Source organism: Pseudoalteromonas sp. NBT06-2 (assembly GCF_002276045.1).
Lineage (GTDB): Bacteria > Pseudomonadota > Gammaproteobacteria > Enterobacterales > Alteromonadaceae > Pseudoalteromonas.
On the sequence record NZ_NQMR01000040.1, the window covers coordinates 1 to 57,671 of the forward strand.

At 34.6% G+C, this 57,671-nt stretch carries 51 protein-coding genes and 2 pseudogenes (1 of these 53 running past the window's edge); 13 read left to right on the top strand and 40 right to left on the bottom strand.

All coding sequences use genetic code 11. The features are described 5' to 3' along the window. From CJF42_RS10125 to CJF42_RS10265, 29 genes are all read right to left on the bottom strand, one after another. Positions 1–725: transposase (locus tag CJF42_RS10125; RefSeq protein WP_212668801.1), on the bottom strand; the 725-nt coding region annotated here is incomplete at its 3' end. Positions 726–813: 88 nt separating this feature from the next. Next, positions 814–1,020 (bottom strand): LbetaH domain-containing protein, encoded by a 207-nt coding sequence (locus CJF42_RS10130; protein ID WP_095366577.1) that lies wholly within the window; start codon positions 1,018–1,020, stop codon positions 814–816. A 431-nt stretch (positions 1,021–1,451) separates the two neighbouring features. Further along, on the bottom strand, positions 1,452–2,006 hold the full coding sequence (locus CJF42_RS10135; protein ID WP_095366578.1) for a sugar transferase: 555 nt from the start codon (positions 2,004–2,006) through the stop codon (positions 1,452–1,454). 26 nt (positions 2,007–2,032) lie between these two features. Next, a complete protein-coding gene (locus CJF42_RS10140) occupies positions 2,033–2,974 on the bottom strand; it encodes a UDP-glucose 4-epimerase family protein (protein ID WP_095366579.1) in 942 nt (313 codons plus the stop codon). Continuing rightward, positions 2,967–4,133 (bottom strand): glycosyltransferase family 4 protein, encoded by a 1,167-nt coding sequence (locus CJF42_RS10145; RefSeq protein WP_095366580.1) that lies wholly within the window; start codon positions 4,131–4,133, stop codon positions 2,967–2,969. The genes CJF42_RS10140 and CJF42_RS10145 overlap by 8 nt, the downstream gene beginning before the upstream one ends. 2 nt (positions 4,134–4,135) lie before the next feature. Then, positions 4,136–5,779: a heparinase II/III family protein gene (locus CJF42_RS10150; protein ID WP_095366581.1), complete on the bottom strand. Its 1,644-nt coding sequence runs from the start codon at positions 5,777–5,779 to the stop codon at positions 4,136–4,138. Continuing rightward, the gene (locus CJF42_RS10155) at positions 5,776–7,914 is read right to left on the bottom strand and encodes a bi-domain-containing oxidoreductase (protein ID WP_095366582.1); all 2,139 of its coding nucleotides are present in this window, start codon (positions 7,912–7,914) and stop codon (positions 5,776–5,778) included. The genes CJF42_RS10150 and CJF42_RS10155 overlap by 4 nt, the downstream gene beginning before the upstream one ends. A 15-nt stretch (positions 7,915–7,929) precedes the next feature. Further along, the gene (locus CJF42_RS10160) at positions 7,930–8,703 is read right to left on the bottom strand and encodes an AglZ/HisF2 family acetamidino modification protein (protein ID WP_095366583.1); all 774 of its coding nucleotides are present in this window, start codon (positions 8,701–8,703) and stop codon (positions 7,930–7,932) included. A gap of 2 nt (positions 8,704–8,705) precedes the next feature. After that, the gene (hisH, locus tag CJF42_RS10165; RefSeq protein WP_095366584.1) at positions 8,706–9,320 is read right to left on the bottom strand and encodes an imidazole glycerol phosphate synthase subunit HisH; all 615 of its coding nucleotides are present in this window, start codon (positions 9,318–9,320) and stop codon (positions 8,706–8,708) included. Next, the gene (locus CJF42_RS10170) at positions 9,317–10,465 is read right to left on the bottom strand and encodes an N-acetyl sugar amidotransferase (protein ID WP_095366585.1); all 1,149 of its coding nucleotides are present in this window, start codon (positions 10,463–10,465) and stop codon (positions 9,317–9,319) included. Before CJF42_RS10170 ends, hisH begins: the two co-directional genes overlap by 4 nt. A gap of 1 nt (position 10,466) precedes the next feature. Next, complete coding sequence (locus tag CJF42_RS10175; protein WP_095366586.1) at positions 10,467–11,612, bottom strand: glycosyltransferase family 4 protein; 1,146 nt, start codon at positions 11,610–11,612, stop codon at positions 10,467–10,469. A gap of 17 nt (positions 11,613–11,629) precedes the next feature. Continuing rightward, positions 11,630–12,661: an acyltransferase family protein gene (locus CJF42_RS10180; protein ID WP_095366587.1), complete on the bottom strand. Its 1,032-nt coding sequence runs from the start codon at positions 12,659–12,661 to the stop codon at positions 11,630–11,632. Continuing rightward, complete coding sequence (locus CJF42_RS10185; RefSeq protein ID WP_141235532.1) at positions 12,658–13,932, bottom strand: hypothetical protein; 1,275 nt, start codon at positions 13,930–13,932, stop codon at positions 12,658–12,660. Before CJF42_RS10185 ends, CJF42_RS10180 begins: the two co-directional genes overlap by 4 nt. Then, a complete protein-coding gene (locus tag CJF42_RS10190) occupies positions 13,922–15,328 on the bottom strand; it encodes a polysaccharide deacetylase family protein (protein WP_095366589.1) in 1,407 nt (468 codons plus the stop codon). Before CJF42_RS10190 ends, CJF42_RS10185 begins: the two co-directional genes overlap by 11 nt. Then, positions 15,325–15,822, bottom strand: a complete 498-nt coding sequence (locus tag CJF42_RS10195; protein WP_095366590.1) for an acyltransferase — start codon at positions 15,820–15,822, stop codon at positions 15,325–15,327. The genes CJF42_RS10190 and CJF42_RS10195 overlap by 4 nt, the downstream gene beginning before the upstream one ends. After that, entirely contained in the window at positions 15,795–16,970 is a 1,176-nt protein-coding gene (locus CJF42_RS10200; RefSeq protein ID WP_095366591.1) for a hypothetical protein, read from the bottom strand. The genes CJF42_RS10195 and CJF42_RS10200 overlap by 28 nt, the downstream gene beginning before the upstream one ends. A 3-nt stretch (positions 16,971–16,973) precedes the next feature. Beyond that, on the bottom strand, positions 16,974–18,095 hold the full coding sequence (locus CJF42_RS10205; RefSeq protein ID WP_095366592.1) for a CapA family protein: 1,122 nt from the start codon (positions 18,093–18,095) through the stop codon (positions 16,974–16,976). Then, positions 18,092–19,972 (bottom strand): asparagine synthase (glutamine-hydrolyzing), encoded by a 1,881-nt coding sequence (gene asnB, locus CJF42_RS10210; protein ID WP_095366593.1) that lies wholly within the window; start codon positions 19,970–19,972, stop codon positions 18,092–18,094. Before asnB ends, CJF42_RS10205 begins: the two co-directional genes overlap by 4 nt. A 4-nt stretch (positions 19,973–19,976) precedes the next feature. Then, the gene (locus CJF42_RS10215; RefSeq protein ID WP_095366594.1) at positions 19,977–21,215 is read right to left on the bottom strand and encodes a lipopolysaccharide biosynthesis protein; all 1,239 of its coding nucleotides are present in this window, start codon (positions 21,213–21,215) and stop codon (positions 19,977–19,979) included. Position 21,216: 1 nt separating this feature from the next. Continuing rightward, entirely contained in the window at positions 21,217–22,296 is a 1,080-nt protein-coding gene (locus CJF42_RS10220; protein WP_095366595.1) for a DegT/DnrJ/EryC1/StrS family aminotransferase, read from the bottom strand. Between the two features lie 21 nt (positions 22,297–22,317). Further along, positions 22,318–22,899, bottom strand: a complete 582-nt coding sequence (locus tag CJF42_RS10225; RefSeq protein ID WP_095366596.1) for an acyltransferase — start codon at positions 22,897–22,899, stop codon at positions 22,318–22,320. Positions 22,900–22,902: 3 nt separating this feature from the next. Next, on the bottom strand, positions 22,903–23,859 hold the full coding sequence (locus CJF42_RS10230; RefSeq protein ID WP_095366597.1) for a Gfo/Idh/MocA family oxidoreductase: 957 nt from the start codon (positions 23,857–23,859) through the stop codon (positions 22,903–22,905). A 16-nt stretch (positions 23,860–23,875) separates the two neighbouring features. Beyond that, complete coding sequence (tviB, locus tag CJF42_RS10235) at positions 23,876–25,150, bottom strand: Vi polysaccharide biosynthesis UDP-N-acetylglucosamine C-6 dehydrogenase TviB (protein WP_095366598.1); 1,275 nt, start codon at positions 25,148–25,150, stop codon at positions 23,876–23,878. After that, the gene (wecC, locus tag CJF42_RS10240) at positions 25,147–26,412 is read right to left on the bottom strand and encodes a UDP-N-acetyl-D-mannosamine dehydrogenase (RefSeq protein WP_095366599.1); all 1,266 of its coding nucleotides are present in this window, start codon (positions 26,410–26,412) and stop codon (positions 25,147–25,149) included. The genes tviB and wecC overlap by 4 nt, the downstream gene beginning before the upstream one ends. 104 nt (positions 26,413–26,516) lie before the next feature. Next, complete coding sequence (gene wecB / locus CJF42_RS10245; RefSeq protein ID WP_095366600.1) at positions 26,517–27,635, bottom strand: non-hydrolyzing UDP-N-acetylglucosamine 2-epimerase; 1,119 nt, start codon at positions 27,633–27,635, stop codon at positions 26,517–26,519. A 329-nt stretch (positions 27,636–27,964) separates the two neighbouring features. Next, entirely contained in the window at positions 27,965–30,184 is a 2,220-nt protein-coding gene (locus tag CJF42_RS10250; RefSeq protein ID WP_502694786.1) for a polysaccharide biosynthesis tyrosine autokinase, read from the bottom strand. Positions 30,185–30,231: 47 nt separating this feature from the next. After that, on the bottom strand, positions 30,232–30,678 hold the full coding sequence (locus CJF42_RS10255; protein WP_095366623.1) for a low molecular weight protein-tyrosine-phosphatase: 447 nt from the start codon (positions 30,676–30,678) through the stop codon (positions 30,232–30,234). Positions 30,679–30,683: 5 nt separating this feature from the next. Further along, positions 30,684–31,808, bottom strand: coding sequence for a polysaccharide export protein (locus CJF42_RS10260; protein WP_095366602.1), 1,125 nt, complete (start codon positions 31,806–31,808; stop codon positions 30,684–30,686). A gap of 114 nt (positions 31,809–31,922) precedes the next feature. After that, positions 31,923–34,070: a YjbH domain-containing protein gene (locus tag CJF42_RS10265; protein WP_095366603.1), complete on the bottom strand. Its 2,148-nt coding sequence runs from the start codon at positions 34,068–34,070 to the stop codon at positions 31,923–31,925. A gap of 221 nt (positions 34,071–34,291) precedes the next feature. Between CJF42_RS10265 and CJF42_RS10270 the strand changes: the two are divergent. Next, positions 34,292–34,687: pseudogene (locus CJF42_RS10270) on the top strand (transposase); the annotation flags it as partial. A 521-nt stretch (positions 34,688–35,208) separates the two neighbouring features. Here the strand turns inward: CJF42_RS10270 and CJF42_RS10275 are convergent. Continuing rightward, positions 35,209–36,069 carry a LytR/AlgR family response regulator transcription factor gene (locus CJF42_RS10275; protein WP_095366604.1) on the bottom strand — a complete coding sequence of 287 codons (861 nt, stop codon included), beginning with the start codon at positions 36,067–36,069 and terminating at the stop codon, positions 35,209–35,211. Positions 36,070–36,215: 146 nt separating this feature from the next. Between CJF42_RS10275 and CJF42_RS10280 the strand changes: the two genes are divergently transcribed. Next, a complete protein-coding gene (locus CJF42_RS10280; protein WP_095366605.1) occupies positions 36,216–37,505 on the top strand; it encodes an acyltransferase family protein in 1,290 nt (429 codons plus the stop codon). Positions 37,506–37,656: 151 nt separating this feature from the next. Next, a pseudogene (locus CJF42_RS10285) lies at positions 37,657–39,566 on the top strand (S9 family peptidase). Positions 39,567–39,692: 126 nt separating this feature from the next. Here the strand turns inward: CJF42_RS10285 and CJF42_RS10290 are convergent. From CJF42_RS10290 to CJF42_RS10320, 7 genes are all read right to left on the bottom strand, one after another. Then, entirely contained in the window at positions 39,693–41,726 is a 2,034-nt protein-coding gene (locus CJF42_RS10290; protein WP_095366606.1) for a S9 family peptidase, read from the bottom strand. 170 nt (positions 41,727–41,896) lie between these two features. Then, positions 41,897–42,994 (bottom strand): MDR/zinc-dependent alcohol dehydrogenase-like family protein, encoded by a 1,098-nt coding sequence (locus CJF42_RS10295; protein ID WP_095366607.1) that lies wholly within the window; start codon positions 42,992–42,994, stop codon positions 41,897–41,899. A gap of 310 nt (positions 42,995–43,304) precedes the next feature. Then, positions 43,305–44,051, bottom strand: a complete 747-nt coding sequence (locus CJF42_RS10300) for a hypothetical protein (RefSeq protein ID WP_095366608.1) — start codon at positions 44,049–44,051, stop codon at positions 43,305–43,307. Between the two features lie 179 nt (positions 44,052–44,230). Further along, on the bottom strand, positions 44,231–45,280 hold the full coding sequence (locus CJF42_RS10305; protein ID WP_095366609.1) for a PLP-dependent cysteine synthase family protein: 1,050 nt from the start codon (positions 45,278–45,280) through the stop codon (positions 44,231–44,233). 182 nt (positions 45,281–45,462) lie between these two features. Continuing rightward, positions 45,463–45,864, bottom strand: coding sequence for a DUF6463 family protein (locus CJF42_RS10310; protein ID WP_170940561.1), 402 nt, complete (start codon positions 45,862–45,864; stop codon positions 45,463–45,465). Positions 45,865–45,920: 56 nt separating this feature from the next. Beyond that, positions 45,921–46,475, bottom strand: a complete 555-nt coding sequence (locus tag CJF42_RS10315; RefSeq protein ID WP_095366610.1) for a TetR/AcrR family transcriptional regulator — start codon at positions 46,473–46,475, stop codon at positions 45,921–45,923. A 267-nt stretch (positions 46,476–46,742) separates the two neighbouring features. Further along, positions 46,743–47,249, bottom strand: coding sequence for a DUF2867 domain-containing protein (locus CJF42_RS10320; RefSeq protein WP_095366611.1), 507 nt, complete (start codon positions 47,247–47,249; stop codon positions 46,743–46,745). A 334-nt stretch (positions 47,250–47,583) separates the two neighbouring features. On the opposite strand from CJF42_RS10320, the gene CJF42_RS27410 reads away from it, so the two are divergent. From CJF42_RS27410 to CJF42_RS10350, 8 genes are all read left to right on the top strand, one after another. Next, the gene (locus CJF42_RS27410; RefSeq protein WP_170940562.1) at positions 47,584–47,772 is read left to right on the top strand and encodes a hypothetical protein; all 189 of its coding nucleotides are present in this window, start codon (positions 47,584–47,586) and stop codon (positions 47,770–47,772) included. Positions 47,773–48,276: 504 nt separating this feature from the next. After that, the gene (locus CJF42_RS10330; RefSeq protein ID WP_212668802.1) at positions 48,277–49,953 is read left to right on the top strand and encodes a methyl-accepting chemotaxis protein; all 1,677 of its coding nucleotides are present in this window, start codon (positions 48,277–48,279) and stop codon (positions 49,951–49,953) included. Beyond that, the gene (locus tag CJF42_RS28090; RefSeq protein ID WP_212668803.1) at positions 49,934–50,266 is read left to right on the top strand and encodes a hypothetical protein; all 333 of its coding nucleotides are present in this window, start codon (positions 49,934–49,936) and stop codon (positions 50,264–50,266) included. The genes CJF42_RS10330 and CJF42_RS28090 overlap by 20 nt, the downstream gene beginning before the upstream one ends. An 81-nt stretch (positions 50,267–50,347) precedes the next feature. Then, positions 50,348–50,497: a hypothetical protein gene (locus tag CJF42_RS27415; protein WP_170940563.1), complete on the top strand. Its 150-nt coding sequence runs from the start codon at positions 50,348–50,350 to the stop codon at positions 50,495–50,497. Positions 50,498–50,542: 45 nt separating this feature from the next. Next, positions 50,543–51,073, top strand: a complete 531-nt coding sequence (locus CJF42_RS10335) for a saccharopine dehydrogenase family protein (protein ID WP_095366612.1) — start codon at positions 50,543–50,545, stop codon at positions 51,071–51,073. 28 nt (positions 51,074–51,101) lie between these two features. After that, complete coding sequence (locus CJF42_RS28095; RefSeq protein ID WP_212668804.1) at positions 51,102–51,272, top strand: hypothetical protein; 171 nt, start codon at positions 51,102–51,104, stop codon at positions 51,270–51,272. Positions 51,273–51,306: 34 nt separating this feature from the next. Beyond that, complete coding sequence (locus CJF42_RS10345; RefSeq protein WP_095366613.1) at positions 51,307–51,705, top strand: DoxX-like family protein; 399 nt, start codon at positions 51,307–51,309, stop codon at positions 51,703–51,705. Next, positions 51,702–52,145: a thiol-disulfide oxidoreductase DCC family protein gene (locus CJF42_RS10350; RefSeq protein ID WP_095366614.1), complete on the top strand. Its 444-nt coding sequence runs from the start codon at positions 51,702–51,704 to the stop codon at positions 52,143–52,145. Before CJF42_RS10345 ends, CJF42_RS10350 begins: the two co-directional genes overlap by 4 nt. 206 nt (positions 52,146–52,351) lie before the next feature. Here CJF42_RS10350 and CJF42_RS27420 read toward each other — a convergent pair whose 3' ends face one another. Continuing rightward, the gene (locus CJF42_RS27420; RefSeq protein ID WP_170940564.1) at positions 52,352–52,522 is read right to left on the bottom strand and encodes a hypothetical protein; all 171 of its coding nucleotides are present in this window, start codon (positions 52,520–52,522) and stop codon (positions 52,352–52,354) included. Positions 52,523–52,601: 79 nt separating this feature from the next. Continuing rightward, a complete protein-coding gene (locus tag CJF42_RS10355; protein WP_095366615.1) occupies positions 52,602–54,359 on the bottom strand; it encodes a hypothetical protein in 1,758 nt (585 codons plus the stop codon). A 989-nt stretch (positions 54,360–55,348) separates the two neighbouring features. Here CJF42_RS10355 and CJF42_RS29070 point away from each other — a divergent pair. Then, complete coding sequence (locus CJF42_RS29070; RefSeq protein ID WP_286203488.1) at positions 55,349–55,474, top strand: hypothetical protein; 126 nt, start codon at positions 55,349–55,351, stop codon at positions 55,472–55,474. A gap of 249 nt (positions 55,475–55,723) precedes the next feature. Here CJF42_RS29070 and CJF42_RS10360 read toward each other — a convergent pair whose 3' ends face one another. Then, positions 55,724–56,461, bottom strand: a complete 738-nt coding sequence (locus CJF42_RS10360; protein WP_141235534.1) for a DUF2306 domain-containing protein — start codon at positions 56,459–56,461, stop codon at positions 55,724–55,726. A 122-nt stretch (positions 56,462–56,583) separates the two neighbouring features. Here CJF42_RS10360 and CJF42_RS10365 point away from each other — a divergent pair, with 122 nt between their 5' ends. Next, positions 56,584–57,671, top strand: the 5' portion of a protein-coding gene (locus tag CJF42_RS10365) for a helix-turn-helix domain-containing protein (RefSeq protein WP_095366617.1). 112 nt of this gene lie beyond the right edge of the window; only the first 1,088 of its 1,200 coding nucleotides appear in the window; its start codon is at positions 56,584–56,586; the stop codon falls past the right edge of the window.

The window sequence follows — 57,671 nt, forward strand, 5'->3', positions numbered from 1 at the left end:
AATAGTGACTTTGGTTGCTGTAATACTGAAAAATCAGATTTTTTATTAGGTTTACTCTTTTTAGAATGACATTGCTTTTGAAAAGACTGATATTGCTTTATACGCTCTTGAATCGATGTAAAATCGCTACTAATCAAAGAATCAGCCATTTTTGCTCGAATAGGGTTTAAATCTACATACATCATGCAACTTAAAATAGAAGCTTCATCTAGTAAGGCTTGAGATTTAAAGCGCCCTTCCCAGAACCTACCGGTACAGCCATCTTCGCTATTCGCTTTTCTAGCTATAAATTCATTAAGGTTTCGCATAAACCAACTAATGTCGTACAACCGGGAACGCCACTCAGCTACTATTTCATTAATCCTAAACATATAAGCAGAATTAAATTTTTCACCAGCTCTATAACGGTCTACCAAAATACAGCCACGATATACCTGATACCAGCGCTCTATTACTTCATCGTTTGATAAGTTTAAAGCTTCATCACGGTTTACTTTTAAAACAATATGATAGTGATTTGACATGATTGAATAAGCGGTAATATCTATGGCAAAAAAAGAAGAAAGGAATTTTATTCTATCGACCAACCAAGTACGCCTGTGGTCAAAGTTATTACCTGAATACTTATCATCACCGCATAAAAAGCTTCTACGAATACAGCGATTAATACAATGATAATAAGGAGTTGCATTTAAATCGATTAAAGACTCTCGAGCTCTAGCCATAACAATTACCAAAACCATTTACACAGTGATTAAAGTTTAGTCTAAAGCTCTTAAAATACAAATATCAACAAGATAAGTTTGAGTGTCTTTAATATTTTTCTCTTAACTCAGTACTTGCGGTTAACATGCAACTATTGCCAACACTGTAGTAATGTGCGATATGGACAATATTATCTATTTTGACTCCTTCACCAATCTCGGTATCATCAACGACTCCTATACAAACACTATTCAGCACACCTATCTCAATATTACCTTTAATAATAACAGAGCCTAAATGGAGAACCTTATCCATGCTTTATATTGATTTTGTTCAAAAGTTAAACCTTGTGAACCAGTAACAGAATCAGCCATTTTTTGCTAGAAGAAAATTTAAATCAACGTACATCATGCTACTTAAAATAGCAATTTTATCTAACAAGGCTTTAGATTTAAAGCGCCCTTCCAGAACTTACCAGCACAACTACCTCCATTAATCGCTTGTCTGGCTATAAATTACTTGATATTTGATTTTAAAAAAAATCGTATAAACCAACTAATATTATACAACCAAGAACCCCCTCAACTATAATTTAAATAACTCTAAACCCTGAATTAATCATGAAATACCGACCGATTATATAACTGTGAGTTAAAACCAAAAAGCGTGACATAAGTCACACTTTTTCCAATGTCATTTAAGTCATATAAGTCATATAAGTCATATAAGTAGGGTATTCGAAAAACCTAACTCCCTTTAACTCTATCACCAGACCCTTTACCTGTAACAGTCTGCAAAATAAATTTAAAATAATTAACCAAATTCAACTCTCTAATCATCTTTGCATCTGTTTTTGCTAATAACTCAGGAGTCGACATATCAATTTCATTTACTTGCGCTTCACCCGTTATACCTGGGCGTACAGCATATACATTTTTAGCATCACGTGCTTCAGTCAACTCCTGTTGATTAAACAACCCAGGGCGAGGGCCAACCAAACTCATTTCACCTTTTAATACATTCCACAATTGAGGTAATTCATCTAACTTAGTTTTACGTAAAAAGTTACCAAAAGGCGTGATTGAAGCTGAACTCGCCAAATGGCTAGCTACCGAAGCAGTGTCAACCTTCATAGTTCTAAATTTAACTAAAGTGAATGGTATTTTATTACGCCCTACACGCTCTTGCCTAAAAATAGGCGAGCCTGTATCAAATAAGCCTAGTACAAATAATATCAACAAAAATGGCATAGCAAATAGCAAACCAAAAAACGAAAAAAACAAATCTAATAAACGAATCATCAATATATCCTAAATTTTTATAAGTACTAATTACGCTGTTTTTTAGCTGCTAACTTAAAACCATGTTCAACACTATAAGGTGGCTGCCAGTTTAAAGTAGTTTTAGTATGTTCGATATCTATCTGTAATGAACCTGTCAATCTATTTACCACAGCTTGTTTATTTAATACTTTTCCAGCCAAATTAAAAACCCAAACAGGCACCGGTAAAGCAAAGTTAGCTTTGACTTGTACTTTAGCCATTAAAGCAACCATTTCAGCTGTTGATAAATCATCATCATCAGAAGCTAAAAACACCTGATTAGCTGCATTAGGATGCTCAATACAGGTTTTAATTAAATCAACCAAGTTATAAACTGACACCATGCTACGCTTATTTTGAGTGATACACCTAAATGGTAAGGGTAAGCCTTTGCCAACTAATTTTAATAAAGCAGCAAAGTTAGCTTTAACTCCCTCTCCAAAAACTAAAGGAGGCCGAATAACTACTATTTCCATTCCTGTTTCTTTACCAAGAGAAAAGAGTTGAGTTTCAGCCTCACTTTTAGATAAACCGTAGGGATCTTGTGGTGCATGTTTATCATTAAACATAAAAGCGCATTCAGACTCAGTACTTTCACCATTTACCTTAATTGAACTAATATAAATAAAGCGCTTAACCCCTGAAGAAGCAGCCTGCTTAGCTAAGTTAAGTGTACCATAGGTATTAACCTCTCTAAATTCCGCTAAAGGGTCTTGAGAATCATCATTCATAATGTGTGCTCTCGCGGCACAATGAATAACAGTATTTATATTAGTTAGCGCAATACTGAAGTCTGATTTATCATTTAATTCAGCTTGATAAAAATCATGACTTAAATGCTTAAGTGATTTACGACCTAAAAGCGAGATATTATAACTAGCTTCCAACTCAGTTAATAAATGAGTACCAACAAAGCCTGTGTAACCAGTTAATAAAATATTATGCATTGTTTTTACTTCCAACATTTATTATAGATTCAGCCATATTTTGCATTATATTGGTTCGAGTATAACGCTTAATAAATTCGCTTCGATCTGTATCTACAAACTTAAGTTTATTTAAAGCATCAATAGCACCTTGTGCATCTCCAGGATGAAATACCTCAGCATTTATTACTTCATCTGCAATAAATTTTGCGGCATAACCACTTACGCCAGCAAGTATAGGCTTACCTGTTGCAGCATACTCGAAGATCTTTGAAGGCAGTACTTTTTCAAAAGCAGGATAGTCATTTAAGTGTAAGAATAACACATCCGCATTCATATATTGGTCTGACAACTCCTTTCTCTGCACAGGAGGAAGTACATTTACATTTTCAATAGCAAGTAAAGTACTTTCTAAAATAGGCTTTCTACCGCCGTCACCGATCACATCAATTTTAAATGTTTCATCTAGGTTTTTAGCTAATTCAGGTAGAATTGTATGTAAACCTTGCCCTTCACCAATATTCCCTGCATAAAGGATTATTTGTTGCTCTGAAATATCTTCATCATTTACAGCTAAACCCAAAAACTCCTCATCAATACCATTAGTAAAATAACTAAACTCAGCTTGCTTAAATCGATGAATAAAGTAATTTTCAAAACCTTTTGAAACAAGGTTTATATGATTTGCAGCCTTAAAGGTGTAACTTTCAATGAGTGAAAGAACAGGCTTAGCAAAAAAAGTAACTTTAGGATTTAGAACATCCTTTATGGTATCAACAAAAATATCACGAATATCTAAATATAGAGGTAGTTTTTTCTTTTTAGCTAAACGCGCACCTAAAAAGGCTGTAAATAACCTAGAGCTTGTAGCAAATACCAAGTCATATTCTTTATCCTTGGTTAGTTTTACTGCTTCAATATAAAATCTTGTAAATGACTTTATTTGGTCTAACATACCACTGTTATGCGAGGGCAAGTCAATTCGATTAAGCGTGACATTGCCTACCTGCTCAAAACTATTTGCTGAAGCAGAAAATGACGCATAACGATTTGGCATCGTTGTTACAATTTCAATTTCTACATCATCGTATTTCTTTAACTGTTCAATTAAAGAAGTAGCTCTGAATGAACCTGCACACAGATCAGGCTGGTAATAAAAAGACAAAACCAAAATACGCAAAATCAATCCTCTATTATTCTAATAACAGTATTTAATTGGCTATCAACTAAATCCATTTTAAGTTGTTTATTATTAATGCTGACACCAAATTCAGGATGATAAGTACTATCGGATATTTGAATACGGCATGTACTATGTATTGTTAACTCAACTTTATTTTTAGTGACTAACTTCACCACGCGATCAGAAACTATTTCAAACTCAATATCTGGATGAAGATGAAAAAATGCACTAGCCTGATTAAATTTACCTACTAAGTTATCTTTAATATGAATTTCATTATTGTTTGTAGTAAATCTTCGTGAGTGGGTCACTTTACCTTTTAAACGTTTATAGCCATCATGTTGAGCTTGTAAACAAACCTCGATTCCACTTTGGTTAACGTCTAGCAGCTTAGCGTAAGCACGACGGGCAACTCTAAAGCCAGACCATACTTCTGAAGAGTCTTCACCATCTACAACAACCGTATTGTGAGCTGCAGTTTGTCGTTGTCTTAATCGCTCTTTACTCACACCATATAAAGAGGTACCTGAGTTAACAAATACACGTTCATCACCAACAGATAATTCAAAACTTAAAGTGTCAGCATGTGCATGACCTGGTAAGTAATCAGGGCCTACATTTGCATGGTCAATAATCAAAGTATAAAGAGATGAAGAAATTCTACTGTAGCCACTTTGCTTATTTGTGTTCACCTTAGGTAGAGTATCTATAACGTTTAAACCAAGTGATGTAGCATAATCAAAAATTTGTTGAGGCTTAGCTGCAATACCTATCGCTGAGTCATTAAAAAAACTCACTTCACCATCAGGGTGAATCATACTCTTCAACCAATAAAGTGCCTTGCTGGCTACTTCACTCCAGTAGGGTAGTCTCCGCATAAGTTTTTCATTTTGACTTGCTTTGGCTAAGCCTATTAACTCGAGTAAATCCCATAATAATATTTCATGGTACATTGGCGATAGTTCAAAATGAGCACCATCTTCTAAAAACTGCTCTGGTATCTCCCTATCAAGAAGCTTCAATCCTAAATCTAGGTATTTTTCTGCATGACTATTACCAATATAACAACCAACAAAAGTTAACGCTTTAGCATTCGCAAATAAGTGGTTACCTAATATATGATACTCAAGTTGTTGTGATAACGCATTAGCTTGTTGCAACATACTACTAAGATGTTTCTGCTCAACAGTATCGTGCTTACTAAACCACTTAACCCAATTTACTAACCTTAAAGAAAGCGGGTACGGTTCCCAGCCATTACCAGTACAAGCAGGATTTTCTAATATCCACTTATTAATAAAGCAGAAGTGAGTATTTTTACGTTCAGCAAAGCTGTTCGAGTTTAAGTCATCAAAATAATGTAGGTTATAGAGCCAAAGCTTTTCTTTAGCGGGATCATTCCAACATAATACAGAGTTAACTGTTCCATCAAGAGATAAGAACCGAACATGGCTAACGTCAAAAATACTTTGATTATATATAGCAGGGCCATTCCAGTTCCATGAGAGTTTTGATAGTTCTGCGTTAACGAATGGTACATTCGGTTTTTTAAAACGGTATAAAAAACGAAACCAAAACTGTTCAAACTTCAAGTATTTCAAAGTATGAAATACTTGAAGTATTTTTTTTACTTTAGCTATCATTGTTTTCTAAGTTGCTCTGCAATCTCAATTGAAATTTTAGCAACTTCAAAGATTTCTTCTGCTGAAATAGGTGCTGGAGTACCATTTTTAATTGAATCTAAAAAGAGCTTAGAACAAAGATTTTGTCCTTTGTCTTGCTTCCAGAGGTTCATTTTTTTGAACCCTTTCCAACCAAAACCTTTTAATTTTACAAAATTATCTAATTGCAGAACCTTACCCGCGGCAAATACCTCTACACGCTCTTTTGGAAAACTTGCAGCACCATTGGCAAAATAATGAATAGTTCCGAACGAACCATCTGCAAAGCCAAGAATTATTGCCGCTTTGTCTTCAGTAACCTCAACGGCATTGGTGTCGCCCATTCTACGAGCTTGTACTGATACAATTTCACTGCCAGCCAAGTAACGCATCAAATCAATAAAGTGGCAAGCCTCACCAATAATTCTGCCCCCCCCAACTTCATTGTCTTGAGTCCAGTGATCGCTAGGTATATTTCCTGCGTTCATTGTCATAACAAATGATTTAGGTTCCTTTATAGGCGTTAATAACGCTTTCATTTTTTGAATTTGAGGAGAAAAACGACGGTTAAAACCAAGCATCAACTTTGGTGGATTAGTCGTTTTCTGAGATTGTTTATAAATAGATTTAACTTCAGCTAACTCATCTAAACTAATGGCTAGTGGTTTTTCAACAAAAACATTTTTATTTGCTTTCAAGGCTTGGTTAACAAAGTAACTATGGCTATTATGACGTGTAACTATAGCAACGGTATTAACTTTTTCATCATTAATCATTGCGTGTGTATCTGTCGTAGCCTCAGAAAAACCTGACTTATCACCATGGATAACACCATTCACGCCACCGGAGGTAGCAATACTATGCAGTTGTGCACCTGCACTTTTAAAAGCTGGGATTAATACCCGTGAAGCATAATTACCAGCACCAACAAAACCAACAACGGGTTCAGATTTGCTATAACTTGGTGCTTTATTTAACTTTACAACACTTAAATGACGAGTATGGGGCTCTGAAGTAAACTGCAATAATATACCTAATGCTGTTTTGTCCGCCGAGAGTAATTCATAAGCATCAGCTGCTTTTTCAAATTCAAATCTATGAGTGATCAATGGCTTAACATCAAGCTGACCTCCAGACATCATATCTAGAATTGCTTCAAAGTTTCGCTGTTCAGTCCAACGAACAAAAGCAAGCGGGTAATCATTACCTTTTTCTTCATAACTAGGATCATAACGGCCAGGGCCATAAGAACACGAAACCTGGAAAGTTAATTCTTTTTCATAAAAGTCAGCGCGGCTAAGTTCAAGCCCAATAACACCGACCAAAATAATACGGCCACGTTTTCGGCTCATACGTGCCGCTTGTGTAACAGGATCGTTAGATTTAGTTGATGCGGTGATAATAACACCATCAACACCAACCCCACGGCTAAACGCCATACCAACGGAAACAGGATCTTCACCTTTATCAGGGTTACAAATCTCAGCACCAAATTGTTTAGCAATATCTAATTTCGATTGGTCAAAATCTATAGCTAAAACTCTACAGCCTTGCGCTCTTAGCATTTGTACTGTTAATAAACCTATAAGGCCTACACCGGTAACAACAAAACATTCACCCATTGTTGGTTTAGCAAGGCGTATACCTTGCAAACCAATACTCGCTACAACAGTAAAAGCAGCCTCTTCATCGGAGACATTATCAGGAATTTTTGCACATAAATTTTTAGCAACACGCACAACGTCAGCATGGGGACCATTGGAAACAACACGGTCACCTACTTTAAAATCACTTGTATTTTTTCCCGCTGACTCAATAACTCCAACATTACAGTAACCAAGCGGTAAAGGCTGCGATAACTTACTCTTAACTGTATCAATTGTTGTCATCAAACCATCAGTTTGTACTTTTTCAAGTACCATCTTCACTTTATCTGGCTGCTGTCGTGCTTTATCAATAAAATTTGCTTTACCAAAATCAACTAACATACGTTCTGTACCAGCAGAAATAAGCGTTGTAGTGGTATTAATAACTAAATGACCTTTTGAGGCTTGAGGAGAAGGAGCCTCAACAATACTTGAGCCGCCTTTAGCCATATCTTGAAGAATTTGTTTCATTATTTTAAGTCCAATTTAAATTTTTGCTATTTCTCTGATTTTTTGAAGAATAGTTTGAGGTAAGTAATTTATTAACACCGCTTTATATCGTCCTTTGAATACAAAAAGGCTCCCAGCAGAAGCCCCAATAACCTTAAACTTTTCAACTAATTTCAATATATCATCGGAGCTACCGGCTCCTCCAAGTATAGTTAATGGGACATTCGATAAATGACGAACTTTTTCGGCCAGATTCATATCATAGCCTTTCATCACACCATCATTATCAATAGAATTAATAACTAACTCGCCAATTCCGACTTCTTCTAGTTCTTGAATAATAATATCGAGTTTTTTCTTAATCTTCTTTTTACCGTTATGGGTATAAACCTCATAACTTCCAAAAATGCTTTTCTTTACATCCAACACAACAACAACACTTTGCCTACCAATGATGTCAGCCATCTCTGTTAGCAGATTCAAATTTATTAATGCAGAACTAGACACTGCAACCTTTTCAACACCTAGTTTTATAATTTTTTTAGCTTGCTCTGCAGTAGTGATCCCACCACCATAGCATAAAGGCATTCTGCTTTCGTTTGCCAAGTTTTCGATCATTTTATAATCTGGTTCTGAGCCAGTTATACTTGCATCTATATCTAAGACAATTAATTCATCGACCTCCTTTTCATTAAAGATTTTGACGGCATTAATTGGATCACCTACATATTTAGGTTCTTTAAACTTAACAGTTTTAACTAAGCCTTTATTGTGAACTAATAAACAAGGTGATATTCGAGATCTTAACATTATTATAATTCCGCAAAATTTCTAAAAAGATTTATCCCATTAGAATGACTTTTTTCAGGGTGAAATTGAAAGCCAAATATATTCCCTTTACTCACGGCACAAGTAAATTGTTTACCGTAAGTTGCTTTTATTAAAATGTCATCAGAGACATTACAATCAAAATAATAAGAATGTAAAAAATAAAATCCTTTTTCACTATCTATATTACTCAAAATGGAATGTGAACGCTGTGTTTCAATTTCATTCCATCCCATATGAGGTAATTTTGGCTTCACTTTAATATCATGTTCATCAAATTTTTTAACTGTGGCATCGAACCAACCTAACCCTGCCAGTTCACCTTCATCACTACTTGCTGACATTATCTGCATTCCGACACAAACGCCAAAAACAGGTACTTTATTTTTTAAAACCAAGCGATCTAGCTGATTGCGCATGCCAGAGTCATTCAATTGAGCCATTGCTTCATCAAACGCACCGACACCTGGCAGAATTATTTTATCTGCTTTAAGTAAATCTTCAGGGTATTTTGCAAAAAATGACTCTACTTTTAACTTATCATAAATGTTTTTTATCGCCTGTATATTACCTGAGCCATAATCAACAATAGCTATCATCGTTTTCCACCTTTTTCCAAGCCAAGCTTGCGCATAACCTTAGCGCCCCAGTCATAAATAGACTGCTGGTTTTTATAATCTTTATATGTTTTATTCGGAGCTTCTAAATACCCTTTTAATTCAGCAGATGTTATACCTAATTTATTAGCAATATAATTAAAGTCATCATCGATTGTTTCTGGATCATATGCTGGGCTCTTAAGTTTTTCTAAGGCCTCTTCACGCGTCATTTGACCAGTTACAATTAAGCTTGAATATTGTACTTTACGAGTATCAAAACTAAACTTTTTATATAACCAAAATGCTTCATAAAAACGAGTAAAACGAGATTCAAAATGCTTTTGAGCATACCTTTGATAGCCTAGATTATCTACTAAAAACTGAGTAGCTTCCTCTTTATCATATGGCATAAAATCCAATGGTCTATAAAGTTTAATACCTTTAATATAAGGTAAATAAATTTTATGCCACAGAATATTGGTTAGAGGAAAATTCTTTAATTTTTTTGTACCAAACTTTTTTTGTATATCTTTTATTTGACGCGCATCTGATTGAAAGTACATCCATTCAAGTGGATTTCTTATACACTCAGTTGAGTAATTACCACCAGTCAAAATATGTTTGATTTTATGTTTTGCTGCAAATTTATACATAGTTGCAAAAAAAGAATGATCTTGCGGGGTATCTGTATGTGAAACTCCAGCCTTGAAAAATGATAACTGCAAGTCTTTCATCTCTTCCCAATCAATTACTTCTGTATAAAGGTCTAAATCTAACCTATCTACTATTTGCTCGATATTATGTACAGCTTGTTGAGAATTCCAGCCAGCATCAACATGAAAGACTAAAGGCCTTAAACCTAGCTTCTCTTTAGCAAGATAAACTAAATATGAACTATCAATACCGCCACTCATTCCTATGATGCAATCAAAATCTTTCCCTTCGCCTTCCTTTTTAATATCATCTGCGATTTTTGATATCTCAGCCCAGCCTTTATCGTTTGGGTTCCAGTTAGGCTCTATATCTTTATAGAAAGTATTACAGTGGTCGCACACTCCCTTATCATCAAAGGTAATCTTACTATCTGTAGTGTCCATTACACAGTTATTACAAATTTGATGATATTCTTTAACTACTGAGTTCATTTTATTTTAAAATCCTAGTTGCTAACTTCTTATAATTCAACATATTTTTTGCTATATCAAATGAATTTTGTGACATTTTGACTAATTGGTGAGGGTTTTTACTTATTTCCTCTAATACTTTTTTGATACTAATGGAATCATTGGCAAACCAACCGTTCTCTTTAAGGTATGGCTGATGGCTTGCTACATTATCAATAATAATTGCACTACGAGCACATAAACTTGCTTGCATAGTTGCTGACTGCGTGCCTGGTTGGAGGTAAACATCTGACGCATCAAGTAATTGTTCAACTTGTTCTGAAGTCTGCCAACCTAAAAAAGTAATTCTTTCATCTTTTTCGATTAACTCTCTAACTGAGGTTTCAACATCAAAGTCCATTAAACCTGCGATTATAAGTTTGAAATTTTTATTTTCAACTTCAACAAAAGCAGAGATGCTTTCTAATAACTTCTTTCTTTTGGTCAACTTCCCACATTGTAAAAAAAGTATATCTTTTGATGATAATCCTAATTCCTTTCTTTTATTAACTCTATTATCATCATACTCATTATCCCCTTTAATTTTACCGCCAAGAGGATAAAACTCTAGTCTTGATTTGTCAATTCCATAAAATTCATTTAAAAACCCCATAGTTTCTATAGAAATGCATAATACCTTATTTGAAAAAGTTGATGCTTTTTTTGCTATAGGTCTATAATAAAGCCAATGGAGAAAATACTTCGAGATAAATCCCCTTGCACTATTGTTAAAGTCTTCATGACTATCCATATATAATTTTACTGATGGATTATTTTTTTTATATTTACATACTGTTTTTAACTCCCAGCCACACATAGAATGAAACATGATAACATCAGGCTTAAAGTTTTCTATAAATTGATAAACTCCACTATGCACCCTTAGCTTTTTCATAATTATATGAGGGAGAAACTTAGCATAATCAATCCTAGTGACCTCAGCCCCTTCTGCACCAGTATATGTTCCTGCCTTTGAATAAACTAATTTTTTTTGAGAGTCAAAAATCTCAGTAGAAGCAAGAACTTTTACTTCATGACCTGAATCAATATGCTCCTTTATAAGCATGTTCTCTTGATATGTAACGTTATCAATATAAAAATTTGATAAACATATATGTAAAACTTTCATTATTGGTATTTTCCGAATTAATAGCTAACTTTTTTATTTAAAGCACTCATAAAACCATATTTTTTTAATTTTAGGGCTGGTTTTTCAATTAAGAACCACGAGAAAAGTGAAAGTATTATACTAGCCGCTATTGCCATAAAAACACTATTCATACCAAATACAATCAAAACATTTATAACTGGCATATGCCAAATATAGCAGCCATAACTAATATCGACTTTTAATTTTATCGGCTTTAGATGAAATGCTATATATAACACTAACAGGCTATAACAAATAAAATAAAGTAACCCTAAGTTATTACCCTGACTCATAAATAAATATTTCCCTTCTGATAGGGAAGCCATTATAAGCATTGGAATTATTGCTAACCAAAAGAATTTAATATATGGTTTAATAACTTCAAAGTACTTATAAGCGACAATGCCCAAACCGAACATCCACCCCCAAGTAATAGGTGTTAAATTAAGAAATTCATAAAAAGGTTTGCCTAATAAGAATTTGAAATTAAATATAGAGGCAGAAAAACTATACAAAACAAAAGAAACTATGATAATTATTAGAAGAAAACCTCTAAATCTTGACATTATTATAGCTATTATTGGCAAAGCAATATAAAACAATATCTCTACTGTAATACTCCAAAGTGAACCGTTAAAAACCCCTACTCCTAGCTCTCTTAATTCTGAAGGGTTATATGCTTGACCCAATGTAAATTGAGCAAAAACCCACCCGATGATAAATAAATTTTCAGACTCACCTGCAATAATACGGTATAAATAAACAAAAACTCCAGAAAATACAGCTACTGAGAATAAACCAGGGAACAGCCTCAAAAATCGATTTTTAAAATATGAACTTAAATTAGGAGAGTTCATATAAGATGCATATATTAAAAAGCCACTCAAAAAGAAAAACGCAGGAACTCCTGGTAAATACTCTAGATAGCTCAAGTCAATATCATATAAGTGATGGAATGCATGTACAATGAGTACTTGAAAAGCTAAGAAAAGTCTTATTATTTCTAAATTATTATCTTTGTTAATCATTTATGTTTACCTTTAGGCATTACTAGCAAGATTAGAGTCGTTATAAATAAGCCGTGTGTAAGCATTACTGTAAAAAAATCACTCGATATTATCATTGATCTTATAGGGATAGCTGTCAGTGCTAAAGAGAGCCATAAAGGAATGCCATTCTCTGTAACATGATCTAACAGCCTCAAAATATATGCAAAAACAAAAGAGTAGAATGATACACCAAATATACCAGCATGTGCATAACCAGAGCTGACAAAGCCATTATTTGCTCCTAGCTCATCACTTAGCAAATATTTACCTACTGCAAAACTGAGAGGTAAATCATGCTGATAACCACCTAAGAAAGATAAAACAGAATCACGCCAATAAATATGACCATATAAGTTTGTGAAATCATAATAATCAAATGTAAGGCCTGCGGGAACAAAAAATAAACGACGAATTACCATGGAAGCTAGGTACTGTATATCAATAAAAAAATTAATTGATAACACTGAAAGAATTAAAAAACCTAAACCTAAAGGGATAACCAAGGCTGAGTTAGTTTTTTTGAAGTAGTACCAAATAGATAGTAATAAAAAAGGTAAAAAGAAGACAGCCTTATGATTATTAATAGCATAAAAAAAAGTATAGATGAAAAAAATAACTAAACATAATCCAAAACGCCTAGCTAGTAGGCTAGTGCAAAATAAAAAAGCGGCAAATACTTTATATGCCCATATATTTAAATAACTGAAAACCCCAAAATCTGTAAGTTTTGAGTTTACATCCCTAAATTCATACACTTTTGTAAAATCCAAATTGGCATTGAATACAGCTCCTGTCAGTATGTATAATAAAATTAAATAACTTACCATTACCCATGAAGTCAACTTTAAAATTAACTCACTATTTTTGAACTGTGGTAACTTCAGTGGTTTAACAGCTTTAAAATCACAAAAGAACCAAATACTTATCAATGGGATAAAAAGAAGCAATAAAGGTACGACACTTCTTTCAGCATCATACCCAGAAATAACACTAACAGGAATAATTACACTCACAATCAATGTAAGTGTTGCAAAATCACTCACTTTTGTCATTTTAGACTTCAGGAAAAATAAACTAAGCAAGAAAAAGATCCAACTAATCAAATATTCTAAGATGCTAAAATTAAAACCGAAATGTAAGTAACTACTTCCATAAATTGGGTTGATTAACTTTATATAGGAAAATTCAAGGATACATCTAAAAAGTAAAATTACACAATAAAATAATAAAGAGTGATTGTTAATTTTCATAAGGGCCTTTAAGCTGCATAATATATTCTAATAGCTCTCTATCCGAGCTCGTAAGTAAGTGAGAGTTATGCCAAAGAATTCGGAATACACCACCATAGTAATGGGTACTATCAAATAGCTCTTTAATAAATTTACGTGTCGATTCAGCATATCCCAAATTCATATACTCTACTGAGAGCAAACTAGCATCCATTATAATAATAGGCTTTTGAAGTAATGCTAACTTTTTTTTATTCTTAAGACTCCACATTGGAAAGCTCCTCGCGGTTCCGAATTTGAATCCAGAAAGATCTGCATACCCCCCCGACGAATCGTATTCATACCCAGCTGAATTTAAATAATCAGAAGTGGAAGTGTTATCCCAACGAAGGTAATGTTGCCTAGATCCAATATTGCCTATCTTAATATTTAATTTTTCAAGTACATCTTGAAATATCACCTTTTCTTTTTTTATTTGAGATTGAGAGTTGATCGAGTTATAACTACCATGAACCCCTATACGATGGCCATCATTAAAAATCCCTTTGATCAATTTATCTAAAGCCTTTTCATTAATAGAGTAATAACCGTCTATACTTCCGCTTGTATTATCACATATAAAATAAAAACTTCCTTTTATTTTATATTTTTTTAGTTTTGATAAATACCAATCAAAAGTATAATAAGGATCAAAAGTGTAATTTTTAAATGGGCTAAATACAAGGTTAAGTAAACGGAAAGCGGCCAATTTTGGCTGTTTCCTAATAAGAATATCTGCTGCAAATGCTTTAATATATCGAGTTACACTTCCACCAGTTCGATAAAATGGATGATCAACATCACAGCTAACCTCTATTTTAGGTTCCTCTTTTTTTCCATACCAATCTAAAGACAAACACATCTTTAAAAGGTACTTTAAGAAATGTATATATTCATCAACTAAAGGGCGTTGTAATAAGCCCCTTTTATTTAAATAAGAATGCTGACCAATAAAGCGGTTATGTTTATCCAGAACAGGTTGAATAACTTCTTCAATTCGACTTAAAAGAAAAAAAATAGTACCAAAAAAATCAAAGCTAACCTCTGTATGACTTCCTAAATTACAATTTGCAGTTCCATAAAAGATTGGCAAATCAAAAAATTTACAGCTAAAGTCATTATCAATCGAAGATAAATCAATGTATTCATTTTTATATGTGGGTAATATTTCCTTATTATACCCATGTAATGAAAGCAGTTTATAAAAACTATCTTTAAATCTGATTGTATTACCACTTCCTTTTTCACATACTTCAATCGAATCGAAGCAATGTTGAGTTACTTCAAACTCTATTTGTAAAAAATGTTTAAAAACAACTTCAAGCACATAATTGAGCTCTTCACCAGAATATTCAGGTACTTTAATTAGTAGACTCATTCTGATTCTCTATATTTAACAACTTTAGCAGGGTTACCAACAGCGATTGCATTTTCAGGTATATTTTTAGTTACGACACTACCAGCTCCAATTACCGCACCAGATCCAACTTTAACACCTTTGAGTATCGTAACATTAGCCCCAATCCAAACGTCATCACCAATTGTAACAGGTTCACTTATATGGTCTTGCTCACACATAGCGCGACCATACTTTATACCATGATCTCTTCCCCAAATAACAGTTTTAGGCCCTACCATCACATCCTTACCAAATGTTATTTTCCCAAGGAAGTGACAATGCGCGTTTGCATAGAAATTATCACCAAAAGTAATTAATGGTGAGCCAACTAACCGACAGTATGGCTCTATTCTTGCCTTACCTAAAAACTTTACATTACTAAATGTCGTATTATTATAAAGCTCAACTTTATTAAGTCGGTACTTTAAACGCTTTAAGCTTAAAATTAGCGCAGATTTAATCGTCTTAGGCATGCTGAAATCATCATTTTAGTTAATAGTGGTAAACTTACGAAAAAAGGCTTCAAGTCATCAGGGTTATAAATAGCCCACACTCTTTTACCATCACATTTAATATTTGCTTTAAATTGTTTAAAATACCCTTTACGAGCAATTAAATTTGGTATCTCGTGCAACATTAAAACCAAATGAGTTGAATCACTCATATTTTGTTGATATTTGGCGACTTTATATGGTTCAGTTGCCAAATAGTACTGAGTTAAATGCAATTTTACACCCGATGCACTGCCTACTCGGTGCCACATCATCGATCTAAGGTTCGTTTCCATTAATTTAAAGCTATCGTCCCTCTCATCATATTTAAACTCAGGCTCTGTTATTCCAATATTTTTCATTTTTTCTACAAGTCTACGGCCTTGTTCAGCGACAATTATTGGCGCTTTATTACTTGCACTACAACAGACACCATATTCATTTGGATACTGCGTTAACTTCTTACCTATCCATTCATTAATTACATTACTTTGTCTATCCTGAACACTAGTATAAGCGTATATATTAGTGTCATCACCAGGAACAAACTCAGAGAGCATAAACGTAACCCCTTGCTCAATAAAACCCTCTAGTTCTTTTCTAATACTCACCCAATCCCTTTCTTGTTCTATAAATGCATTTCTAAACACATTAATAGTAAGGTCTTGGCGGGTTACAGGCTTGATAAGCAAAGGATACATTAGCTTATGGCTCAGTTTTAAATCTTCAACTGCATTCAAATTAATAGATTTAGGATAGGGTACCCCTATTTCTTCACATAATTCATATTGAAAACTTTTATCTAGTGACTTAATAAGGTTCCCGTGATTTATAGGAATGTAGCAGGCTAGTGAAAGCGCTTTATATGTACGATGTAATAATTCTAGCTGAGCATCATCAGTTGGGTAAATGACCAATTTTCCATACGAATCCCTAAGTTCCATAACTCTTTTAATAAAAAGCTCATCAGCACTAGGAATACCACCAACATATGTCACTTTATTACTATATTTTGCTATAGAGTGACCATAATCCATCAATAATATATTGATACTCTTATCTTCATTTAATTCATTAATAATAGAGTAACCATTAACATGACCACCGAGTACTAGAGCTGAGTTTTTCAAAAATCACCTTTCCTTAAATATTTTTTTAATCGCACCTTTAACCCCTAATTGGAGCACTTTAAACTTCCAAACCCCTATCCGCCAAAATAATTTCATATACTTAACATTAATTACGTGAAGCACTCTATATATTGATAATGGCATTGAAAGAGAGGCAGATAAAATATTGAACCATAACTTTACCAGTATCAATTCAACACCTGTTATATTTTTTACATACGGTTTATCAGGATCTTGTTTAACGAAAACAGGTGTTACAGTACCTTTTTCAGTGTCAAATAACACAATAATTGAAACTCGATTAATCCACTTCCAAACTTTATATGTTTTTTTATATACATCATGATAATAAAAAGTCTTTTTATACATTTTAGTATCTTCATTTTTTCCGGGGTAATATAGTTTTGTTGGTGGAGCTATATAAAAATTCGGGAATAAAAAGTTCCCTAAACTCATATAAGCTGATTTCTCGTTATGCTTGATAACCCCTTGGAAGCGATGGCTATGCATTCCCATTATTGTTAAAACACGCTCATCTTCTAGTAAGGTCTTAGCCAGCTTTATTTCATCAACCTTTGGAAGATTGATATGCTCCATTCCCCAATGAAAATATAAAATTGCTTTCTCATTATTCTTTAAAGTAGCTAAATCTTTTTCTATAGACTCTAGTCTCAAGGGATTTACCCCTGGTCGATCAATATCAGCAACTTCAATTTGTTTCAAATAAGGACGATCGAAATCACAATACCCAAAGATTTTGATGCCTGATTTAATATCTGCAGGCTGTTTAGCCTTATCAATATTTTCGCCGGCACCAAAAGATTGAACGCCTACAACATCTAAGTTTTCAACTGTCTCAACAATTCCCATTAACCCTTTATCTTGAATATGATTGTGTGCCAAGTTAACGGCATCAACTTTCATATTTACTAAGTGGGAAAGTGAGGTCGAATCAGTATAAAGTGTACATTTATTTATTTCTGTACTGTTATCACTAATTGCTTGCTCTAAATTTACTACCCTAAAATCAGCTTCATTAAACTCTTTAATTTGAATAATTTTATTACTACAGGAAGTTAATAAATCACCTCCTAAAAATAAATCACCTGTAAAACAAATTATCATTTGATTTTCTCATTAAAGAATATCTTTTTCCAAGAAGCTATATTTAATAACTTGATAGCCCCATCAACTCCAATTTCATTTACAATATCTTTATCTTTATCTTTTTTATGGCCAACCAAATTCATTGTGAAAAAACACTTTTTCACTGAGTCATTAACAAATGTATTTAATTCGCCTTTAAACCATCTTCCATCAGGGATTGGCCAACCAAGTTTATCCTTTCTCCAACAAATCTCATCTGGCAACTTATTATTAAAAGCAATTCGAGCAAAATATTTTGTCCACCCTTTATGAATTTTATAACATGCAGGAATTTTTGCGGTGAATTCGACTAGACGATAATCCATAAAAGGCATTCGTGATTCGATTGAAAATAGCATAGATCGACTATCCGAGAAATGTATTAAGTTAATTAAACCGTGATATGTGTCATATTTTAAACTATCGTTTAGCGGTATAAATCGACTAGGGCCTTTTTTACCGATTAGCTTTAATGCTAACTTCATTGTAAACCTATTGCCAAATAGTAATTTCAAGGTTCTGAAAGTGAAGCCGAGTATTAAATAATTCCTAGCCTTTGGTATTTGCATTAAGCTCTTAGTTTGAGATAAAGCATCAAAATAGCCTAAATTATATAAGTAATTCGTTATATACTTCAGGTAGCCACCTTGCTGCTCATCGGCACCCTGCCCATCTAAAGTAACTACTACATTTGATTGATTTATTAAATTAAAAGTAGTTAAACCAGCCATCCCAGTACCAGCCATTGGGTTCTCCCAATGCTTAATAATTTTTTCATGCTGTAGTTTGAAACTTTCTTCATCTGGTTGGATTGTATGTGACTTGATACCTAGTTCATCAGTGATTAGTTTAATGAAGTAACTTTCATCACACTCTTTATCTTTATCTCCAAATACTGTTGAGAATGTTTGCTGCTGGTATGTAGAGTCTTGTTCTTTTAAAATTTCTTCTATTAAATAAACAATAGCCGTACTATCTAACCCTCCAGATAATGCACTACCAAAAGGAACATCAGCACGCAACCTCAGCCGAACAGCATCTTTCAGCAATTCATAGTATTCATCAGCTATTTTTTGAGCTTTTGAAGCACAAAATTTTTCGTTAGAATTATTAACCTCAAAATCCCAAAATTTTCTTTGTTTTATTTCAATTTTATCTGATGTTAAATCGAGCAAAGCTACACTAGCACAATCAAACCTATAAATATTTTTAAACGCAGTTTCTTTTTCAAACTCTAAAGCCCCTTCAGCAATCACTCTCTTGCAGTAGTTTTCATTTGGAGATGTATTTATATTTGAATATTCCATCAGAGATTTTATCTCTGATGCAAAAACAAACTCCTCTTCAGTTTCAAAATAATATAATGGCTTTACTCCAAACCTATCCCTAGAAATGAACACACTATCAGCTTCAGTATCTAATATTAAAAATGCCCACATACCATTAAAGCGAGAAACACATTGCTCTCCCCACTCTGCATATGCAGCCAGAATCACTTCTGTATCTGAATGTGATACAAAAGAGTGACCAAGTTCTTCAAGCTCTTTCTTTAATTCAACATGATTATAAACCTCACCATTATACACTATCCAATAGCGCTCTTTATAACTCATAGGTTGATGGCCTAAAGGGCTCAAATCTTGTATCGACAAGCGCCGATGTGCAAAACCAATAGATCGCATTATTCTTTGGTGATTTGTTTGAACAAGCTTTTTTCCTAAATCATTCATAATCGAGCTATTTAATAATAAATAACCTTCATCATTAGGCCCTCTATGACTAATTTTATCATTCATTTTGATTAAATTTTCAAAGGATATAGTGCTTTTGGAAATTACAGCAACAAGTCCACACATTGTATTAATTCCTATTTTTTACATTTTTCGCAGCGTAAAATATCGCCGATAAATATATGCTATACATGATTAGTTCATTTAAAACGAAATACAGAAGAAACGAATCAGTTTCTTGTGTTATAGCAAAACTAAGCATAATAAATGTTGATACAAAATAAGCAACCTTCCATAAAGCTGCTAACTTAAGATGATTTGAGACACCTAATAGAGTACTCAATGGAGATACAATAAATCGCGCACCAATTGCGATACAAATTATTTGCGCATATTCACCAGCGACAGACCATTTATCACCAAAAACAAATGCAAACAAATAATCACCAAAGAAATAAACTGGAAGGAATGCGCACAATGATAGGATTGATAACTTCAGCAAAGTTCTATTCAATATAGGCATGAGTTTTCTCGAACCTTCATTTATTGTATCGGATATTTCTTTTAAAAAAACTTGCCCTACAGCCCCTCCTATTACAGCAGCAGGTGCAGCTAAAATCCTAAAGACAAGCGTTAAATACCCTGCGACAGCAAAATCGCTTCCTGTTGCAACTATTATTAATGGCAATTGTAAAGTGAAGGTGTCTAAAAACGACGGCAAAGCATTAAATTTAGGGTAATCTGAAAAAGTTAAGGCATTTCTTTTTAAACTGGATTTATTGATTACATTCATGCCTGGTTTGAAATTACAGAACAAGTATATAGCAGCAAAAAGCTGCCCAATTATAAAGCCGATAATCAGTGAATTTGTAATTATGAAGAAGAGACCTACCTGTGACACACCCAGAACAAGGCTTTGGACAACCTTCGATATAGAAATAGATCTATAACTTGAACGGCTAAGACCCAAATATGTTAAAGCTTGATATACTGCTATGGACAGAGCACCAAGAGGTATTAATAATAAGGTGCTTAGGCTTATTTTATTGCTAAACAACTCTAATAACTGATTTGAAAATATTAGAGTAAGTAAAAAAATAGATGCACTAAACGCTAACGCTAATAAAATAGAAACCCACCAAATATGTAGTGAGTCCAGATCTTTTTTAGGCAAAACTATCGCTGCTTCATAACGTAAAGTTATTAATATAGCCATTGGTGTTACAATTGCCGTAAATACACCATATGCAGCAAACTCCTCAGCAGTAAAGATTCGACTCAATATAGGATATAACCCTAGTGCGATAATTTGAGCTAATACAGTACCACTAACAAGTGTTGCTACTTTTTTATAATAACTGTTAATCACTTTAGATCCTGCCAGCGTTTAAATACCCATGCATAGGCAAACTAAACACTGACTGAGACAACTTCTCAGCTACTGGAAAATCACCGTCCTGATAACCCAAATCCTTAAAAGCCGTCTGCTGATGCATACATTTCGCATAATAAACCATAGTCGGAACACCCTGCGCCTTATATTTAGCCATCTCCACTTCTCTATCTTCTGCTAAAAGAGTATATTGCGCCCACGAACTTAAGTAGCCTTCTGGTACTTGTGGTGTTTGGTATTTGTTTGAAAGCTCTTGTTCGTAGTTGCTCGCCGCTTTATTTCTATTGATAAGTTCAGTTGGGAATTCAGCTAGCTTTTCTAGAAGTATTGCTGCCTGAATGGTATCTAAGCGACTATTCATACCTATACGCACATTATCATACTTATCACTACCTTTACCGTGTACTCGATACGATTTTAATAATTCGGCCCATTCATCATTATTAGTAAATACAGCTCCACCATCACCGTAACAACCCAACGGCTTTGCAGGAAAGAAACTGGTTGTGGCTATATCACCAAAGCTTCCTGCTTTTTTTCCCTCGATTTCACCACCAAAACCTTGCGCTGCATCTTCTATTATTTTTAAATCATATTTATCAGCTATTTTTTGAATGGCGGGGTAATCTGCAGGTAAACCAAATAAATCAACCGCTATAATCGCTTTTGGTTTTAATTTACCTTCAGCGATAACCTGTTCAATTTGTCTTTCTAGGTCTTGCGGGCAAATATTAAACGTACTTTCATTTGAATCTACAAATACTGGTGTTGCACCTTCAAAGGCGATTGTTTCTGCCGTTGCAAAAAAAGTAAATGTAGGGCAGAAAACTGCATCCCCTTGCTTTACCCCTAGCACCATAAGTGCAAGCGTTAATGCATCAGTACCATTAGCACAAGTCATTGTATGTTTAACACCAACATACTCAGACAGCTTTTGCTCCAGATCCTGAACTTCAGGCCCCATGATATATTTACCATGCTCTAATACGTTTTTTATTCTTGCATCTATTTTTATTTGCAGGTGTTTATATTGCGCAGCTAAGTCGATGAATTGCATTGGTATGTCGCTTTATATTTATTATTGAGAGATGAGAATTAACTCACCATCATTAAGAAGGTATTTTTCACCCGTATGTTCGCAGGTCGTTTCTGCTGAGCCTATTAATGGTAAATCTAGTTGTTTACCATACTTGCTTATCCAACCGACTTGTTTGGCCGGTACCCCCACCATTAAAGCAAAAGGTTTAACATCTTTATTTATGACAGCACCTGCCCCTACAAGGCTATATTCGCCTAAGGTAACACCACATACAATTGTACAGTTTGCACCTAATGTCACTCCACGCTTGACTAGTGTATCTCTGTATTCTGTTTTTCTTTCGATAAAGGAACGTGGATTATAAACATTAGTAAACACCATGCTAGGACCACAAAACACATCATCTTCTAAATGCACATTATCATAAACTGATACATTGTTTTGTATTTTAACATTGTTGCCTATCGTCACTTTATTGCCGATAAATACATTTTGCCCAAGTGAACAACCTTTTCCAATTTGCGCACCACTACACACGTGCACAAAATGCCATACACGCGTGTGTTCACCAATTTGTGCGCCATCGTCTACAATTGCACTTTCATGCACATGGTAGTTCATAAGTTAAAGCACCTTTGTTAGTAATGGGTGAGCTTTATCGCCCGCCTTAACTATGCCTTGAACGCGAATATTCTCAACAGTTTCAATTGCAATGCGATTTTCATCTACACCAAAGCCGTTACCCGCTAATACATTTTGATAACTCAAAGTATGTAAATCGGTAAAGCCACCTGAGAATTCTAATTCTTCTGTCGAATCACCATCATTAATAGTGATGCTACGATATGTTAACTTCTCACCTTTAACAGCGTTTTCTGGTAGATTGTTAGAATCAATTGATAAGAACCACTTTACTCGCGCTCTTTCATATTGAAGATAACCACTTGCTGTTTTCTCATCTCGGTAATGAACTTCATTACTTTGTAACTCACCAAAAATAAAGTGCAACATATCGTAAAAATGAACACCTATATTCGTTGCAACACCACCTGATTTATGTTCAAAGCCTTTCCAAGACTTCATGTACCATTTGCCACGAGAAGTCATGTAGGTTAAGTCTACATCAAACACTTTATCTGCTGGTGCCGCAGCTACTTTCTCTTTCAATGCAATGATTGATGGATGTAAGCGTAATTGCAGGATAGAGTTAACTTTTGCACCATACTTCCCCTCATACTCTTTTAGAATATCCATATCTTCAGAGTTAAGCACTAATGGTTTTTCACATATAACATCAATGCCATTTTTAAGTGCATACTTCATATGTGGTGCATGTAGATAATTTGGGCTACAAATTGAAATGTAGTCTAACTTTTTACCTCCCATTGCTTGGTCTTCAACAAATGCTGTAAAGTCTTCAAACTCAGTAAAAAAGTCTGCTTCAGGGAAGTGACTATCCATTATGCCAACAGAATCATTAATATCCATTGCCGCTACAAGATTATTACCTGTATCTTTAATCGCTCTAAGATGACGTGGTGCTATATATCCCGCCGCACCTATTAGTGCAAAATTCTTCATTTATATTAATCCTTTCTTATAATCTTATATCAGCTTCTGATGGTGTTAAAACGTGCTTTACATCATATAACACGTGGTTTTCTTTACCTAAAGCACGCAGTTTTTCTTCGCCCATAGCTTTCAACTCATCATGGTCAACAGCTAAAACAACACCGTCGTATTTATCTTGTTCTAGCGTATCAATAAGCTCAATTCCGTATTCATGTTTCACTTCATCTGGATTTGCCCAGCTGTCATATACATCTACTGACATGTTAAAATCTTTCAATTCTTTAACAATATCAATAACTTTAGTATTCCTGACATCTGGGCAATCACCTTTAAAAGTGAAACCTAAAATTAATACTTTTGCTTCATCTATATGAATTTTCTGACTCGATAGTTTTTTAACTAATTGAGTAGCAACATACTCACCCATACCGTCATTAATACGACGACCGGCTAAGATCACTTCAGGGCGATAACCTACCTCTTGAGCTTTATGAGTTAAATAGTATGGATCAACACTTATACAATGTCCGCCCACTAAACCCGGTTTAAATGGTAAAAAGTTCCATTTTGTGCCAGCTGCTTTTAACACTTGTTCAGTGTCTATATTTAACTTATTAAATATTTTTGCGAACTCATTTACAATCGCTATATTTAAATCACGCTGTGTATTTTCAATCACTTTAGCTGCTTCTGCAACTTTAATCGATTCTGCTTTATGGGTACCAGCAGTGATAATTGATGCATATAACTCATCAACAAAATTTGAAACTTCAGGAGTTGAACCTGATGTTATTTTCATGATTTTTGTGAGTGTATTTACTTTATCACCTGGATTAATACGTTCTGGTGAATAACCAGCATAAAAATCTTGGTTAAACTTAAGATCAGATACCTTTTCAATAATTGGCAAGCAAACTTCTTCTGTTGCGCCTGGGTATACAGTCGACTCATAAATAACGACATCATCTTTTTGGATATACAGCCCCAGCATTTCTGATGCTTTTCTCAGAGGTGTTAAATCAGGTGTATTGTTATCATCTATAGGCGTTGGTACTGTAACTATATAAACATTACATTCCTTTAAATCACTTGCATTAAATGAGTAACTCATTAATGGTGCATTTTTTAGCTCTTCATCGCTGACTTCTAAAGTCGCATCATGGCCATTTAGTAATTCATTTACTCTAGACTGGTTAATATCAAAACCTAAAGTTTGATATTTTTTACCAAATTCGACAGAAAGAGGTAAACCTACATAACCTAAGCCAATTACACCTATTTTAATATTTTCTAAGGTCATTTCCAGATTCCTTTAGTATCTATAGTGTATTCAATGGATTTAGGCTTATTCTGTTTAAATTCTTTATGGTCAACCAACATAACAACGATATCAGCCTCCTGCTCTGCAAACTCAAAACTTACCAATTCAAATAAAAGTTCACCATTTAAACTTGATATATTCGGCTCTACAGCTAGAACTTTCCCATTGTGCAAGCTTGCTATTTTAGTAGCTATTGCCATTGCTGGACTTTCGCGTAAATCATCGATATCTGGCTTAAATGCTAAACCATAACAAGCAATAGTAATCTCATTTGCCGTCTTTGTAGGGTTAGCTTGTAAAAAGTCAGCTATCGCTATTTTGACTTTATTGATAACCCACTCTGGTTTAGCATCATTAACTTTTCGTGCTATATGAATAAGTTGTGCTTGCTCAGGGGTTTTTGAAACAATAAACCATGGATCTACCGCTATACAGTGACCACCAACACCTGGTCCTGGTTGTAATATATTAATTCTTGGATGACGATTTGCTAATGAAATTAACTCCCACACATCAATATCTAATTTATCACAAATTATTGACAGCTCATTGGCAAATGCTATTTGAACATCACGACATGAGTTTTCAGTTAGTTTTGCCATTTCAGCTGTTCTTGCGTTGGTTGTAACACACTCACCCAGAACAAAAGTTTTATATAGCTCAATTGCACGTTCTGAGCATTTTGGTGTCATACCACCAATTACACGATCATTTTCAACTAACTCACGTACAACATGGCCTGGAAGAACACGCTCAGGGCAGTGAGCAACATTTATATCAGTATTTTCACCTGATTCTTGTGGAAAAGAAAGATCTCCACGTTCTTCAGCTAACCATGCAGCCATTTGTTCAGTTGCACCTACAGGAGATGTTGATTCAAGTATAACTAAATCACCTTTTTTTAATACAGGTGCAATGGCTCTAGCCGCAGACTCAATATAAGTAAGGTCAGGTTCAGGTATTTCTGAATCATTGTTTTTAAAAGGGGTAGGTACAGCGATCAAAAAAGCGTCTGCAGGTTCAGCTATTATTGTCGCTTTTAAGTAACCTTCGGTCACAGCAGCATGAACAAGCATATCTAACTCTGGTTCTACTATGTGGATTTCTCCACGATTGATAGTATCAACTGCTTGTTGATTTACATCAACGCCAATCACTTTAATTTTTCGTGATGCGAACATCGCTGCAGTAGGTAAGCCGATATAGCCTAGGCCAACTACTGATATTGTTTTAAAAGACATAACAATCCTGTTAAAAAGCGTGATTTAAATTCCCGCTTATTTATTTATTTATTTATGACTAAATTAAAATTAGCACCTAAAACAAGCGCGATGTAAAATCCCGTCTACGAATTGGCTAAGGTATCGCAAATTCGTTTGCAAGCTTCACCATCACCGTATGGATTATGGGCACGACTCATTTCTTTATATGAAGTTTCATTACTTAATAATTCATTAAGAGCTGAAGTGATTTTTTCGACATCGGTACCTACAAGTTTAACAGTGCCCGCATCAACTGCTTCTGGACGTTCGGTTGTATCACGCATTACAAGAACAGGTTTACCTAGACTTGGCGCTTCTTCTTGAATACCACCTGAATCTGTTAGAATTATATGGGACCGATTCATTAAATACACAAACGGAAGATATTGCTGCGGATCTATTAAATGTACATTACCAACATCTTTTAATATGCGATTTACAGGTTCTTGTACATTAGGGTTAAGATGTACTGGATATAAAATCTGGCAATCTGGATGTGCTTTCGCTGTAATGGCTAATGCTTCACATATTCGTTCAAAACCACCGCCAAAACTTTCACGCCTGTGACCTGTTACTAAAATGAGTTTTTTAGTTTCATCAAGTATTGGGAATTGTTCAGCCAGTGTACTACTTAAGTCGCTATCATTTTCAATTTGTTTTTTTACTAGCAATAATGCATCAATTACCGTGTTGCCTGTGACATAAATATTTGTTGAGTCGTAGTTTTCATTTAACAGGTTTTGCTGTGACGTTTCTGTTGGGGCAAAATGAAACTTAGTTAATGAACCCGTTAATTTACGATTGCCTTCTTCAGGCCAAGGTGAATAAATATTGCCTGTTCTAAGGCCGGCTTCAACATGCCCTACAGATATTTGTTCATAGTATGCCGCTAAGCTTGCTGCAAAAGTCGTTCCTGTATCACCATGCACTAAAACTACGTCGGGTTTAAATTCTTTTAATACTGGAGTTAGCTCTAATAAAATACGGCTTGTAATTTCTGGTAGCGTTTGTCCTGCCTTCATTAGGTTTAAGTCATAATCAGGCGTAATTTTAAAAAGTACAAGTACTTGGTCTAGCATCTCCCTATGTTGCGCTGTTACGCATACTTTTGCTTCGAAACGTTCGTCAGAGGCGAGAGCATGTACTAATGGAGCCATTTTGATTGCTTCTGGGCGTGTACCAAATACAGTTAAAATCTTCACTTAAATCCCTAATGTACTACTTAAAACTAACTTTATAAAATGCGCGATGAAAATCCCGCCTACATAATATCTAAAAACAGTGTTCTACTTTGTAAGGGTAAACCCTCACCTACAAGCCAAATGTTCAATCTAAATTCCCGAGAATACACTTCGTGAATGTCGTAATAAAACATGCGCGATGTTATCGGTAATTGCTCCCGGCATTACTCTACTATCTACATCCATGTAGGCAAAATCCCGCCTACGATAAATTTAAATACCGTGTTCCTCTTGTAAGTGTGACCCCTCACCTACAAAGATACGCCGCTGAAGAAGTGTATACGGAACTTCTACTTATCTGATTTATATTCATAGTTGTAGTACCCGTAGTAGCCGTATGCGTTACTGGCTTTCTTTAATACGCCGTTAAATACTACACCTTTTACGTCAACGCCATTTTGTTCAAATCGATTACGGGTTAGTTCTATTTCACGAATATGATTTTGGCCAAAGCGGGTTACTATTAACGTGCTACCTGCGTGATTACCTATAATAGCGGCATCTGTTACTGCGAGTATTGGCGGTGTATCTATTAATACTATGTCGTAATCTTTTTTTACTACATTAACTAACTCTTCAAACCTTGGGTGCATTAATAGCTCTGATGGGTTTGGCGGTATCATGCCACGAGTTACTATATGCAAGTTTTCAACTGATGTTTGTTTAATTGTTTTACTTAGTGGTAAACGGCCTGATAAATAATCAGACAAGCCATTTTCCCAGTTTAATTCAAATTGCTTTTGCATATAACCTTTTCGCATATCAGCATCTATCACTAATACTTTTTGGTCACTTTGTGCTAATACTACCGCTAGGTTTGATGATATAAATGATTTACCTACACCAGGCGATGGGCCAGATATTGCTATTACATTATTTTTAGATTCCATCATGGCAAAGTGTAAACTTGTACGTAAGCTACGTAATGCTTCTATCGATAAATCAGCTGGGTTTACTGCAGCAAGTATACCTTTGGTGTTTTTATTTTTATTTTTATTACGAAGTTTATCAAGGCCAGTCAGTTCATCTTGAAAACTGGAAAATGGTACAGATGCGTATACAGGTAAGCCAATTGCTTCTATTTCATTTGGGTCTTCAACGCCTTTATGCATCGCTTTTTGAATTAATACTATTGCTATCGCTAACATGGCGCCTAACATAGTAGCCATTACTGCTATTAAGGCTTTTTTAGGTTTTACTGGTTGCGTGGTATTTACTTCTGCTACATCTATTATACGTACATTACCTACAGTACCTGCGCGTACAATATCAAGCTCTTGTACTTTACTTAATAACGACATATATATTTCGTTACCCACTTGTACATCGCGTGTTAAGCGCAATAGTTTTTGCTGTGTTTCAGGTAGTTTTTTTACTTTACTAGCTAGGGCATCTCTTTGTTGTTCTACAGCACTTATTTGCTCTAATATGCCTTGGTAATTAGGGTGGTTACGTTTAAATTTACGCGACATTTCTAATCGTTTTAAATCTAAGTCTTGTAGTTTTGTTTCAAGCTCTACTATTTGCTCTAATACGCCTTGGGTTTCTAATGTTATATTTACTGACTTTTTATTTTTTTGATAATCATTAAATAGTTTTTCAGATACTTCTAATTGCTTTTTAATTTCAGGTAATTGCACTTCTAAAAAATCGAGCGATTTTTTAGCTTCAGCTGAATTTCGTTCAACATTATTAAGTACGTAAATTTCAGCTATTTTATTTAGTACAGTTTCAGCGTATTCTGGATTTTCGTGCTGATAGCTTAAATTTACAATACCAGAGTCTTTACCTTTTTCACTGGCGTTAATAGCCGACTGTAATTCTAGAATGGTGTTTAAACGGTTTTTACGGCTAATGGTAAAAGTGGTACTAGGTCGTGCTACTAACTTACTAACCGTTAACTCAAATTGTCCATTTGTAAGGGCATCACCCAGCATACCGGTTAAAATCACATCGCCATCCGAGTTTAATAAACTGATGTTATTTTCGTCTTCAGCTACTAGCGTAAATACAGTGCCAATTGCATACTTAGGCACATTAAATTTAAATATTTCAATTTGCTCGCCACCCCAAGCGTAACTAGTGGCACCATAACTAGGTTCAGCTAAATCACCTTCGTTAATTGGGTTGAATTTACGGTAGCTTCTGCCACCTATCACCGGAAATAAGTTAGGTTGCGCAACAATGTCTAATTTTAAAGTATCAACTGCTTCACCAATTACAGATCGTGATTTTAGTAATTCGATTTCCGTAATAGATTTTGAGCTGCTTTCAAACATACCTGCCATGTCATCAAAACCAGGTACTGAACCGCTACTTTCTTCAACTTGTATCATCGCTGTCGCTTGGAATATAGGTGTTGAATACATGGCAATAAACACACCTGCTAACATAAATACAGCAGTTACAATGGCTATAAAAAATTTACGATCAACCAATGCACCAAACAAAGCCATTAAATCAATGTCGTTAGTGGCCTCTTGTGTTTTTGTTGGGCTAGTTTGTTGCATACTATTGACTACTATAGGTTGTTGAACGCTCATGATTCACTCATCCTTTATAAATACTTATGCCAGGCAATACATGCTTGATCTATTAGTTGATATACATGCTCAAATGCTTCATGACTTTGGCGATAAGGATCAGGTATTTCAGTATCATTTATCCATTTACCGAGTAAAAAGGTTTTACCTCGCGCTTGCGGATATTGCCCTAGTAAATCAGTTAAATGGCGTTGTTCCATCACTAAAATTAAGCTATTGTCGTTTATTAATTTGCTATTTAATTGCTGACCTTTATGAGCAGTCATATTTATATCAAAAGTTTTAGCTATATTTTGTGCTGTGCTATCTGCAGGTTTACCTACCAAAGCAGTTAACCCAGCAGAAGATACTTTAACAGTACTTTCAGCTGCAGAGCCTTGTAGTTTACTTTTCAATAAATATTCAGCAGTTGGACTTCGGCATATATTACCGGCACATACCATTAATACAGAGTTAAACATGGCCATTAAAATAACTTACCTTTTTGGTCAATTTCATAAATGGTATCAATGGCACCAATTGTTGGTAATAGCTGGCTAATTAAGCGATTCCAACGTGCAATAGGCGCTGTTGTTACATATATAATATCACGTGGCTCTAGTTTAAATTCATCTGCCAATACTAATGCCACTACATTTTTAGCGTGAAGTTGATATACATCGGCTATTACACCGTCTTTTTGTAAATCGCGTTTACGTAATACAAATATGCCATTTGCATCGGCTGTTGCTTCGTTTAAACCGCCTACCTCTGTTAACGCTTCAGCTAAGCTTAAACCATACCTGTGTACTTCTACTGAACTCGCTTTACTTACATCGCCTAATACAAATACTTTTTGGCTATCAGTACGGTTTACATGAATAATATCGCCATGTTGTAATAACCGATTTTGCGATATATCACCATTTTCATAAAATTCATCTAATTGAATGGTTTCTGACTTATTGCCACGGGTAAAAGTTACGGTGCGCCAATCAGCTTTATCGTTTAAGCCGCCCGCTTGGTTTAGTGCGTCAATTAAAGTTAGAGGAATTTCTGTTACTGCGTAAACACCCGGTTTATTAACCTCTCCTGTTACATACGCTTTTTGGCTATTAAAACCCACTACCTTTATATCAATCTGAGGTTTTTCTATTATGCGGCTTAATCTTTTTACTAACACGTCGTGTAATTGGCGAATTGTTTTACCCGCTGCAGGAATGTTTGCGGCATATGCATAAGTAATCGTGCCATCGGCTTGTATTCTAAAACCATCAAACGCTGCGGTTCGTTGTACTGCTGCTGGTATTGTGAGTTCTGGATGATCCCATACACCAATAGAAAGCACATCTCCGACACCTAGTATATATTCATAGTGTGATACATTTACATCTTTTAGGTTGGCGCGTTTTAATTGGCTTTTACTCGCCTTTTGCTGTTGAAGTAGTGCAAAGTCTATAACCTGAAAGTTAACATTACTCATGTCATTTTCGATACTTGTGTTTTGCTCACTAGGTGTAATACCTTCAATATGACCACCTGGGATCACAGTACACGCACTCATTGTCAATAACGACAATGAAGTAACAATCAGTTTATAGCATTGTGCCATTGTATATTCCTACTTCTATTTACTAACTATTTTATAAAATCTAGCACGTTGAGTGCGTATTATTCTATCTTAAAAAACTTATATATTTCAATAAAAATTAAATTTATTTCTCTTTCATTTATAACTTAAATACGCTTCTTTAAGCCTTGCCATATTACTATTAACATAACTACTTGATAATCGCCCTTGGTTAAAAAAGGTTCTATTTAAGTTAATTGCTGTATCTGTAACGTAAGCAGCTTTATTGAGTAATTGATTATGCGATTCACCAATGCGCGTACTTACTTTATGACGCCAAGCTTTATTACCTGTTACTTGGCCATATTTTGTTACTTTCATATCTTTACGTGGTGTTAATGGAATACTAAATGCAATACCCGCTTGCTGTACTTCGGTATCGCTCATAAATAGTGATACATAACTATCACCAAACCAAAAGCGAGACTCTAATTTATAGCCTTTATCTTCTTCCCAAAACTTACCTGCTGTTGCATGAAAGCTGACATTTTTTTCAGACCAGTTATATCTATACGAAAGCGTATGATAATCCCTATCGTGTAAATAATTTTTATATTCAAAGTATGCTAATTTTGCATTAATAGCATGCCTACCTGTTTCACTTTGCCAAGCTGTTTCGTTTATAAGCCCATAGTGATCATAATACTCACGGTATAAACCAAATTGAGTTTGGTTATAAATATTATAAGGTAAAGCAAGTGTTTGATATATTACCGCTTGGTCTATACCATTTTGTACTTTGCGATTATAAAAAGGTTTATTTTGTTCAAAATCCTCGGTTTCTGCCACTCTTGTTTGAGCTCTAACATTAATACCCGCACCTTGCCAAAGCGGAATGTGCACATCAGCTCTTAGTGCTAATGAATAATCATATACGCCCATTTCAGTTGCATAAGTGGCAGATAATGCAGGCCCTATTGTTACTCTCGGTTTAAAATAAGGGCTATTATTTGCTCTATTACCAACCCACACTAATCCTGTCGGTTTTTTACCTTTGCCTTGCTCTATGCTTAATTTTGGCATTATACCATTTTCTATAAAGGTTTTGTATTCTTTGATGCTACCTTTCAATGTCAATAAAGGAATTTCTTGCTTAGATAATTGCACATTAAACTGGCTATTATTATCGAAATATTCTGTTATGCGGCCAATTACCAAGCCGATTGCATCTATATCGTTACGATTAAATATTGGGTTTTCGAATTCAACAAAAACATCAGCCTTACGGGTAAAAGCGACTCTAATGTTTTCAAAACCATCAAGTAATAAGGCTTTTTTTAGTTTACGTATTTGTGTGTTTAATAATTTAGTTTCTACATTTGGTTTATTGGTATTCGATTGGTTGTTTAATATTGCTTTTTGACTGTAACCATTAACAGTTTTAGATGTTTTATAGTTGCTTTTATAAACTCGTTTGTTTTTATTATATGTACTATTTTCATTATGGTTTACCGCAGCTATTACAGGCGCAGACTTTGTATATTGCTTTTTATTTTGCTCTGAGAAAGGCATAGTAAAGTTTATACCCCAAAATGACTCTTGCTCAGCAAAGTCACTATTACTATAAAAGCGACTCGTTAGCGTAAAAGTGCCTAGGTTATACAATAATTCTTTTGGTATTGTTATTCGTGCCGCCGCGTTTACAGCTTCAGCATCATGCTCTGCTTGTAAGCTTAACCAAGGTAACACTTGCCATTCAATGCCTGCAAACGGGCCGTTCATTTGCCCTGTTTCTGTATCGCTTTTACTAACTCCGGCACTTAACCTAAAGTTATGCCACTGTTTTGATGCACTTAAGTAATAGGTACTGTAATTATTGGCTGCGCCACCTAAGTCTCTTGCACCTATGGCAACACTAAACCAGTCTTTTGGAATGTAAGGGATTTGATATTTAGCGTTAAAAGAAAGATCTCGCGTTTGGCCTTCGCCTTCTTTATAAAATAGATTGTCGTGCATAGAAGATGATGCAATTAAGCCACTGGCTTCAAAGCCTTCAAATAAACCAGCTGAAAATATAAAGTTATGGCCATCAAGGTAGGTTCTAGCACGTAAATCAAGCTGATTGTTATACGAAAAATCCATCATACCTTGCTCTAATACTTGTGCATTAGGGGTATTAATTAAACCTGTAAAACCAGTGAATGAGCGGTGATTAGTTAATATATCATCTGCCAATGCTGAAAAACTTAGCATTGTACTAGATGTTATTAAAGCCTTTATTAGCGGCGCCTTAAATATAGGCATAAAAAAGCAATCCAAATTCCGTTTGAAACAAAAAAAGTGATGGTATCACGTTTATTGTTTAAAAGGGTATAAAACTAAAGTTATACATGCAATATAAAAGCCGCAACAGTTGCGGCTTTTTACATAGTGTAAATATCAACTAATACAAGTTAATAACTAGCTACCGCCAGTACTTGTATCAAGGGCTATCCATTTAGAGCAACCAGTGTCAATATGTAGTGATGAGCAAAGAATCCAAATCACTCAAAGCAGGCATTGATTACCCTAAAAACTGGGATCAGTTTATGAACTGGTTTCACGATGAACAATCATGCCTAAGTTATTTAAAAAAACTTCGCTGGCCTAATGGTTTTATTTGCCCAAACTGTTTTAGCGAAAGTGCTCCATATAGTCTTCCAAAAAATAAATTTAAATGTGTTAAATGCCGTAAGCAAACTTCTGTAACAGCAGGAACTATTTTTGATAAGATCAGAACCCCTCTAAAAAATTGGTTTGCTGCTGTTTGGTATTTAACAAATCAGAAAAATGGAGTCAGTGCGCTTGGTATGCAACGTTTACTTGGACTTGGTAGTTACCAAACGGCTTGGACAATACTGCATAGATTACGCCATGCTATTTATTAAAACCAAGTAAAAATAAAACTTACAACCTCGCTATAAACTTGAGATAAAACTCGTATTTAGCAAAGCTAATATAATTAATACAGGGACTTAATCATTCCCTGATCTATGTTTCCAGCACGAATTTACAGTTTTTTACGCAAGAAAACAAGTAAACATAAACCTGCTGGGTTAAGTTAGCAGAGAAATCAGTTTAATCCAATGTAATTTTAAGGAAGTTGATTTAACGCAATTTAAATTAATGCAACCCTAACATAATTCGATATATTCAGGGCTTAAGTTCATATTGACCGACTCTATAATTATCAGTGCATTATTAGTTTCTGTTAATAGCATTATTAATGGCGCTTCACTAGATTAGAGACCTTTGGCAGTAATAAAATAATTATAATCGACTGGGTTTATCAACAACCCGAAGTCTTAGAGTTAAAAGCTTAAAACAATATTACCATAGCCATAACAGCCTGATTTAGTATAACTATGAGTCAATATAGGCAAAACATGCTATCACTCTAACTTTAGAGCCTTTCTTTAAAGCGCTCTTTATAACGTCTAGAAAGGCTTAATATTTTTCCATTAATCAATTTCACCTCACTGTCGCCACTATTTAATGGTGTAATAGATTCAACATAATCTAAATTGATTGCATGTGAGCGATGAATGCGACTAAACCCTTTATCCGTTATTTTTGTGATTAAATTAGTTAAAGTTGTTCGCAGTGGATAAATACGACCTTTTATATGCAAATTCACATAATTACCTGCTGACTCAAGCCATTCCACATCATCAATTTTAATAATAAATTCTTTACCTAGCTTTTTTACCAGTAAACGATCTATGTTTGATGATTCGCTGTCATTTTCACTTTCATCTTCACTTTGAGCAACAGGACTTGCCTCACCTTGCAATCTAGATATAATAAAGTTGTAACCCTGAATAAATATAATAAAGAAAATAAAACTCCATAAATCTTTACGATACTCATAAAATAGCTCAAACCAGATATCACCAAAGTTGTAATTTCCCGACATGAAAAAATAACTAACTTCTCTCATACTCACCATTAAAAAAACATGCGACAACGAAAATACAACAGAGGCTAAAAAGTAGTAAAGCAAAGACAGTTTCAGAGACTGCCAACTAAAAGGTACTCTTTTTAATAATTGCACAATAGCGGGAAACAATATCACAGCGCTAATCGCACTTGAGTATTCCCAAACAAAAGGTTCCCATAATTGAAAAGGTAATACAGTATAATTTCGTTGCCCTTCCATAATTACGGAAGTGGCAAGCAAGCTATTATTTATAAAAAAATAGCAAAACAACAAACCAATTTCATAGCTTAATTTATACTTTTGAAAATGTTGCAACTTACTCATTTATATCCCATATGTAAAAGATCTTAATTTCCATCCCACTATACCACCACTTATCCCTACTCTTTGTTTTAACAGCCTTTTAATAGGTATGTTTTTATATTTATAAGTAATACTAAGCCAATAAAACATAAAAAGTAATAAATATTATGAAAAATAAAATAAATGATATTATCAAGTTATCATGGATTGCCAGTCTATTCACGCCCGATAAAACAGATATGCCAAATCGAAGGCATGATTTAGATTGGCTGCGAATAGCTGTATTTGGTTTACTGATTTTATTTCATACTGGTATGTTTTATGTTGAAAATTGGGGATGGCATGTAAAAAGCAGTTATCAATCTCAAACGCTTGAAAGCATCATGTTACTTGTTGAACCGTGGCGCATGGCTGTGCTTTGGTTAATTGCCGGTATATCAATACGCTTTATTATGGCTAAAGTGTCTGTTTGGCGCTTTATTAACATAAGAAGTTTTCGCCTATTATTACCGCTGCTATTTGGCATATTAGTGATAGTGCCGCCTCAACTTTATATTGAAATGACTCATAATGGCGATTTAAATATGAGCTATTGGCAGTTTTTAACTGAATTTTTCGCTAGTGATAGTGATATATTTAAAAAATATCAATCAGGTATTTGGCCACATATAGATGTTAACCATTTGTGGTTTATTCGTTCATTATGGCGATACTCTCTAATTATTTTATGTTTATTGCCACTATTAAATTCCGAATTCGTCAATCAAGCTATTAAGGAGCTATTTAACCAACACGTTATAATTACTACTGTCATTGCTACTGTGCCGCTTTTTATTATTCAAATAACGTGGAACCAAGATACTGTGCGTTACCCTTTAGGTTTTACTTTTATGATTTATGGTTATTTGATTGGCTGGCATAAAGTGTTTTGGCTTAAAATCGAAAATAATCTAACATCATTAATTTTAGTATTTGCAACCTGCTACCTCATTCTAATTACTTTTTACAATGGCGTTTGGCTCAATATTAACAAAGAAAGTCAAACATCTAATGATTGGTTAACTATGCTAGGTTTATTTAATTACAGTTTACTGCAGATCATAGGGGCATTAATGGTATTCTCAATAGCATATAAATACTGTAATAACCCCTCAAAAAAATTAAGCTACTTAAATGATGCTGTTTATCCATTTTATATTATTCATCAAACACTCATAGTGGTGATAGGTTACAACCTTTCACAGCTTAATTTAGGGCCAATAATAGAACCCTGCTTACTTATTTTGTTTACAATTTTTAGTTGTTTCATTGGATTCGAAATAATTCGTAGAACCGATATATTAAGGCCTTTGTTTGGCCTAAAGGTAAATAAAAATTATCGATTAGAGATACAAAGGTTTGGCTATACATTATCTTGCTTATTAATATTTATTATTGGATGGGAGATCCTCATTTAAATTCAATTACTGTTATTAAATTTATTATAAAACAGACCCTTTTATAGAAACATACTGTTACATATATAAAGTGTACTGATGTTGCAATAATTGGGTTTGTTACAGAGTATAGAGCAATCCAATACCTGTCCCCCCATTAAAGGAATATAAAATGATAAAAAAAACGATTATATGCTCGGCAATTGCCCTCGCAGTAGCAGGTTGTAACAGTACTTCACAACAATTAAATACGCCAATAGTACAAAATCAGACACAGTTTGAACGTTACTCTGCCGAAACTTTTTTTGATACCACCAGTATTATGGGCAGTTCATTTTCTCAAGATGGTAAACGTATTTTAGTCAGTTCAGATGAAACGGGTATTTTTAATTTATATTCAATCAATACTGAAAATGGCTTAAAAACACAACTAACTCAATCAAACGATACTACTTATCCTGTTCGTTACTTCCCAAATGATGAACGCATTCTGTTAACACGTGATCAAGGAGGCAATGAGCTGTTTCACCTTTATGTACGTGATTCAAATGGCACTATTACTGATTTAACCCCTGGTGATAAAGTACGCGCTAGCTTTAATGGTTTTAGTGAAGATGATAATTCATTTTATGTATCAACCAATGAACGTGATGCGAAGTTTATGGATTTATACCGTTATGATACAAAAAGTTATAAACGTACACTTGTATATCAAAATAATACAGGTTTAAACGTACAAAGTATTAATACTGACGGTACGCTTTTAGCATTAGGTAAATCTAATTCGAACAAAGATAGCGATATTTTTTTACTCGATCTTAATAAAAAAATGCCAAACCAAAATTGATTTCAGATTTTAAACAAGATGCTCAAATCGATGCAAATACATTTTCAAAAGACGGGGCTTATTTATATTACACTACAAATGGCAAAGGGGAGTTTAGCCAAGTATGGCGCTATGATCTAAAAAGTGGTCAACATAGTGAGTATCTAAAAGATGATTGGGATATCAACTTTATTTATTTTTCAAAATCAGGCAAGTACAGAGTTAAAGTTGTCAATGAAGACTCTAGTGCTAAAGTAACTGTTATCGATACCCAAACCAATCAAAATCTAAATCTACCTCCTCTACCAGCAGGGAGTTTAAGTCGTGTTAACTTTTCTGCTGATGAGTCGCGCATGTCGTTTTATTTAAATTCCGACACCTCACCAAACAACTTATATGTCTGGTCTATTGGTAGTGATGATATAAAAAAACTCACCTCATCGTTAAGCGCATCAATTAACCCAGATAATTTAGTAGAAAGTACGATTGCTCGCTTTAAAAGCTTTGACGGACTGGAAGTTCCTGGCGTCCTTTATAAACCTAAGCAAGCGAGTAAAGCAAACAAAGTTCCAGCGATTGTTTTTGTCCATGGAGGCCCTGGAGGGCAAAGCAGAACGGGTTACAGTGCAATGAAACAACATTTAGTTAATCAAGGCTATGCTATTTATGCAGTCAATAATCGTGGTAGCTCAGGTTACGGTAAAACCTTTAATCACCTTGATGACAAAAAACATGGGGAAGACGATTTACAAGACATTGTTTGGAGTAAAAAATATTTACAGAGCCTTGATTGGGTAGACGGTGAAAGAATTGGTATCATGGGTGGTAGTTATGGTGGTTATATGACCCCTGCAGCTCTAACGTTTGAACCTGAAGAATTTAAAGTCGGGGTGAATATTTTTGGTGTTACTAATTGGGTAAGAACACTGACTTCAATTCCACCTTGGTGGGAAAGTTTCAAAAAGTCGCTTTATGATGAAATGGGTGATCCCGCAACAGATGGCGAACGTCATCATCGTATATCACCACTATTCCATGCTAAAAACATCACCAAACCATTAATGGTTGTGCAAGGTGCTAACGATCCTCGCGTATTACAAGTTGAAAGTGATGAACTTGTTGAAGCTGTAAAATCGAATAATGTTCCCGTTGAATACGTATTATTTGATGACGAAGGTCATGGTTTTACTAAAAAAGCGAATCAAATTACCGCATCAAATGCTTATGTCACATTCCTTAATAAGCATTTAAAATAACGAAATAGTCACTGTAAAGCATCATAGTTACGAACTATGACGCTTTACAAACTGCCTTAACTATATCTATATCTAACTAAACTCTAATAATCAATTACAGTTTTCGGTTTTACATAAAGCTGAAACTTACAATTTAGTTTTATATTTTTCAAACCAAGCTAATGTATGCTCAATTTTAGTGATCATACGAGACGGTTTACCGGCAATACCATGTGGCGCACCAGGAACTTTAACTAACACAGTATCTATTTTTCGAAGTTTTAAGGCTTGATAATATTGTTCTGTTTGTGCCATCGGTGTGCGTAAATCTTCTTCACCAGTCATAAGTAAAGTTGGTGTCGTTACATTACCCACTAAAGACATAGGCGAGCGTTGCCAGTAATGCTCAACATGCTCCCAAGGCATACCTGGAAATTGCGTCGGAATTTGACCTAAACCACTATCAGCCGTTAATACCTTGCTTAACCAATTAATTACAGGTTTTACAACTGCAGCTGCGGAAAATCTATCGGTTAAACCAATCGCATATGCTGTTGCAATACCACCCGCTGAACCACCTGCAATAAATAGATTTTTGTCATCAATAAAGCCTAAATCAATCATGGCATCAACACCTGAGTTATGATCGGCAAAATCTTCTTTTGAACTGTATTTATATTTCAATAACATAGCAAAACGTTCGCCGTAAGAGCTGCTACCACGGTGATTATCATAAAACACAACATAACCTTTCGCAGCAAAACGTTGCAGTTCAGCAGTAAAGTGCGGACCATATGCTAAATGTGGACCACCATGAATTTCAAGGATCAAAGGGTATTTTTTTGTCGGGTCAAAATCCGGCGGTGTTATATACCAACCTTGAATTTGTTCACCATCAAATGCCGATTTGTAGTTAATTTCGTGTATTTCACCGAGTTGTTTATGCGCAAGTAAATCTTCATTTAGGCTAGTTAGCTGTTTAACTTTACCTCGCGTACTGACCATAGCAACATCAGCTGGGCGCTGAGATGAACCCGCTGTAAATACAATTTTACCTGAGGTATTAGCATCAAATTCACCACTAATATATGGGCGACCTAATGTGGTTCCCGTTACTGTATCTGTTAAATCTTTTATTTTACCTTTCGCTGTAATGGTCGCTATTTTACGTTTACCAAAATCATCGTAACTAAAAGCAAGTGATGAAACAGAAATCCACTTTGGCGATCTCACTGAACGATCAAAATCAGCCGTGATTGATGTAACTTTTTTAGAGCTCCAATTCAAAATATTTAACTTAGCATTACGATAAGGATTTAATTCATTAGAACCCGATAAAAATGCTAATTTTTTACCATTTTCAGAAAATACAGGATGGTACTCTTTACCTGGTGTTGAGGTTAACTGTGTGATTTCACCCGTATTAACCGATACTGAAAACAAATCACCTTCCAGTCTTTTATATTCCCAATCACTTATGCGATTTGCTGAAAATACAATATTTTGGTTATCTTTAGTCCAAGCAAGTGCCCCTTTATGGTGGTACTCACCACTTGTTACTTGGCGGGCTGTTCCCCCCTCTGCTGGTAATACAAAAATATGGTTGTAACCTGGTTTAATTAAACCACTACCATCTGCTTGATAATAGGCTTTATCAATTACAATAACAGGTTTTGCCCACTTAGCGCCTTTTGGTTTTTCAGGCATTTTTGCAAGCTTAGTTTTTTTACCTTTTACTTTTTGACTAAATGCTAACCATTGACCATCTGGCGACCAAGTTAAGTTACTCACACTTACTTGCACTTGACTTACCATCGCAGTTTTATTTTCAGTTATATAATGAACGTGAATTTGTTTGCTACCCGTTTCATTACTTACAAAAGCTATTTTTTTACCATCTGGCGACCAAGTTGGTTGTGTATATTGGTTGTCGTTTGAAAATAGCGGTATTTGCCCACCCGATTTAACATCAACTAACCATAGGTTTTTATTTTTGTTATCGGTCATAATGTTGTTTGAATTTCGAACATAAACAACTTTTTTACCATTTGGAGAAAGTTTAACGCTACTAGCATATTCTAAGGCAAAAATATCTTCAGCCTCAAATATTGACGATGCAGATACCCATGCAGAACTTAGCAAACCACCAAGTAATACTGCACCTTTAAAATTTTTTTTCATGCATTACTCCAATTAGAAAATAAGTTCAGTTTTTACATTGCGTTAAACTATGCCTTTGTCATTATTTTTTCGCAAATAATATGCGTTTATAGGAAGGTTTTAAAAGATAGATAGACAAATAAATGTAATTTAAAAATAGATTAAAGATTAATAAATATTAAAAATTACTTTTAAAGGTTTTCGTAGAATGCGATTTTTTTTGCCATAGCATCAACTGTCATTTGCATACTAGCAACAACAGCATATAACTCTTTTGCACGTTTTAGTTGAGATTCACATGCTACATTATCTTTTATGCCCGACATATATTGAGGTGGAACAGCATCGATTAAATCATGGAAAGTGTAATGACCATCTCCATTATTTTTATTCGGCTTAGGTAATTGAGCACGATTACTAGACTTATGTCTTAGAACAAAAGCACCTCTAGCACCGTTTTTCATCATTTTTTTACTGGCATTTTTATCTATTTCATAACCAAAAGCCTCTAACCACATTACTTCATTAGCACCCACTTTTGGTGAAGTATCGTTATACCAGTTACTTGAAATACTTTGGTCGCTTACAAATATAAATGTATCTTTTCGATTAATTCCTGCACACACACAAATTGCATTTTCAATTACACTCCAATCAGCACCAGGTACATACATAATGCCCATTGTTTCAGCTTTTCGAAATCCATCATAAAACATGGTGGCAACCGCATCATTTAAACCACTAATATCATTTAATGCACTAGAGCTATAAAGTGCAAATGTACCTAATCCTTTTTTAGCTTCTTGTGCTGCAAAGTTCGCATAAGGCTTTATATTAGAGTTCATTAAAGCAAGGTTATGCCAATAAGCAACACGCGCGCCCAAGCTTGGTATCACTTTACTTTGAGATGACAATTTAGCCCAGCGAGACATTTTATTAACTAAAAAACTCCAATCCTCTTTCGTTAATTGCCTTATATTTAATTTATTATTAGATACTTTACTAACTGCTTTAGCCCAATTATTTCGACCTCTAGATTGCGTTTGTTGTAAACTTCGTAATTCATTTAACCTTTTAGTTTGTAATGAAGGTCGGCCTAATAACGCCATTTCAGACCATCGAGGATCATCAAAACCATGCCAAGCTTCAAATGCTGCTTTTCTAAACATAGCGATCGATTGCGGATCTGTCGGATCAAGTGAGTAAGACTTCATATAGCTATGCCATTGCTCATATGCTTCGGACTGATTAGCTGAGAATTGTTGAGGAGTAGGAATTGATTGACTCATATATAAATCCGATTATCACTTAGTGTATTTAAAAATACAGCTTTTATACCAATCTTATTAAATAGCGACTCATTCTTACAAGCGACCCCCTACTCTCTTCTTTAAAAATGATTATTGCACCGCAACTACTTATAAAATTTTTTGCCTTGTGATTGTGCGTTTTCTCTTACTTAATAATTAATCACTTACTTAATGCGATTGGTATTAGTTGGTTGAACATTACTATTATTAAGGCACTAATTAAATTTTAGTGCCTACTTAGCTTCACTATTCTAAATATGCTACCCATAAACATCAATAGGCGTAAAATTTAAAACTTTAATAATAAATCAGTTACCTTTCTGATTTGAGCACTTGTTACTATGCTTTTTGAATGGAAGTTAGACATAGTACCTGTTTTCTCCCTTGTGATTTCAATAGACACGATACATGATTTTGATTTATCTAAGTCTCCATGGTCAAAAATGACGAAATCACTCAAATTAAAAATATAGTCACCCTCTTGTTTAAAATCAGCCCCCTCTAGAAGAGTAAGGTTCCCCCCAGACTTAGTTTTACACTTTGCCACTAAATTATATGAAGACTCGCTTGAAGAGTCAGTACCATCGACATGAACATTAAATGCTTTATTAAAGAAAATATCATTTCCTTTTTGTGGTGATAAAATCGAAAATGACACAGGTAAAGCTACTGTCGCAGACGCATTTTCATTTTTATTTCTTTTTAATTCGATAGTAAATTCAGTATTTCCTGCTGTTATATCAAAGTACCCCTGATAATCTACATCTAACAAATCAAAGTCTTTTTCTAATTCTTTTGTAATACCATTAGCCGTAGCCATCACATTATCATTACTTGTCAATATGACATTTGTGCCTGAAGAACCCCCGACATTAAACTCTGTGTTAACTCTTGTTCTACTGCCATTTGATTCAACTTTAATACCAGCCCAAAGTCCTTCAGTTTTAATTAAATCTGATTCAGTATCTGATGTACATGCAATTAAAGAAATTGCGATTAAAGGCACTAACTTTAAATAAGGAGAAGAAAATATCATAGGATCACTCACATTCCATAAATTATAATTTATACAAAAAATAATATTAACGAAACTAGCCATCATTATGTGTAGAATTTTGTATGTAAATTGTATCGAAAAGTATCAATGATTAATTAATACTTTTATATGCCTTATCTTTAATTTAAAAGTTAGTCCTATTTATCTTTAATATATCGTTAAACCTTAGAAATACCATCCAAATAAAGCTTGTAGTTTTCGTCATTTTCAATTCTACTTTCACGCCAACTTTCATCATAATAACTATTTAAATAGCGCTCACCACTATCACATAACAAAGTAACAATAGAGCCTTTTTGGTTTTCTTTTTTCATGCGTTCAGCTAGTTTTAAAACACCTACAAAATTAGTGCCTGTTGATGGCCCTACTTTTCGCCCTAGTTGTGCGCTTAACCAAAGCATTGCCTCTATGCTTTGTGCATCAGTTACTTTTAGCATTTCATCAATCACACCCGATATAAACGAAGGTTCAACACGCGGGCGGCCTATGCCTTCTATTTTACTACCTTGCGTATTTTTTAATCCTATATCACCCGTTTTGTAATAGTCATAAAAAACCGAATGCTCAGGATCGACAACTAAGAGCTTACTATTTTTCCCTTGATAACGAATATAACGACCAATTGTAGCAGATGTACCGCCAGTACCAGGACTCATTACTAACCAACTTGGTTCTGGAAAACGTTCTTTCGACATTTGGTTAAAAATGCGTTCAGCAATATTATTATTACCACGCCAATCTGTTGCTCTTTCTGCATAAGTAAACTGATCCATATAATGACCATTTAACTCTTTTGCTAGTCTTTCAGACTCACTATAAATTTGTGTTGTGCAATCAACTAGATGGCACTCTGCACCATAAAACTCTATTTGCTTTATTTTTTCTTTAGCCGTACTTTTTGCCATTACAGCAATAAAGCGTAAACCCAATAAGCGAGAAAAATAAGCTTCGGATATAGCTGTTGAGCCACTTGAAGATTCTATAACGGGTGTATTTTCATTTATCCAGCCATTACATAAAGCATACAAAAATAACGAACGCGCTAAGCGATGTTTTAATGAACCTGTTGGATGCGTGCTTTCATCTTTAAAATAAATATCAATATATTTAAAATAAGGCAGTGGTAATTGAATAAGGTGCGTATCTGCTGAGCGCATATAATCAGCTTCTATTTGAGATATCGCGTATTTGGTCCAATTCGTATTCATATAAACTCCAATTTAGGCATACAACTTTAGTATTAATATAAAATTCAGAATTAAAACAATACACTAATAATGAAATAAGTGAACTTTTAGTAATTCTTGCGGTTCGATCATTTCAAAGATTTATTCATTCTATTTTTAAATTAATGCACACATTACGTAACCTTAATGACTCAAAGTGAAAATTATATTTTTTGCTGAACTAGAGACTTAGATTTTATTTTTCTTAGTCCAGTAAGCAGTACAGCCCCCTGGATAATAAACAAGTACGCTCCTGATATAGGCATAATGATCGCGATAACAATACCTATCGTAATAAAACCCCAAGCTAAATAAAGCGAAGGAGTAAACCCTTCTTTAAGTGCTTTTTGTAGCATAAAACCAAATAAGATCCAGAAAAAGCCAGTTAGTAAAAACCATACAATAGCTTCTCGCTGAAACATTATTTGACCATTTACAATAGTGCTAGAAAACCAATTATCTTGATGCATATCCACTAAGGTTTGCCAACCTAAAACTAAACCAATTAAGTTATGAATGACACCTGTAAAAACTAAATAGTAACCTGAATATTTCATTACTTTCATTGTCTCATTCCTTAAATTTTATAAAAATTAAACGGGTTATTTTGTATTGTAATTAGCTATTCATTAAGCATTAGAAAAAATGCTTTTGAAGCCAACGCAGATAAACGAAGTACAGTATCAATAGCAAGTTTTGGCTGGATTTGCTGTATGCCTAAAAAGTTTGCATATGCTATTAAAGCAATATCTTTTGCTTGAGCTTCCTCCATTCCTAATTCGATATAACAACCTGCTAAATAATCTTGTCTTTGTTGATCTATCTTTTCTAAATGTTCAGCAATACTTTGCTCTTTTAAAGCCCATGCACGGATATGTATTTCAGCTTCTATATTATGACTGGCTATCACCTGATCTAATTTTTGTAGCCTCTCTAAAGGGGATTCTTGTGTATTTGCTTGCGCTATAAAATCTAACGTCATTTTTTGATACCAATGAAGCATTAAGGTATTTATAAATTCCGCTCGGTTTTTAAAATGATGATAAAAAGAGCCTTTTGTAACACCTTTCAATTCACACAAAGGTGTAATTTTTAAAGAGTCAGGACCCTTTTTAATTAATATTGCCAGTGCAAATTCAAGCCAATCTAACTGGCTATTTTTATTATCTTTTTTCATATTCTATTAGCTTTAATTGCATTATTTATCACGGTACGAGCAATGATATAATGAAAAGGTAAAATACTATTCACATATATACCCAAGCCACTTGATAATGCTTGTTTCAGAATTTATCAGGTGAGTTAGCACAAGGCACATCATTTTAGGAATGCTTATTGCCTTTCAAACTGATGTAACGTAGTGATTACTTACCTGATAAATTCCCTACGGGCGGGTTTTAAATGGTCAACTACCGCGTTATTTATGTTGATAAGGGAATAACCATTACCTGCAATAAATGTCTTGTATTTGACCATTTAAACTCCCGCTGAAATCATGCATTTCCAAGTAGCTTGGGTATATACGACCAATCAGTGTTTTTTGATTTACTAAAGTAGATACAATCACTTCATTTGACTGTTTTAATACTGAAATATAAAACACCATATGTTTATCTTCAGCATAAGATATGATTTCACCTTCTAATTTTTCAGTGATAGTTAAAAAACCCGCTTTATCGCCAATTTCTAATTCATCACTTGCAGGTTTTAAATTATCAGCTCCTACCTCAAAACCAAATAGTTTCACGATACGATTACGTATAGCCATTAAGAGACTGACCCATTTTGGCATATAAGCAAAAATAGCATGCTGTAATTGACTGGGAGATAATTCGGTTTTTTGTATTTCAACGGATAATGCATCACGAAAGTATGGCTTTTTCACTTTACTAGCTAAAATATCATTTTGTGGTTCTTTAAGCGTGTGTATATTAGGAAATAACCAATTCATCTAAAACTCCATCATTTAACATGCATACCATTCAGTATGGTATGCATGTTAAATGAATTTTTAATTTAGATAAAGGAATTTTTATTTTTTTTGAATATTAAATTGATAAATTTTATCGTTTTATTGTTAATTTGCTCTCAATAAAAATCTTAATTTGATATGTATACCCAAACCACTTCAAGATGCAGGATTCAGTTGGAATTAGAAATGCTTTAGGCAAGGCATTGATTGAAGAACATGGTTATTCCCTTTTCAAAATCAATAACGCTGCATAAAGTATTTATAAACCAACCTTACAGGGACTTCTGAGCAAATCATACTCGTTGTTGCCTGCATGGATGTAGGTACTAGAGCAATGCAGGAGCATATTGCCGGTCCATCTTTTTTTAAGGGAGTAACTATTAATGCAAAGATGCGCCTAGATCATGAATTGCTCAGCAGTCCTGAACCTCACATCTTGAAGTGGCTTGGGTATATAACGAAGGCAAAGTTTTACACCTATACTCAAGCTACATGGAAATAGTTTATTAAGTGAGTGATTAAATAATTTTAGGCTCTGTTTCATTACACAGCTGTCGCCTATAAACCGCTAAAAAGCTTGCTGAAAACCATATTTTGCACTACTTTATTTATACCAAGTGAGATAATTAGGTAAATACTTAATTACTATACCTTTCATTTTACCTATACCTAGCTTTTGAAGTGAGTGATAAACCATTAAAATTTTGGAGGTAATAAATGTTTTCTATCATATATTTTCTATTTATTAATCGTTTATGATCTCAATATGACATTTTTATAATTCTAATGGAATTAAGAAGGATAAGGGGATAGGCTTTGGACTAATATACTCTTACGACAATAGTATACTTGGCACATTAACACCACGGATCAATTTGTTACTAGAGCGCTGATTTAGATCTCAGTTGTATAGATATAAATTAATTAACTTCCTTCAAATAGAAGATAATGTAGTTGGTCTGATAGAAGACATGAAAACGTGTTTTAAATAAATAATAGGAATATAATGAAATATTTATCCTTAATGGCAAAATTAATGGTGAGTGCAGGCATAATACTTATTCTGCTAATTATTAGCGCTAGCTACTCTCTTTACTCTATGGAGAGCATAGGTGCAAGACTAAAGACAATTGCAGAGAGCAATATACCATTAACAAAAAAAATAGCTGACATCACCACTCATCAATTAGAGCAAGCTATTCAGTTTGAACGCGCATTACATTACGGTAGTACTTTACAACAAAAGACTAATAAAAACGCAGACTTTCAACAAGCAATTAAGAAATTTGATGAAAGGACTAATCAAATTGTAAAGGAGTTACATCAAGCAGAAAAAATTATTGAAAAGGCCATAAGAATAGAACAATCAACTAATGTAAAAAATTTAAAAAAATTAACTTCTTTAGATATGACTTTAAGGAAAATAGAAGCTGAGCATGAAGAGTTCGCTGAGCATTCCCATCAAGTATTCACTCTTTTCACTGAAGGTAAGTTAGATCAAACTGAAGAAGCAATAGAACAAGTTAAGCATCAAGAGGAGCAGTTAATTCACGAATTAGAAGCTTTATTAACTGACATTGCCTTATTTACAACATTCAGTGCTAAAGAAGCACTTGATGTTGAACATCAAGCGATTACAATACTCATCATTATCGTGGTTTTCAGTATCTTGATAGGTGCTTACATTAACTGGAAGAACGCTCGTATAATAGTGAGTGCAATTAATCGCGCAATTGTTACTGCATCAGGTGATCTGAGCAAAGTTATTACGGTGCAAGGCTCTGATGAGATAGCTCAATTATTAACTGCAATGAATGGTATGCGTGAAAAACTATTAAGCATGTTGTCTGAAATCTCCAATACCACAGTGGAGTTATCTTCCACCTCTGAAGAGCTGTCAACCGTTATGAACCAGAGTTCACAAACTATCCAAGAACAACAACACAGTACTGAGCATGTAGCTGATGCGGTAAAAGAACTTAATATATCTATTCATGATGTAACATCGAACATTAACCTAACAGCGGAATCGGCTAAAGAAGCTGATAAAAAAATTGATGAAGGTGGTCAAGTTGTGGCAAAAGCCATTGATAAAATTATGGAACTCAATGAACAAATGGGTACATCAGCACAAGCGATTAGCCAGGTGGAACAACAAAGCCAATCTATCTCTACCGTATTAGATGTAATTAAAAGCATAGCTGATCAGACCAACTTACTCGCATTAAATGCCGCTATTGAAGCCGCACGAGCAGGAGAACAAGGTCGTGGTTTTGCAGTGGTTGCTGACGAAGTTCGTACCTTGGCGAGTAGAACACAAAAATCTACCGAAGAAATTAATACTATTATTGAGCAATTACAATCTAGTTCACATAAAGCAGTATCTGTAATGGAGCTTAGCCAAAAACAATCTAAAGATGCTGTAAAATATGTAAAAGATTCTGGTGAAGCACTCAGTATTGTTGCAGAGTCTATTAACCAGATTACCCAGATGAGTCAACAGATTGCAAGCACAGCAGAAGAGCAAACAACCGTAACAGAAGCTGTAAATAATGACATTATCAAAATTCATGATAAAACAACTCAATTGGCTACAAAGGCAACACAAGCGGCAGGTACCAGTCGTGAATTAGCTCAAATTAGTGCGGGACTGCAAAGCCAAGTTGAGCGTTTTCAAACATAGTAATATTGCTCGCTTGGCAGGGAGAACTTACGTACATACTCAAGTTAAAAGTATTATCGTTAACTCGTATAAAGTTTTAGAAACCGAACAGCCCAACAAAGTCGTTAAGGATGAGTCAGGCCAATCAGTGCACTTGCCAACTCATCCACTAAACAGGTTTGGCTATAATATTGAATTTGATAGCAAAGGGAAATACGAGGAGTATACTATTGATTACGTTACATTAGCTGCTCATATTGTTGCTTTGCATAAAGAGACAAAAACACAAGATGTTGATTTTGACATCCCATGTAAAGAATATGTAAGGAATTGAACCAGTGAAAAGGTAATAGTCCTTGGCTGATATGGAAATTTTGGTAAAAAAATCGTTGAGAACCTTAGTAGCATTGAAGATATGACCATATTCATTGCGGGTCGAAACTTAAGTAAGTCATCAGCATTAGTAGCAAATCTAGAAAGTGTTGCAGTCGCTAAATTAGAGCCATTGGTCGTTGATATTTTCGCTGATGATTTTAAAGAGCGATTAGCTACCCTTTCGCCTTAGCTTGTTATTCATACAGGTGGCTCTTTTCAAGGGCAAGATTATCGTGTGCCAACAGCATGTATTGAATGTAGCGCTCACTACATTGATTTAGCCGATGACAGAAGGTTTGTTTGTGATATTGCAGAACTAGATAACCAAGCAAAAGATAAAGGTGTATTAATCGTAAGTGGCGCTAGTTCAGTGCCGGGCTTGTCGTCAGCCGTGGTTGAGCGTTATCAAAATCAATTTAGTACCATTGAATCTATTAATTTAGCGATTGCTCCGGGGAATAAAGCAGAACGTGGATTGGCAACAGTTGAAGCCATTTTATCTTACACTGGACATCCTCTAAATGTATTTAAAGAAGGTCGTTGGCAAGATGTTTATGGCTGGATGGATTCAAAAGTAAATGACTTTGGCGGCTTTGTTGGTAAGCGCCTCTTGGCTAATGTTGATGTACCTAATTTAGAATTATTTGCTAGCCGATATGATGTAACGCAGCAAGTTAGCTTTCAAGCAGGCTTAGAGCTTCCAATATTGCATAAAACCATGGTGAGAATGGCCTACCTTTCAAAAATTGGTTTAGTAAAAAATTGAGCTCCGTTATCAAAAGCAATTGTTACCTATGAAACAAATTAGCCAAGAAATATTATATAAAAATGCGATATATTCATTGGCCTTTTTATGGGATTTTACAGGGCTAACCTCAATTTATTTCTCTCCTGAAATTGGTTATGTTTACATCGCTAATGTTAATCGTGGTTTAATACACCCTAATCGAAACCTAACAACTTAAATAATTAGTTTAAATCAAAACAAAGAGGCCAACCTTGTCTTCACTACAAATTGCAAGATTCATCATTTCCTTTAGTTGGTTATACCATGGGATTTTTCCAAAACTTTTTCATATTGCACCATTAGAAAAAGCCATGACTGCCAGCATTGGTTTATCGAGTGAGCTTTCTTATTTAGTGACTAAATCAATGGGTGTTGGAGAGATTATTTTTGGGGTGTTATTCTTTATTTTTTATCGTAATAAAGCGATAATTTTATTAAACATTATCGGGCTTTCTGGCTTATTATGTTTTGTGGCAATTTTGCAGCCTCAACTACTTATTGAAGCATTTAACCCGGTTACTACCAATATTGCCTTAATCGGTTTTAGTTTAATTTTACTTGTCGAGACAAAGGCCGAATTAAAAAATGAACACAAAGAAGAGAAAGTATGACCGTCGAAAAGTGTCCTCCTAACGTTGATGAAAATGACTGTGTGATTTTATTTGATGGGATCTGCAAGCTTTGTAATGCTTGGTGTAAATTCATCATTAAATATGATGCCCGACAGTGCTTTAAACTATGTAGCGTACAATCACCTGAGGGCCAGAACATACTAGAGCATTTTAATATGCCAACAGCTCATTTTGATACGATGCTGTATGTAGAAGGTAACCAATATTTTGATAAAAGTGATGCATTTTTAAATGTCGTAAATAAACTCGGATTCCCATGGCGTATATTATACGTATTCAAAATAATCCCTAAGGGAATAAGAAATTGGTTTTATGATCGTATAGCCCTGAATCGGTATTCATTATTTGGTAAATACAATAGTTGTATGATACCTAGTAAAGAAAATGATAACCGGTTTTTGAAGAACAAATCTGTGTAGTAACATTAAAGTTTGCCCGTAGCAGAAGAAGAGCAAATAGGGTCACCCATCTGAATTAAAGCTCCGTAGTCAGCCAATTTATAGGGTGACTACCGCTCTTGGCTACTAAGCCTCAGTAATTTTTTAGTGCCAAAGTTAATCTTGTTTTAACAGATTGCTGGCTTTGCTTTTAAAAAGCAATTCAACTCGCTGTCCCTTAGCCGTTCTTAATCTTTTTTTTCTATTGTAATTTCAATGCTTTTGCTTTCACCCGCAAACCATTTTTGTAGATAAATAGAGCCTACAATAGGTGGCATGCCATCTTCAGGGACTTCTTTATACCGGATACTGTTTTTGTTGTGTTTTTCAAGTTCAAATTTTAATTTTTTAGTAGTCATATGAGTCAATGCAGATAATTTTTAGGTATAATATACCAAGCGCTATAGAGGTGCTATGCCGATTTAAGCTAAGGTGAAGTTAAGACTTAATGGGCATAGCGTATTTTAACTCGTGAATTAACTTCCTAAATACAGATTCTTTCCCCTCAGGAATTATCAACTGGTCTTTCCCAACACGTTTACACCATTTCTTTATGATAGGGGCGCAGGCTATGTTTTTTGCAACAGCCTCGCCGCTGCATTGCAGTAGTAAAACACGACCTTCAAGTGTTACGGCAACTTTGTTCTGCGCTAATGTCTTAAAAAGATGTTCAGTGTCTGTTGGGAAATAGGGCTGTTCATCTCTTTGCATTAGAAAATCATGTACCTCGGCAAGTTCACCACCATTTTCCAGATGAGAAAGCAACTTGCTGACAGAGAGTTGCCAAAAATTTTTCGTTTGTTCATCCGCGTAATGCGTCAGAAAAACTTTTTCATTTGCTGTTGGTTGCTGCAAAAACTGTACGCCAAATTTAGGTAGCATAGTGATGGGCGTTTCGCTTGAGGCGAAAGATTCAGAATATGAATGAGTCATGCCAAGCACATAGGCGCCTAATTTAGTCAAACGCAAGTACGTTAATCCGTCATAAGCCGATAAATAATTGATCTCGTCTAGCCAGAATTCATTAGCATAATTGTCTAGCGTTTTGTCAGGCTCAACATAAGCGATATCAATAAGCCCCAATGTGGCAAAGTACTCAAGTAATAAACAGCGGGTGTAAACGCTGGTTAAAAACCTATCATCATGGAGCCGACCATAGACTGAGTCACCGATATACAGTGATGAAGAGTAAAGTGTTATATCGAAAAAATGGTTTGTTGCTGTCATCAAACGAATAAAGTCATCAAAAGCAACCCACTCACCCGTAGGGCATTGCGTTAATGTTGCTATACATTCCTCTCTGCGCATTTCAGGCGCTGTTAAATAGCGCTGTGCTTTACCTTTTTGACCTTTTACTGCTTTAATTCGAGAAAGTTCGTCAAATGTACTATGCGCTTTCCAGTCCCAAAAAAGGGCTTTAACGATGTCACAATGACGTTGTTTAAGCGATAGCTTTTTAACATTGATTTGTAACTCACCATTAGCCTCTTTGATCCATGAAGCGGCCCTTAGAATTTGTATCCAACCAAATGCTTTGATAGTGCTAATAGTGTCATCTTCAATTGATAATGACTGTTGATACGGCTCATTAAGCTGTAGTGACAATTTTTTGAGTAAGGCTTTTGATGGCAGACCCGTTTTTGGGCTGACTTTTAGTTTTTTATCTTTAATCGTATTAATAAGGTGATTGAATTCACTTTGTGTAAATTGCGCGGTTTCCTGCTGCTGCGATTTCTCACTGTCGATACGCGTATTGGTTTTTACATAAAATTTTGGGGGCAGTGGAATATGAGGCTTAATAAATAACCTCAGATCATCAGGTATGCAAACTGCCGAGCCATAACGTTTTGTTGCATAGAAAAAAGGATAGAGTAACTTATCATCTTGGTTGCCTTTGTTTTGATAATGACTCCAAGCCGCTTGACTGGGATGAGCTTGTTGATACTTAGCCTCAAACACCAAAGCATTTACATAACCGTTTTGGTTGTGAACCGCCTCTTGTAAAGCCAATTGCTGAACGCTAGATAAGTTGTTCAAAATCAATGTCAGTTTATCTAAATCCATTAGGGTTGATAATAACTGTTTGGTCATATCCGCTTTGCGGTTAGGTACTTTGCAAGCAAAGGGTAAGGATTTAAGACGAATTTTAAGCTCATCTACCGTGGTAAATTCAATAAGGTCACTGTAATTAGTCATAGGAAAATTATCTTTTTAAAATAGATAAACCGCTCAGGGGTTAAGTTACGCTTGCTAAATTTAAAATAAACTCGCAGCTAGTTGATTAAGGATCTTAATTAAGCTCATTATTTACCGCGACTTTGGCTTTTAGTTAGACTGCTTTTAGCGAAACAGTACTGTAAAACCGCGTTAGCTTGGTAAGCAAAATTTTGTGTGTAAACCAACAACATCAAAATGATCTCATACCATCGAGCGATTAAAATCTTAATTAGAGTAAATTATATTAATAAGTAAAGTAAGTGTCAACGCGTCAGTTTGGGACAATGGGCAAACTGTGCCTACTAGTATCCCTAACACCTCACTGAGGTTAAGACCTGTAACCATTATAAAGTAGCCGCATGAGCAATAAATTAACCTTAGAACAACAGGTAAGATATTTATTATGCCTATATTGATAAATACTTTGATAATTTTCAAACGATGCTTCACGTATTTATTGAGACTCGAACAATATTTTCAAATGCCAATAAGAAAGTTATTATGGTTTGTAAAATAAATTTAACTAAATAACTGAACTTTGTTACCTATAAACAAAGCATTAGAATTAACTCCCCATTATGGCGTAATTGGTATGAAAGTAAAAATAAGTGATATGAAATAATTAAATGGAGAATTAAAAGAATTAAAATAGTTAAAATGACATCCACTTAAATTTGACCGTAGTTGGTCGAGTCATTTGACTGTGCTATTTTGGTAGGGTGTCTAGTTTTTTATTACCGTTGTTTTTTGCTATGGTGAAATTTTTAACTAAATTTTTATAATCAAGTACTCTTCAATAGAGCTAAACAATGACTATACCCAAACCACTTCAAGATGCAGGATTCAGTTGGAATTAGAAATACTTTAAGCAAGGCATTGATTGAAGAACATGGTTATTCCCTTTTCAAAATCAATAACGCTGCATAAAGTATTTATAAACCAACCTTACAGGGGTTTCTGAGCAAATCATGCTCGTTGTTCCATCTTTTTTTAAGGGAGTAACCATTAATGCAAAGATGCGCCTAGATCATGAATTGCTCAGCAGTCCTGAACCTCACATCTTGAAGTGGCTTGGGTATAGACCATTACGATGAGAGATTTGAGGCTCTTTTACATTAAAAGAGCTTGGGGCACATTTCGACTTACATTTTTCTCAAGTGAATCGGACTGTGGCAAAAAGCAAGACCTGTCCTAGCCGTTCCATGTCGTATAAACAACCAATTGTCCGATAAAAATTTTTATGCGACAAAATAGCACTGAAAAACAACGGGTACTCAATTATGTAAGCTCTACTAACAAACCACTAAGTAAATATTTGAGTGGCTGTCCATTTAACTCTTTCTTTAATTGCTTTTACGCATGATTATTTCAACAATAGATAAATTAATAACGATCCCTAACAACCTGCCATAATCGTACTGAAATTGCGTTAACATTGTATAAATCACCTCGAAATTACTGAAAATGATTAAAATAAGAATATCTATAAACAGTGGTGTAATAGCCGCTAAAACAATGGCAATGGAGCGTGCCATCCATAACTGATGAACTTGAATATTCCCTTTAATGACATAATAAAGTGCAATTAAAAAACTGCTACAAATAGCCATACTCGTCACAATAAGAATACTGTAACGTACCCCTTGAGATTCAGGCGATAATACATTATGCATCCACACACCAGATATTGCCATAATACAACCAGAAATCACCGCAATGCGGCCAGCTAATTTGTGTCGTTTAGGATTATTTTCACGCACCTTTGGTGAAAATTGAAATGGCATCGTTAAGAAAAATAAAACCCCCGCCCCACCATGTACAAACATAGCTCCAGGCTTAGCGAAATGAATATTATTTATAAGCGATGATTCACCTGTAAAACCCAATACTCCTAAAGCAACCAAGGCAACGCCAAACATAGCGGGAATTCCTGCTATGCCAGTTAAAAAAAGTAATGTGCCAACCACAGGCCAATTGTTAAGTGTATTTGATGAGTCAATATTATTAGTTTTAGTTAACATCATAATGTCATAATTTCTCGAATGGCTAAGTTGATACTGATTATGTAAAATAACTTTCAAATTAGCGTCCGGTTGGGTTGATTAAGACCAATTAATGAGTTCAGCCTATAAGGCTGGATACATAAAAAACCTCTATAGCGCTTATAAAAACTAGCTTTACAAAAGTAAGAGAATTATTAGCAATGGAAAGCACAGCACTGTTCGCAATTAACTTATCAACACTCATTATCATTATTTTTAGCGCTCATTTGTTATGTTTACGTGCTTTTGAACGTCAAACATATTTGCCATTAGCTATATTTTTATTATCCATTGGTATTGTTATTTGTCAGCCTACATTAGCTAATTTAGCTGACCAGTTACGCCCTACTATGATCATACTTTCACTGCCAGCAATTTTATTAACAGCGCCAAGTTTGTGGTTTTATGTTGAAGGCATCACCGCCAAAAAATCATGGCAACTTAATCAAATGCATAAAAAGCATTTTATACTTTTTATAATCGGAGCCCTTGTCGCCCTGATTGCATTATTTATTCCTTATGATGTGCAATATACTTTGCTAATTAACGATGATGAAAGCGTATTAAATAAAACCACACCAAACATTAAATTCATAACGATATCGACGCTTATTGCAACCGTATTACTGGTACTTGCATGGATAGCTCAATCAGGTTTTTATCTTTATAAGGTGATAAAAAGATTAACGCAATATAGAGAACATTTAAAAAGCCTGTTTGCCAGTACAGAAGTTAAAGAGGCTCGATGGATCAGTTGGTTATTACTCGCTATTGCAATTGTATGGGCTGCAACAGCAGCAAATATTATCGTAAATAATATTTTATTCTCAAACGAAGTAAACGCAACAGTATCTGGTTTGATTATTTTAATTATGACTTGGAGTGTTGCTATTTGGGGGCTTCGCCAAAAACCTGGATTTGAAGAACTATATGATGCTGATGAAGATATTCAACAAATACTAGAAGATACTCCCGCACAATCAGAAAAGTATCAGCGCTCCGCTTTAGATAATCAAAACGCAGTTAAAATAGCAGATAAAATAACACTCGCTATGCAACAAGATAAACTCTATTTAGATGCATCATTATCTTTGCAAAAACTCGCAAAGCACATCAATACCTCGCCTAATTACATTTCACAAACCCTAAATGAAACTTTAGGCGCAAACTTTTTTGATTATATTAATCAGTATCGAATAAATGAAGCTAAAAACCAATTAAAACAAACAGAAAACACTGTGTTAGATAT

Coding starts and splice junctions, on each gene's coding strand:
- CJF42_RS10130 (WP_095366577.1), bottom strand. CDS start 1,020: ATGGATAAGGTTCTCCATTTAGGCTCTGTTATTATTAAAGGTAATATT.
- CJF42_RS10135 (WP_095366578.1), bottom strand. CDS start 2,006: ATGATTCGTTTATTAGATTTGTTTTTTTCGTTTTTTGGTTTGCTATTT.
- CJF42_RS10140 (WP_095366579.1), bottom strand. CDS start 2,974: ATGCATAATATTTTATTAACTGGTTACACAGGCTTTGTTGGTACTCAT.
- CJF42_RS10150 (WP_095366581.1), bottom strand. CDS start 5,779: ATGATAGCTAAAGTAAAAAAAATACTTCAAGTATTTCATACTTTGAAA.
- CJF42_RS10155 (WP_095366582.1), bottom strand. CDS start 7,914: ATGAAACAAATTCTTCAAGATATGGCTAAAGGCGGCTCAAGTATTGTT.
- CJF42_RS10160 (WP_095366583.1), bottom strand. CDS start 8,703: ATGTTAAGATCTCGAATATCACCTTGTTTATTAGTTCACAATAAAGGC.
- hisH (WP_095366584.1), bottom strand. CDS start 9,320: ATGATAGCTATTGTTGATTATGGCTCAGGTAATATACAGGCGATAAAA.
- CJF42_RS10170 (WP_095366585.1), bottom strand. CDS start 10,465: ATGAACTCAGTAGTTAAAGAATATCATCAAATTTGTAATAACTGTGTA.
- CJF42_RS10175 (WP_095366586.1), bottom strand. CDS start 11,612: ATGAAAGTTTTACATATATGTTTATCAAATTTTTATATTGATAACGTT.
- CJF42_RS10180 (WP_095366587.1), bottom strand. CDS start 12,661: ATGATTAACAAAGATAATAATTTAGAAATAATAAGACTTTTCTTAGCT.
- CJF42_RS10185 (WP_141235532.1), bottom strand. CDS start 13,932: ATGAAAATTAACAATCACTCTTTATTATTTTATTGTGTAATTTTACTT.
- CJF42_RS10190 (WP_095366589.1), bottom strand. CDS start 15,328: ATGAGTCTACTAATTAAAGTACCTGAATATTCTGGTGAAGAGCTCAAT.
- CJF42_RS10195 (WP_095366590.1), bottom strand. CDS start 15,822: ATGCCTAAGACGATTAAATCTGCGCTAATTTTAAGCTTAAAGCGTTTA.
- CJF42_RS10205 (WP_095366592.1), bottom strand. CDS start 18,095: ATGATAATTTGTTTTACAGGTGATTTATTTTTAGGAGGTGATTTATTA.
- asnB (WP_095366593.1), bottom strand. CDS start 19,972: ATGTGTGGACTTGTTGCTGTAATTTCCAAAAGCACTATATCCTTTGAA.
- CJF42_RS10220 (WP_095366595.1), bottom strand. CDS start 22,296: ATGCAATTCATCGACTTAGCTGCGCAATATAAACACCTGCAAATAAAA.
- CJF42_RS10225 (WP_095366596.1), bottom strand. CDS start 22,899: ATGAACTACCATGTGCATGAAAGTGCAATTGTAGACGATGGCGCACAA.
- CJF42_RS10230 (WP_095366597.1), bottom strand. CDS start 23,859: ATGAAGAATTTTGCACTAATAGGTGCGGCGGGATATATAGCACCACGT.
- tviB (WP_095366598.1), bottom strand. CDS start 25,150: ATGACCTTAGAAAATATTAAAATAGGTGTAATTGGCTTAGGTTATGTA.
- wecC (WP_095366599.1), bottom strand. CDS start 26,412: ATGTCTTTTAAAACAATATCAGTAGTTGGCCTAGGCTATATCGGCTTA.
- CJF42_RS10250 (WP_502694786.1), bottom strand. CDS start 30,184: ATGCAACAAACTAGCCCAACAAAAACACAAGAGGCCACTAACGACATT.
- CJF42_RS10255 (WP_095366623.1), bottom strand. CDS start 30,678: ATGTTTAACTCTGTATTAATGGTATGTGCCGGTAATATATGCCGAAGT.
- CJF42_RS10260 (WP_095366602.1), bottom strand. CDS start 31,808: ATGGCACAATGCTATAAACTGATTGTTACTTCATTGTCGTTATTGACA.
- CJF42_RS10265 (WP_095366603.1), bottom strand. CDS start 34,070: ATGCCTATATTTAAGGCGCCGCTAATAAAGGCTTTAATAACATCTAGT.
- CJF42_RS10275 (WP_095366604.1), bottom strand. CDS start 36,069: ATGAGTAAGTTGCAACATTTTCAAAAGTATAAATTAAGCTATGAAATT.
- CJF42_RS10280 (WP_095366605.1), top strand. CDS start 36,216: ATGAAAAATAAAATAAATGATATTATCAAGTTATCATGGATTGCCAGT.
- CJF42_RS10290 (WP_095366606.1), bottom strand. CDS start 41,726: ATGAAAAAAAATTTTAAAGGTGCAGTATTACTTGGTGGTTTGCTAAGT.
- CJF42_RS10295 (WP_095366607.1), bottom strand. CDS start 42,994: ATGAGTCAATCAATTCCTACTCCTCAACAATTCTCAGCTAATCAGTCC.
- CJF42_RS10300 (WP_095366608.1), bottom strand. CDS start 44,051: ATGATATTTTCTTCTCCTTATTTAAAGTTAGTGCCTTTAATCGCAATT.
- CJF42_RS10305 (WP_095366609.1), bottom strand. CDS start 45,280: ATGAATACGAATTGGACCAAATACGCGATATCTCAAATAGAAGCTGAT.
- CJF42_RS10310 (WP_170940561.1), bottom strand. CDS start 45,864: ATGAAAGTAATGAAATATTCAGGTTACTATTTAGTTTTTACAGGTGTC.
- CJF42_RS10315 (WP_095366610.1), bottom strand. CDS start 46,475: ATGAAAAAAGATAATAAAAATAGCCAGTTAGATTGGCTTGAATTTGCA.
- CJF42_RS10320 (WP_095366611.1), bottom strand. CDS start 47,249: ATGAATTGGTTATTTCCTAATATACACACGCTTAAAGAACCACAAAAT.
- CJF42_RS27410 (WP_170940562.1), top strand. CDS start 47,584: ATGGATGTAGGTACTAGAGCAATGCAGGAGCATATTGCCGGTCCATCT.
- CJF42_RS10330 (WP_212668802.1), top strand. CDS start 48,277: ATGAAATATTTATCCTTAATGGCAAAATTAATGGTGAGTGCAGGCATA.
- CJF42_RS27415 (WP_170940563.1), top strand. CDS start 50,348: ATGACCATATTCATTGCGGGTCGAAACTTAAGTAAGTCATCAGCATTA.
- CJF42_RS28095 (WP_212668804.1), top strand. CDS start 51,102: ATGAAACAAATTAGCCAAGAAATATTATATAAAAATGCGATATATTCA.
- CJF42_RS10350 (WP_095366614.1), top strand. CDS start 51,702: ATGACCGTCGAAAAGTGTCCTCCTAACGTTGATGAAAATGACTGTGTG.
- CJF42_RS27420 (WP_170940564.1), bottom strand. CDS start 52,522: ATGACTACTAAAAAATTAAAATTTGAACTTGAAAAACACAACAAAAAC.
- CJF42_RS10355 (WP_095366615.1), bottom strand. CDS start 54,359: ATGACTAATTACAGTGACCTTATTGAATTTACCACGGTAGATGAGCTT.
- CJF42_RS29070 (WP_286203488.1), top strand. CDS start 55,349: ATGCTCGTTGTTCCATCTTTTTTTAAGGGAGTAACCATTAATGCAAAG.